Raw genomic sequence first — 57,671 nt, 5'->3', positions numbered from 1 at the left:
TCCGGTTTGAAAAAAACTTCACCAAAGATTTATGTTTGTTGCTAAAAGCATCGGGTTGTATTGCGGTTTCTGGTGGTTTGGAAGTGGCTTCGGACCGCTTATTAAAACTCATAGACAAAGGCGTTACCGTAGCACAAGTGGCGCAAGTAACCCGCAATTTTACCGAAGCCAACATGATGGTGCATGCCTATTTAATGTATGGCTACCCCACGCAAACCATACAAGAAACGGTGGATAGTTTGGAAATGGTGCGTCAGTTATTCGAAATTGGCGTGTTGCAATCGGGGTTTTGGCACCAGTTTGCATTAACGGCGCATAGCCCAATAGGGTTAAATCCGGCTGATTATCACATCATTCCCAACACAAAAAACATCACCTTTGCCAATAACGATGTGGACTTTACCGATACCACAGGTATAGACCACAGCCAATTTAGTTTCGGGTTAAAAAAATCACTTTTCAATTTTATGCACGGTATTGGCTTCGACATGCCGTTGCAGGATTGGTTCGATTTTAAAATACCAAAAACCACGATCAATCCCGATTTTATCTACCAGTGTTTAGAAACCGAAACCAATTTCAACATAAAACCCACCGCAAAAATTATGTGGTTGGGCACCAAACCTTTAGTAACCGAACAATCTAAATCGAAAAAAGGCAATACATTTTATTCGCTAAAACTCACCTTTCATACCACAACCGATACGTTTGATATTACTTTAGATAAAGATAAAGGCAGCTGGTTTTTAAACCAATTAGACGCTTTAAACATAAACAACAACCAACTTCCCTCCTTTTCAGAATTAAAAAAAGATTTTGAAACCCAATTTGAAGATTTTGAATTGTTTTGGTTTTCGAAACCTATGAATGTTTTACGGGATAATGGGTTGTTGGTACTGTGATGAATTTTCAGTTTGAATAATCAGAAAAAACATCTAAATTCGTAAATAAAACTATTTCAAAAGTTTATTCAAACATTTCCACGAATTTAAATATAAAAATATGTCATTGATAGAAAGCTATTTAATTACAACTAAAAATCTTAATTCTATAATCGATAGCGTAGTAAATGCTCAGGCTCCTGATAAATTTACAACCGCATTTATAGAGCAATTGGGATATAAAAGTACGAATGACCGTCTTTACCTAAAGTTATTTAAAGATTTAGGCTTACTTGATGGAAATGGGGTACCAACAGAAACTTATTTTGCATTTATAGATCAGACAAGAACAAAAAAAGTCCTAGGAGAATGTATTAAAGATGCATATTCCGATTTGTTTCAGCTTAATAAAAACGCTCAAAAAATGACAAAGAGTGAAGTCAAAAACAAAATGAAAACTATTTTCCAAGGTAGAAAAACTGACAAAGTTCTTGATTTAATGGCAAATACTTTTAAAGATTTATCTAATTTGGCTGATTTCTCAAACACTTCACTTTCTAAAATTGACTCTCAGGAATATCAAACTGAGGAAGAACCAAAATACGATAATCCAAAACAAATCGGAGAAATTATTAATAAACAAATAACCACGGAAATGCATTATAACATTCAAATTCATCTTCCAGAAACAAAAGACATAGCTGTTTTCGACGCTATTTTCAAATCATTAAAAGAGCATTTATTATGATCTCTGACCCTCTATATTCTTTTGTTTTTAAAGGAATTCTAACAAAACAAGCCTTAGAAAGCACACAAGCAAAAGATAAAAAATCATTTAGTAAAGTTGATGAGGATCAAATTAACAATCTTCTTTGTATAAATGAATTACCAGAAGAATATGTGGCTAATTCTAAAAAAATGTCTTTTGTATATACGGCAATTTGTGCTTTTGAAAATAGTATTAGAGAATTTGTAACTCAAAAACTTGTTGAAGAAAAAGGTGCGGAATGGTGGGAAGAATGTGTACCCAATAAGGTTAGAGAAAAAGCGGAATCGAGAAAAGAAGAAGAAGATAAAATCCGATGGCATACCCAACGAGGAGATAAATTTATAAACTACACCGAGTTTGGAGATTTAATAACAATAATGCGTGGAGATAATTGGGTATATTTCGAACCACATATTATATCCTTAGAATGGGCACAACAAATTATAAAAACTCTTGAAAGGTCTCGAAATGTAATCATGCATAGTGGCGACTTATCTGAACAAGATTTAGCACGTATAGGGACATTAATTAGAGATTGGATTAGGCAGGTTGGAATCTAAAACTAACAAAAAATTTAACACCTATAACAAGTTATATTTTATGCCCTATCAAAACACCTCCTCCACATGTTTTTTAATATTTGCTGCTATTTTTTCAATGGGCAAATCGTTGGCATCAAAACCAAAAGGGTCTTCAATTTCTTCGGCAATTAATTCTAAACTTGCCAATACATAAAAAACAAAAACCACCACGGGTACGGCATAATAGCCTAAGCTAAACACGTAGCCAAAAGGCAGGGTCATGATGTAAAAAAAGATGAATTTTTTAATAAACGCACTGTACGAATACGGAATGGGTGTGTTTTTAATACGTTCGCAAGCGCCACAAATATCGGTAAACGATTGTATTTCGGCATTTAATATAATAAGCTGGTCGCCCGTAATTTTTTTCTGTTCGTATAAATCGTTCACCTTTTGGAAAATCATTTTAGCCACTTGGTTTGGGTGGTGTGTGTGTTTGTCTATCTGTAAATGGACATCATCAAAAAGTTGCAAGCTGGTTTCTTTGTTGGTTAAATGTTTCACCAAAATAGAAGCATAACTTGGTATTAGCTTTTCAAAATAGCTTCTATCGTGTTCATCTTTTAAAATAACATGCAGTTTTATGGCTAAATTTCGGCTGTTGTTTACCAATGCACCCCATAATTTTCTGCCTTCCCACCATCGGTCGTAAGCCGTATTGGTTCTAAAAACCAACAATAAGGAAATTACAAACCCCAACATACCGTGCATAACCGTAATGTTTGACAAATGGTTTTTCTCAGAAAGTTTCCAATATTCAAGTTCCAAATAGCCTACGCCGTAGGTATAAATACCGATGAATATCATCAAAGGAAACAATTTCCTAAATGTATCCGACTTGTGAAATCTAAAAATAAAGGTAATCCAATCTTTGGGGTTGTATTGTACCATAGGTAATTGCGCTTCTTATTATTTGATTGTAAAATTAGAAAATGTTAGGTCCAAAAAGAACCCTTTGTTTGTATTTATTTTTCTTTGCCAAATGGGTGTTCGATGTCACACTGAGCTTGTCGAAGTGCCATTTTAAAAGTCTTCGACAAGCTCAGACTGACATAATGCAATCAATTGACATATATTTAACATGAAAAAATAGTTTCATAATAAACTTTCAAATTACACACAACGGGTGAAAATTACCCGATTAACTTTTATGTATCTTTGTAGCAAATTATAATTCATGTCATTTAAAGACTTACAACTTAACAGACCTATTTTAAGAGCCGTTGCCGAGGCAGGTTACGACAACCCAACTTTGGTACAAGAAAAAACCATTCCTTTAGTTTTGGCAAAAAAAGACGTGATTGTGTCTGCCCAAACTGGTACCGGTAAAACCGCTGCTTTTGCATTGCCTATTTTACAAATGTTGTTCGATAAGCAAGATGCCACTAAAAAAAGTAAAAAAATCAGAGCGTTGATAGTAAGTCCCACACGTGAATTAGCCATTCAAATAAATGAAAATTTCAAAAAATACAGCACTTATACCAACTTAAGAACAACGGTTGTTTTTGGTGGTGCTTCTATAGAACCTCAAATAGATGTTATTAGAAAAGGGGTTGATATTTTAATTGCAACCCCGGGGCGATTGCTCGATTTGCACAAACAAGATGTTGTAAACCTTGATTATATTGAAACCTTGGTTTTGGATGAAGCCGATTTGATGCTGGACATGGGTTTTATTGATGATGTGAAAAAAATTGAACGCCTTTGCATGCATGAAAAGAATATTTTATTGTTTTCGGCAACCATTCCTTTTAAAGTAGAACAATTGGCAAACACGATTTTGAATGCACCGGAACGTGTGGAGGTGGCGCAAAATTCATCTACGTCAAAAAACGTGAATCAGGTGTTGTATTATGTACCGAAACGCAATAAAATGGAATTGTGTTTACACTTACTAAGAAACACCATTAAAGGCAGTATCCTTATTTTTAGACGTACCAAATTTGGTGTAGAAAAACTGGAACAAACACTAAAGAAAAACGGTTATAAAGTAGATAGTTTACATGGTGATAAAAGCCAGAATTTAAGGGAAGACGCTTTAAAAAACTTCAAAAGCAATAACGTAAATATTTTAATTGCCACCGATGTTGCGGCACGTGGTATTGATATTAATGAATTGGATGCGGTGGTTAATTTCGATTTACCCAACGTACCCGAAACTTATGTGCACCGTATTGGTAGAACCGCCAGAGCCGGAAAATTGGGAACGGCTTATTCGTTTTGTTCTGCCGATGAAAAAACCTATGTACAAACCATTCAGCAACTTATCCAATTGCAATTGGATGTTATTGAAGACCATCCCTATCCGTTAGACCCAAAAGCTAAAAAAGAAATCCACCGAACGCCCGGAAAAAGCAAACATAAAAAAGGACGTAAAAGTGAAGCTTCCAAAAAGAAAAAGAAACGCTGGTACTAAAATCTTCGGAATTCCGTTATTTAATAAGTATCTTCACCAAAAATAAATACATTATCAAAATTCTATTATCCCTTCCAACGCTTCTAAAATTTATTAATAAATGAATTTTACGAATCCGTTAGTGTATGGTATCCCCTGTTTTCTAGGTCTTATTTTATTAGAACTTACTTACAGCAAAACCCACGACCACAAAGACCTTTATAAGTGGAAAGATTTAGGCTCTAGTTTAACTATGGGCATAGGCTCGGTAATTTTAGCACCTTTGGTTAAAACTATTTCTGCCATTATTATTTTCAATTATATTTACGAAGTATGCAACCCCTTAATAGATGGCGTTCGCACCAATATTTTAGGGTACGAATCGTTTGGATATGCTTGGTATGTTTGGATTGCTTGCCAATTTTTAGACGATTTCAGTTATTATTGGTTTCATAGGCAAAACCACATGGTGCGTTTTTTATGGGCAGCCCATATTGTGCACCATTCTTCCGATAATTTCAACTTAGGAACCGCTGTTAGAAACGGTTGGTTTACTATATTATATAAACCGTTTTTTTATATGTGGATACCCGCCATTGGTTTTCCACCGGAAATGGTGATTGTCTGTTTAGGTATTGAGGCACTTTGGCAATTTCAGTTACATTCCACTTACGTTCCCAAAATGGGGATTATTGAAAAAGTTTTCAATACACACACCATGCACCAAGTACACCATGCTAAAAATTTAGAGTATATGGATAAGAATCATGGTGGCTTTTTAAATATGTTTGATAAGATATTTGGTACCTGGAAAGAACTTGATGAGGGTATAGATATTGAATATGGTGTTACAAAACCACCAAATTCTTATAATCCGTTGGTGATTTTAACCCATGAATATAAAGACATTTGGAGTGATATGAAAAAGAGTCCGAATTTATATCACAAATTCATGTATGCCTTTGGGCCACCGGGATGGAGCCATGATGGAAGTACATTGACCATCAAGCAAATGCGAAAAGAATTGGAAACTAGAGAAACCACCTCTTCATAAAAAACCAAAACCTGCTAATTAAAAGGCAGGTTTTTTATTTTACTGGAAAATCGAAATAAGTATTCGGGAATGGTTCGTTTTTTAATGTATAGTGCCACCATTCTTTATAGAAATTCACAAAACCATGTTTGGTCATTACTTCCAACAATAGTTTTCTATTAGCCTTTTGGGTATCGGTAATGTTATTATAATCGGTCCAAGATGCTTTCCCAAAAAAATCATAGGCACTGCCCATATCCAACGGTTCTCCGGTATTGCCATCAATGATTGTAACATCTACGGTACTGCCTTTGCTATGTCCCGATCTTTTAGCAATATAATCTTCAGCAAACAAATTCAATTTATCAACATCAGGATAATAATTTGCCTTGTTAATGGTATCATTCAAATCTTTTGCCCAAGCCATAAAATGGTTTACAGCGCGTTGTGGCCTGTAACCATCATACACTTTTAAACATAAATTTTTATCCAGCAATGCTTTTTGTACTTTTTTCAAAGCCAAAGCAGATTCTTTGGTTAATATGAGTTTATTCGATTGGTAACCATCTACACGCTTACCAACAAAATTGTTTTCAGTATTGTACTTTAAATCTACCTTTAAATCTGGAATGATAGTTTTTACATATACAAAACCCTGTGGCAATTGCGCGAACATTCCAAAACAAAAAAATGCAAATAAAAACGTTATATAATATTTCATATCCAATTCTAATTATGCTAATTTAGAAAAAATTAAATTTTAATATGGAATATCCTTGGCATTTATACGCAATGGCTGCACTTTATATTGTGGCAGGAATCAATCACTTTATAAAACCAAAACTTTATACACGCATTATGCCTTATTATATACCCAAACATAAATTATTGGTGTATTTAAGTGGTGTTGCAGAAGTATTTTTGGGGATTATGGTATGTATCCCTGCGGTAAAAAACATAGCCATTGTTTTTATCATAATAATGCTTTTAGTCTTTTTGTTGGTACACTTTTACATGCTTTCCAGCAAAAAAGCTTCAGCAGGATTACCAAAATGGGTACTTATTTCAAGAATTCCTTTGCAGTTTTTACTTATGTATTGGGCTTATTCTTATTTCGACTTATAAAAGTAAAAAACTTAGGAAAATATAAAGCATAAAAAAACCGAGTTCCCTCAAACTCGGTTTTCTCTCATTTGCTTTTTTTATTATGAAGTAGATTTAGGGTCTCTATTTCAACTACATAATGCAAATATTAATTAATTAATCCATTGAACTAAAAAGTATGTTATTTAGTACTCTTCAAAGATATAATTAAAAATGAATATCAACGATTAAATACATTATAAATCGATAAAATACATATAATTTTAACATTTAAGGATGAAATATTGCATTTCACCGATGAAATACATATTTAAAAAATGATTTTAAATAAAAAAAGCATCCTTTTTGGGGATGCCTTTTTACTAACTAACCAACTAAAATATGAATTACTATTCAAAGTTTAAAGTAACCACTCAATAAACCACGTATGAATTATAATTGTTATTCAAATAACAATTTCTGTGCCAAAAAGCAAAATTCAATTATAAAATAAAAAATAAATTTCAATAAAAACACATAAACTAGGAATCTCAGAAATTAGCAACTAGCTGTTAGCTTTTAAAATATAATTATAAGATATTTGCCTTCTAAAAAATAAAATCAATTAATGAAAAAAGTAGCATACATTTTCCTATCGTTGTTAATTATTGCTTGCAGCAAGGAACAAAACGATTTAACAGTAAAAGTACAAGTAGATGGTTTAAAAAAAGGTGTTATTTATTTAAAGAAAATAAAAAACAATAACCTTATTACTATCGATACAGTTTCAGTAACTGGGCAATCGGATATTACATTACACGCATCAACTTTAGAATCGCCCGAAGTTTTCTATCTATTTTTAGATAAAAACAGTTCTGAGAAAGATAAAATTGAATTTTTTGCTGATAAGGGAATTACAGAAATAAAAACCTTTGTTAAAAGTTTTGGGTTTGGTGCAAAAATTAATGGCTCTGAACAACAAAAAATATTTGAAGAATATAAATTGATGAGATCCCGATTTAATGAACAAGATTTAGATTTGATCAAAGAAAAATTTGAAGCATTAAAAAAAGGCGATACTTCTAAATCCAAGGACATTCAAAAAAAATCGGATAGTAATTTAAAACGTCGTTATTTATTCACCGTTAATTTTGCTTTAAACCATAAAGACAGTGAAGTAGCCCCTTACCTAGCACTCACAGAAATTTATAACGCTCAAGTTAAATATCTAGATACTATAAACAATTCTTTAACACCTAAAGTGAAGGCCTCAAAATACGGGAAGGAATTACAAGGGTTTATTGATGAAATAAAACAATCGGAGAAATAATAAAACACGATATAAAAAGAAAAAAGACCTTTCAGAAAATGAAAGGTCTTTTTTTGGCTTATATAAAAGCTAATATTGAAGGTGGGCCCAAATAATTTAAATAAAAAAGCCTCTCCAAATGGAGAGGCTTAAATTAAGAGCCGATGGAGGGACTCGAACCCACGACCTGCTGATTACAAATCAGCTGCTCTAGCCAGCTGAGCTACATCGGCGTTTTTACGGGTGCAAATATAAACGCAAAAATTAAATTTGCAAGCACTCCAGTAAAAATTTTATGATAATTTATTAATTTTTTCAATTAACGCATTTCCCTTAGTTTCCAACTCTGCGCTAATAGCCTTAAAATGAGCTTTTGGGTTCTCAACATTCTTAGCATTCACTTTAGAAATTAATTCATCAAAAGTAACGATAGCTTCATCAATAACTGCTTCACTCTTTTTTGTGTCTTTGCTTGCGTTCGTTAATTCCCAAACATAAGCTGCTTCTATAATATCACCTAAAACATAATTAATGTCTTTTTTTAGGTTTCTAACATTTGCCATAATTCAATATTTAATTTTGATGCAAAATTACATTAATATTATACAAAATTCTCATAAAAGAACACTAATTTATAAAAAAAATTACTACATTTGGTTTGCAATGAATGCAATAAAGATGTCATATAGCCAAATTTGTAACCGTGTCTATCAACAGGATAAATCGGCTACCCTTTTTATGCTTAAAACCAAAGCTTATATGCATCTTGAATAAACGTTAAATAATACAATTTTATCTATAACTATAAAGGTGCTTTTTTTAAAGGCACCTTTTTTATTTTAAATCAATTAAATCATTAAAAATTATGAAAACACTAAAATCGATTACCCAGAAATTTCAACTTTTATTAAATGCCGTTGTATGTACAAATGTTATGTATAGCACGTACCATACACACCACTTAACACCTTTATTATTATACCCATAAAAAAACAATCTTATGAAAGCACATCATATAAACACCCCATTTTTAGTAACAAAAGAAATAAGTAATGCAAACGGTTTTTTATTGCCTCATGTACTTTACGATAAAATAAAAACGGTTGCCAGTTACCCTGTAAAAGAATTTTATTTACAAGACATTCCTAACATTGGAGATTTCAAATTTAAAATGTACAAAAACGCATTTGTAAACGATAAACTTACCATTCAAGCTCAATTAGTAAAACAAGATAAAGATGGCTATTGGGTAAATATAACCGTTACAAAAGCAAAATCCAATACAAACCACCAAGAACGGATTTGTAGTGCACTGTTCGATTTTCCCTTAGAGAAAACGTACGAAAGCGCAAACAGGACTGCTTGCTAAATAAAATTCCCAAGTTAAACTCTTGGGAATTTCTTTTTTATAAAATGATGTCTTTAATTTCCTGAATATGAAACGAAATTACGAGGGGTTTCATAAAGCGTGATTTCTAAGCTTAATTTAACATCTAGCTTGGGCTTTATTTTGTTGTAAATTACTACTGCAATATTTTCAGCTGTAGGGTTTAAATCTTGAAATTCTGGTACTTCAACATTCAAATTTTTATGATCGAAAGCATCTTCAACTTCATCTTTAATGATGTCTTTTAAAACTTTCATATCAATAACATAGCCTGTTTCTTTATCAATTTCACCAGTAACGCTTACAATGAGCTCGTAATTATGCCCATGAAAATTTGGGTTATTACATTTTCCGAAAATTTCGTCGTTCTTTTCATGTTCCCAATCTTTTCTGTACAAGCGGTGTGCTGCGTTAAAATGCGCCTTTCTACTTACGGTTACCTTCATTTTGCAATATTTATATGTGAGTAGAATTTATCAAAAATTATTTTAAACCATTCGGTGTAAAGTTCTGGGTGTTTTAAAATATCATTTTTAACAGCTTCCAGCGGCATCCACTTCCAGCTAGCAACCTCATCTGGATTGATATTGGGTTCACCGTTATAGGTTCCCAACAAAACATGGTCGTATTCATGCTCGGTTAAGCCATTATCAAATGGCGCTTTGTAGATAAATGAAATGGAATCTTCTAAATCTACAACAAAGCCCATTTCTTCCATTAAACGTCGCTTTCCTGCTTGTATATTGGTTTCACCAACACGTTGGTGACTACAACAAGTATTGGTCCACAAAAGTGGTGAATGGTATTTATGTGCCGCACGTTGCTGGAGCATCAACTCCTTTTTATCATTAAAAACAAATACCGAGAAAGCCCGATGTAACAATGCTTTTTCATGTGCTTCCATTTTTGGCATGGTGCCTATTTGTTCGTCGTTTTCGTTAACAAGAATTACTTTTTCTTCTTCCATAGAAAACAAAATTACAAAATAGACTGTGGTTTTAAGTAGCAGAAAAGTTCTTTTTTATAAAGTATAATACCTTGCCTGCTAATTCAGACAAGGTATTATAAAATTAAACCGTTATTAATTTAAACTATTCCTGAATAATAAACATAGACCGACGGTTAAGTTGATGTGCTTCCTCTGTACACTCTACCCCATTTGAACACTTGTTAATCAATTGAGTTTCTCCATAGCCTTTCGCTGTTAATCTATTTTTACTAACACCCTTATCAAATAACCATTGTAGCGTAGATTTCGCCCTTCTTTCAGATAATTTTGAATTATATGAATCTTTTCCTCTGGAATCTGTATGCGATTCTATATGGATTTTCAAGGTTGGATATTCTTCTAAGGCTGTTAGAATTTTTGCCAATTCAATTTCAGCATCTGGACGAATATCCGATTTATCATAATCAAAATAAATAGGCTGAAGCGTCAATCTACATCCTAAATCGTTAGGCGGACAAGGATCGGAAATTTTTAAGCTCATAGGTATGTTCAAAGTAATAGGCATCTCAATAGTTTTTGGATTCTTTGGCGTTTCTATGACTTGTTCATTTGGGTTGTATCCTTCTTTTTTAGCTCTTATTAGATATTGCTCGCTACAATTTAACGCAAAAGCAAAAACAGCATCATCTCCCACTGTTATTGTTTTTATGATATTGTTATTACTATCTATAAGAGTTACTTCGGCGTTAGGAATTAAATTTCCTGTTCCCTCTTCGGTAACGGGCCCTTGAATGGTAATTTCGCAACGTTCCCAAATTTGGTAAATATCGTCACTTTTACTTCCTTCGTTTCCATCTCTATTGGAAGCAAGGTAGCCTATCCTTCCTTCTTTTATAATAAAACTAAAATCATCCTTCTCACTATTTATTGGGTCACCAAATGTTGATATTTCACCATGTCCCTTTTCTTCTTCAAATAATGTAACAGCAAAAACATCCAAACCACCTATGCCTGTATGACCATCGCTTGAGAAATACAAGTTATTTTCTGCACTTACAAATGGAAATGTTTCTCTTGACGGCGTATTTATAACTTCTCCCATATTTACAGGTTCGGTATAAATATCTTCTCCCAATATTTTTACATACCAAATATCAGACATTCCTAAAGTACCGGGCATATCGGATGCAAAATAAAGTTTATCTTCCTTAGGGCTTAACGCTGGATGCCCCACAGAATACCCATCGCTATTAAAAGGAAGCTCCTTTACATTGCCCCAAGTATTACCGTTTTTAGTTGCTTTGTATATTTTAAGCTTTACTACATGGTTTTTATCTCTACCTTTTTTTCCGTTTAAGTAATTGTTTCTGGTGAAATACATGGTGTTTCCATCTTTGGTAAAAACAGCTGTAGATTCATGGTAAGGGGAATTGATATCGCCCATTAAAGGTTCTGCATTTGTTAAATTTAATTCCTCATCGGGAGTTGCTTCATACAAATCTAAAAAAGGTTGATTGTCCCAACCTGATAGGTCTGCAGACTTATTCACGATAGAATTCATGGAATTACTGCTAGAGGCAAAAACGATACTGTTGCCATAAAATGATGGACCAAAATCTGAATAATTTGTATTGACAGCTATTTTTTCAATTTCGAAGGATTTATCTTGAACCCGCTTTTTGAACAACGGGTTGGCTACATTTTTATAAGAGTTAACGCCAATTGCTTTTCCTCCTTTAGATTTATAAATTCCCATCAACCTTTCATATTCTTCAATTTGCCCCATGGTTTTTAGGCATTTTGCAGCTCTGAAATAATCGGTTGGTTGCGCTTCATCTGGAAATTCCTTTGTAAGATTGTAGTACCATTTTGCAGCACCGGAATATTCACTGTTAAAATAATACGTATCGCCTAATTTTCTATAAATTTCAGCAGAACGGTAACCATTGTCTACTACTTTTAAATAGATTTTACGGGCATCTATATAATCGTACTTATCATATTTTAAGTTTGCTTTTTCCAGTTTAGCTACTTGTGCTGAGATTATCAGGTTAACACCAAAACTCAAAAGGCATAATATTATAAATGTATTTTTTTTCATGGTTTTTAAGTTTAGAAAAATCTTGGGGTTAGTATGCGTTCGGTTTTATTGAACACATCGAATCGTAAAATCAGTTCGTATGAGCCATTACTATATTTCTCTATGTCTGAAGTTTGGAAATCATAGCCCATACCGATAAAGAATTGGTTGTTGATTTGAAATCCTGCCAAGGCGCTAACAGCTGCGTCCCACCTGTAGGCTGCACCAAGCGTGAACTTATCATTAAACAAAAAGTTGGCAGATACATCGGCTTGTAGTGGCGAACCACTAACCCATTTCAACATGGTTGCCGGTTTAAATTTTACGTTTTCGCTTAAATCAAACACATATCCTGCAATGAAAAAGTAATGTAAACGTTCTATGGCAATAGCATCCTCATTACTATTATCAACATTCCCTGAATTATAATGTTCAGATCTTAAGAAATTTGGAACGGACAACCCCAAGTACATTCTGTCTGTATTATAATACATACCTACCCCAACTTGAGGTTGTAATTTTTTATAAACACCATCATCAAATTGCCAATCGGATTCATCGTACATATTCAATTTATTGTAATCTATATTAAAAAAATTGAGCCCTCCTTTTACACCAAATGATATTTTTGAAGTATTTGATACTAGTATGGAATAAGCATAATCAATTACAAAATTAGTCTCGTTAGCTGGACCAATTCTATCGTTTACAATGGAAAACCCAATGGCATTTCTTTTAAGTTCGCCCAAAGGTGAATTAAACGTAAATGTTCCTGTATTTGGGGCTCCGTCAAAGCCTGCCCATTGTGTTCTGTACAACAGCCCTAAACCAAGTGCGTCTTTAGAGCCTATATAACCTGAGTTTACAACTTGGGTATTATACATGTATTGGGTATATTGTGGATCTTGCTGTGAAAAACTTAAATTAACACTAACAAAAACTAATAGAAATAATAAATAATGTTTCATGAGATTTGAGTTTTTTAGTTTCTTTTTATGTACAAATATCCTTTATCAACCAATGGGTCTTGATTGATAACGAGGCGTGTTAATATGTAAAAATAAGTTCCTGTAGGTAGCGCCTCATTTTTAGCAACTGTTACACGTCCGTTAGACATTCCTCTAAACACTTTACCATTTATGCCATAAGCATCGGTTTCATATACTAAAACACCCCATCTATTATATATTTTAAGATTATTATCTGGATATTTTTCAATGCCTTCAATTCTAAAGAAATCATTTAATCCATCTTGGTCAGGAGACATGGCGTTGAAAATTTCAAAGTCTGGATTTGTTACCAATAGCAAAATTGTTACTGTTGAATCATCGGGTTCTCCATCATTATTAATGTCTATATCATCTAAATTAGTTGGGTCGTCTGAAGTATCAGTAACCGGATTTCCTAATATATCTTCAGCAACTACAACCGCTTGATTGGTAACCATACCATTACTAATATCTTGTGCCGTTATGGTATAGGTAGCTGTGAAAGTGGTACTATCCACATCTCCTGGTAGCAGTTGTAAAATGGAGCCACCATTTATTACCACTCCCGGAAGATCGTCTTGTAAAGTGATGTTGTAAAGTATGGTTTCGCCTGTATTATAAATGGTGAACGAATAAGTAATGGTTTCGCCTACTTGAACTGAACCATCCATATTTTCATCATTAAACACTCCTACTTTTTCAAGAGAAATAGCGTTTGGAATACATAAGGTTGTTTCGGTTATATCATCTTCCAATGCACTATTGTCATCGGATAGATCACTTACATTTACACCATTAGTACCTACACCTGCTACAACAGCTTGGTTGCTTACCACTCCTAAATCAATATCAGTTTGTGTGATGGCATAATTTGATGTATAAACCCATGTTTCAGTAACATCCAGTTGATTATCAGAATCAATATCACCTGATGCCAATGCTATGGCACCTCCCAGCATGGTATCTGTCAACACCACATTGGCAATACTACTATTACCTGTATTGGTAACATTAAATGTATAGGTAATGGTTTCGCCCACATTGCTACATCCATCAGTATTTTCGTCGTTAAACACCCCTGTTTTTACTAAAGCGATATTTGCAGATCGACATAAAATGGTTTGGGTAGCATCATTTTCTAAAACACTGTCATTATCTGACAAATCACTTACATTCACACCACTTGTGCCTATACCCGTAACTGTTGCTTGATTGCTTACTAATCCTGCATCAATATTTGCTTGGGTAATGGTATAGTTTGCTGTATACATCCAAGTTTCGGTGATATCTAATTCATTGTCCGAATCGGTATCACCAGATGCCAATGCAATAGTTCCTCCTAAAAATGCATCGGTTAAAATAACACTAGCTATACTTAAATTGCCTTGATTAGTTACTTCGAATGAATAAGTAATAGTCTCACCAACATTGCTACAACCATCATTATCAAGATCGTTAAATGAAGCTGTTTTTATTAAAGCAATTTCAGAAGATTGGCATAAAGTAGTTTGTGTTGCATCGTTTTCCAAAATGCTACTTTCATCTGATACATCTGAAACTATAACACCTAACAAAGAAGTACCTTCTGCCGTTGCTTGGTTAGTTACAAAACCAGTATTTATATCGGCTTGGGTTATGGTGTAATTCCCTGAATATCTCCACATTTCTCCCAGACTCAATATATTGTTAGAATCCAAATCTCCGGAGCTTAATGTTAAACTTCCACCCAATAAGGCGTCTGTAACTGATACATTTAACAACCCAGTGTTGCCTTGGTTTGTAACTGTTATAGTATAGGTTATTGTTTCTCCTACATCGCTACATCCATTTGAGTTTTCATCATTAAAAACACCTATATTTATAACAGCTATTGCCGGTGCTTGACATAAGGAAACCGTTAGTATGTCGTCTTCCAACACACTATTATCATCCGATAAATCTGTGACTGTTATGCCTGAAGGTGAAATTGCCTCCGCAGTAGCTTGATTAACAACTATTCCAGCATCTACATTTGGTTGTGTTATATTATAAGTTCCAGAGAAAATCCATAATTCATCAACATCTAATTTTCCATCAGCATCCGTATCTCCAGAATTATAAACTATAGGATCGGTTAATAACGGATCTGTAACAGTAACCGTACTTAGACTGGTATTTCCTTGATTAGATACGGTAAAAATGAAAGATATAGTTTCTCCATCTTCACTACAACCATTACTATTTTCATCATTTAATGAAGCTTGTTTTATAATGGCTATGGCTTGGGTTCTGCATAATGTGGTTTTGGTGGCATCGTCTTCTAAAACACTGTTATCATCCGATAAGTCACTTACAGCCATTCCTCCTGTACTTGTGCCAGTAACGGTGGCTTGATTGCTAACCAATCCAGCATCGATATTATCTTGGGTAATGGTGTAATTTGACGTATAAACCCAAGTTTCGTTAACGTCCAATTGATTGTCCGAATCGGTATCACCAGATGTCAATGCTATGGCTCCTGTTAACATCGGGTCGGTTATCACCACATTGGTAATGCTAGTATTCCCTTCATTACTTACTGTAAAAGTATAGGTAATGGTTTCGCCCGCATCGCTACAGCCATTCGCATCTTCGTCGTTAACTACCGCTGTTTTTATTAAAGCGATGTCGGCAGTTTGACAAAAGCCACTATTTCGGGCATCAATATATTCGCCATAAACTTCTATCGAATTTAACACACCTAAAAGTGATGCTACCGTAATTCTTACTTCATCAAAAGCCATTGATGTATCAAAACCAACTACATAAAAACCAGTTGTAGATGTTGGTGTGATGCTAATTAAACCTAAAGCATCTAAAGCCAATAAGCTTCCTGATGTTTGTTGTTCTTGTTGAACATCATCTAAATAAGTTGTTATGGTTAATGAATTTAATAAATCGACTTGCAATAAATTGTTTGTGTCCCTTATTACGAATCCAGCAAAAGTAGCCGCAGGATAATCTACAAGTACATCTTTTACTGAAATAGATGCAGTTCCTGCTACACCTGCCACCACATTCATCATGGCGTAATCTGTATTATTTTCCGTTATTACATTTTGTGAATCATCTACTTCACAAGCTACACATGCTAAACCGTCCACACCCGTGCGTGAGTTATTGATGATAACAGAATCATCTGGATTACTTGGTACATATGATGCATCACAATTAATAATTCCTTCACAGAAAGATTGCAATACCATGCCATAAACCCGAGTGCTTCCTAAATTTAATGATACCAATTGCGATAAGGTAATTTGGACTTCATCAAAAGGTGCTGTAGATACAAAACCTACGCGTACCGATTCGCTTCCTGTTAATAATAGTCCAGAATTTACCGGTAACAATTCGGTTGTTCCTGTTTTAGACTCTACAAAAACACCATCTAAATAAGTTGAAATGGTTATAGCATCAAACAATTCAGTGTTTAAAATTGTGCTGTTTTCTATATCAAACCCTGCGAATGTATTTGCTGGATATTCAGCCAATTCATCTTTTATAGCAAGGGATGCATTTGCTGCTACGCCCGCAAGTAAATTAATGGAGGCATAATTATTCTCATTAGAGTCAATAGCGTTATTAGCATTAGCAACACTTCCAACACCCAATAAACCTCCAGTACCTGTGTGCTCTTCAACAATTCGAACTGGAAAATCTGATTTTGTAATTTGGGTTGCCGTATTACACGCTAAATCTGGTCCTGCACAAAAACTATTGGTAACTGCATGGTAAATATTGGTTGTAGATAAAACACCTGCTAAACTTGAAATAGAAATCTCAATAGCATCATAATCCATTGTTGTATAAAACCCTACATAATATTGGTCTGTTCCTAATAGAGCACTATTGATAGCTACTAAAGTTCCACTACCGCTCACTTCCTGTAGCACACCATCTAGATAGGTTCTAACTACTATAGCGTTTAATAAATCTGCTTGAACAACTGAATTGTTTTCTACTAAAAACCCTGCGTAACCTCCAGCTGTAAAAAACTCTCCCGAAGTTCCATCCGTTACAGTTAATGTATGGGTAATTCCTAAACCTACTAATGTGGCTACAGTTGCATAGTTATTTGGGTTGGCGTCAATGATGTTGTCTTCATTTTGAATACCACAGCCAACAACACAAACTCCTGTAGTACTTTCATTTATAGATAAATCTGTAAATCCTGCAGCTGTAATGGCTACTGGTGCATCCGTATTACAGGGTACCGGATATTGAACGCCATCTGTATAAATTATGAATTCCGCAGTAGCATTACATCCTTTAGAATCTGTTACCGTTACAGAATAAGTTCCGGGTGATAAACTATTAATTGAACTTGATGTTTGTCCTCCAGGACTCCATAAATACGAATATGGAGGTATTCCTCCTGATGCTGCTACCGATAAACTTCCATCTGAAGCACTAACAGCTGTTTCGTTAATAACTGTTCCTTCAATTTTTATGGAAGCATCCACATAACTACCATATACTTCTATTGAGTTTATTACACCTACTAATGATGCAACTGTTAATCTTACTTCATCATATTCTAAAGTGGTTGGAAATCCTATTAAATAAAAACCATCCGATGATGTTGGAGTAATACTAATTAAACCTAAGGCTTCTAAAGCTAATAAATTAGCTGCTGTTTTAAATTCCTGAACAGCACCGTTTAAATAGGTAGTTACCGTTAATGAGTTTAATAAATCTACTTCCAATAAATCATTGGTATCTCTAATAACAAATCCTGCATTGCTTCCGGCCGGGAAAGACCCTAATACATTTTCAACAGAAACAGAAGCAGTATTAGCTACACCTGCCACCACATTTATGGATGCAAAATCTGTGTTACTTTCACTAATTACATTGGTGGCATTATCTACTTCGCATCCTACACAAACCAAACCATCTACTCCTGTACGGCTGTTGTTGATTATTACGGGTTGTGAAGGATTGCTTAACAGCGTTGCCGTACTACATTCCAGAGAGCCTTCACAAAAAGCTTCTAATACCAAACCATAAACTCGTGTACTTCCTAAATCGAGTGAAACTGTTTGTTGGATGCTTATTTGAACTTCATCAAAAGGCAATGTTGTTACAAAACCAACTTGAGAACGCTCCGTTCCTGTAAATAGCAAACCACTATCAACTGATAATAATTCCGAACTACCCGTTTTACTTTCTTGTAAAGTACCATCTAAGTAAGTTCTAAGTGTAATGCCATTTAATAAATCTAAATTTAAAACAGACGCATTTTCAATATCAAAACCCACGTAGGTATTGGCTACATAGTCTGTAAATTCATCCTTAATGGCTAAACTTCCAGAACCTGCTATTCCAACATTCAAATTAATACTAGCATATGTATTACTGTCGGAATCGATAGCTTCAATGGCATTTGCGACACTTCCTAAAGTTAACAAACCGCCCATTCCTGTATGTTCCTCTACAATACGTGCAGGGAAATTTGGTTTTGCTAACATGGTAGGCGTATTACACTCTAAAGTTGGGCCAGTACAAAGACTACTTGTAACTGCATGATATATTCTAGTAGTAGATGCAATACCAACTAAACTTGAAATTGATATTTCAATGGCATCGAAATCTTTGGTGGTATGAAACCCAACATAATATTTACCTGAAGCCAACAAAGTACTATTTACAACAGCTAACGACGTACTTGTGTTAGACTCTTGTTCTACGCCATCCAAAAAAGTTCTAACCACTATGGCGCTTAATAAATCGGCTTGAACCACTGAACTGTTTTCTATTAAAAACCCAGCATAATTTCCTGAATTATAATATTCACTTAAGGTATTATCAGTAACCCTGAATGTATGAGTTACTCCCACTCCCAATGCCGTAATCGCCGACGCAAAATTTGTTTCGTTTGCATCTACTAGATTAGAGACACCTTGAATCCCACATACAATTGGTAAACACAAACCTGTAGTATTGGAGGTAGCTACTAAATCTGTATAATTTAAATTTGTAATAGGTACCGGTAAGTCTGTATTACAAGGCACTGTTACGGGAAGAAAGTAACTACTCATCTTTCCGTAAACATTATCACTCCAAGTAGCGAAAACATTGGTATAAGTAAAAAGAATAAACAAAAGCACCATACTTATAAGTACAGGCTTTGTTCGAGCACAAAATTTAGCAACAACTAAATACACATAGGTAATTTTTCTCATAGCATTTGGGGATTTAATATTTAAAAAATTAGATATCGCACAGTAAAACCAATATTTTATTTACTGACTACAACAATACATTACTAAAAATGATATTAATATTTCTTTAAGCTTTAAATATTTTTTTTGTGAGAGAAAAACAATGGTTTTAAAGCGGTTTCTTATGAAATGGTAACAAATTGACATTAACCATTTTAACTATATTTCAATATAATTTCAGGAAAAAGTAATATTTATTTACTTACAAAAAAAAATAAAAGTAATTTTTTCGACAAAATACATAAATTAATACCTACTTTTTTTTACAATTTTAATCTTACTATATAAGTAATTTTAATCTGATAAATTTCACCATTTTATTATATAAAACCATAATAAAAATTAAAAAAACCTGTTACGATATTCATTTTTATTATCCTTAATAATAGTATCTTTGCAACCATTTTCAAGATTATTATGAGTTTTATAAAAGAAATACAACGTAGACGAACTTTTGGAATTATTTCCCATCCCGATGCTGGTAAAACAACCCTAACTGAAAAGTTATTATTATTTGGTGGCGCTATACAAGAAGCTGGTGCCGTAAAAAGCAACAAAATAAAAAAAGGTGCTACCAGTGATTTTATGGAAATTGAACGCCAACGTGGTATTTCGGTAGCTACTTCGGTTTTAGCTTTTGAATATGATGGTGTAAAAATTAATATACTTGATACGCCTGGACATAAAGATTTTGCTGAAGACACCTTTAGAACCTTAACCGCTGTAGATAGTGTTATTGTTGTAATTGATGTTGCCAAAGGTGTAGAGGAACAAACTGAAAAATTGGTTGAAGTTTGTCGCATGCGAAACATTCCCATGATTGTGTTCATTAATAAAATGGATAGAGAAGGTAAGGATGCCTTCGATTTATTGGATGAAATTGAACAAAAATTAGGCTTAACAGTAGTGCCTTTAAGTTTCCCAATAGGCATGGGCTACGATTTTAAAGGAATTTATAATATTTGGGAGAAAAACATTAATTTATTTAGTGGCGATAGCAGAAAAAATATAGAAGAAACTATTGAAATTTCCGATTTAGAATCTCCAGAATTAAACAAATTGGTTGGGGATAAAGCAGCCAAAACACTTCGTGATGAAATAGAATTGGTAGAAGGCATCTATCCGGAATTTGACAAACAAACTTATTTAGACGGCCATTTACAACCCGTGTTTTTTGGTTCTGCATTAAACAACTTTGGGGTTCGTGAATTGCTTGATTGTTTTATTGAGATTGCTCCTAAACCACGCCCAAAACAAAGTGAAGAACGTTTGGTAAAGCCTGATGAAGATAAATTTACAGGATTTGTGTTTAAAATTCATGCCAATATGGATCCCAACCACAGAGACCGATTGGCATTTATTAAAATTGTAAGTGGTACTTTTGAAAGAAACAAACCTTATTTACATGTGCGCCACGGCAAAAAATTAAAATTCTCGAGCCCAAATGCTTTTTTTGCTGAAAAGAAAGAGATTGTAGATATCTCGTATCCTGGAGATATTGTAGGTTTACACGATACAGGAAACTTTAAAATTGGTGATACTTTAACTGAAGGCGAAAATATCAATTACAAAGGAATTCCTAGTTTCTCTCCTGAACATTTTAGGTACATCAATAATGCCGACCCATTAAAATCAAAACAATTATTTAAGGGCATCGACCAATTGATGGATGAAGGTGTTGCACAACTATTTACTTTAGAACTTAATGGCAGAAAAGTAATTGGTACCGTTGGTGCACTTCAATATGAAGTTATTCAGTACCGATTGGAACATGAATACGGTGCTAAATGTACTTATGAAAATTTAAATGTTTATAAAGCATGCTGGGTAGACCCTAAAAACTCTAAAAGTGATGAATACAAAGAGTTTATACGTGTTAAACAACGTTATTTAGCAAAGGATAAACAAAATCAATTGGTGTTTTTGGCAGATTCAGCATTTTCATTGCAAATGACACAGCAAACCTATCCTAGTATTAAGTTTCATTTTACCTCTGAATTTGATTAAATATTGAAATACCTGAAGTTCGAAATCCTATCAACAGTACGCCACAAGATTTTTATCTGTAGTAAATCAACTATGTTATATTCAAAGTTCTAGTAGATTCTTTTTAAAATTAATATCACCGCTATTACCTCAATTAATCCAAGAAATTTAATTATTTGGTTGAGTTCTCAACTATAATAATTTATGATTATTTAGATAAATAAGTTTATAAAAATACATTTCTAATTTTTATAGAATCGAAATTTAGAACTTAATAAATGAAGTATGTTTTTTTTAAATTAAGAAAGTATTTATTGAATAAAAGTTTAATTTGTAAGCTTAATTATATCTCTAATTATGCAAGACAAATTAAATAAGCCCAACAATATCCAACTATTTACTTTTTTTTCTGTTTTTTGGGCTTTTTCTACATTAATTCATCAACTGGTATGGCTTGAATGGTCTCATTATAATATTCCTATGGGATGGATGGTGACTCTGTTTTGTATACTTCATATAGGTACATTAGGAAAACATAAAACCTTTTTTATTTTAGCTGTTGTATCTTCTATGTTTTGGTACTTATTGCGTCAACCTTTTAGTGTAAATCATTTGTTTTATGAAGCATTAATGAGCATTTTCATAAGCATAGTTCTAGTTTTCTATTACCTAAAAAATAAATTTTCAACCCAAACTATAACACTTGAAAGTTATTTTGTTACAAACGCCTTTCCTATTTTAAGAGTTGGTATCATTTTACTTTATTTTTTTGTAGTACTACATAAATTAAATTATGATTTTTTCAAAACTGAAATTAGTTGCGGCGCTATATTATTTGAAAACTTACTAAATAATTTACAGCTAACAAAACTTAATTTTATAGATAATTTTTACAATAACAATCATATTTTAATTGCCCAATTTTCAATCTATTCTGCTTTAATAGCGGAAGCTATAATCCCTTTACTGCTTTTATTTAAAAGAAGCAGAAAATTAGGATTAATTTTGGCTATGATATTTCATTTTCTACTGGGATTAGAAGGGCTAATGGCCATCATTAGTTTTACTGGAATGATGTTTACATACTTAAGTGTGTTTTGGCCTGTTAAAACAGTTAGTGCCGTTATAAATAATTTACTACCATATAAGAATAAATTAAAAATAGGATTTATTGCTTTCATTTCTTTATTAGCACTTGCCTATATAACAAAACATATAGGCACCTTAATGCGATTAGTAAATGCCGTATGGATTATATATTCAATTTTTATTATTTTAATATTTATTAGGTTTTCTAAAGGTGAAAATTCAGGAAATAATATAAGCTTTAGGCCTAAAACTTCAATATATTGGATATTTCCCATCCTTATTTGTATTAATGGGTTTTCTCCGTACCTAGGTTTAAAAACACAAACTGTCTTTTCTATGTTTAGTAATTTAAAAACTGAAAATGGATCAAATAATCATTTTTTCATCCCTAATGAACTTCAGTTATTCAATTATCAAAAAGAAATTGTAGTTATAACAGAAACAAATATGCAAGAATTAACCGGTACAGATGCCTGGAATAATACTAAAAACTATAAATATGTGTTGTTTGAGTTTATAAGGAAGCTAAATTCTATAAATGATGGGCATGTTAATTTTCAAGTTAATAACAAAAGTTATTATGTTAAAAAAGAAAATGGCGAAATTATTGAGAGTAATATAGATTTAAAACAAAGTGTAATCTTAAAAAGATTATTTCTTTTTAGACCTATATACGATGATGTAAATTTATGTCAACAGTAAATATTATAATACCTACAGCATTATAAATTTGTAGTGTAAAATGATTTTATATCCAAATTTTAGCAATTCAACGACTATTATTTGATAAAACCTGTAAATTGATAATTTTTGTATCGTAATTTTATCATATTAATAATATATATTATGTTATTTGATATTTTCACAATTCAAAAGAAATTCATAACCCCAAATATGAAAACTTATGGAAGACTACAAAAATGAATTCAGTAATAACGAAATTACTGTAACCTACGAACCAGCCCTTTGTATCCATGCTGAAAAATGTGCCATGGAATTATCAGAAGTTTTTAGAACAAGTGTTATCCCTTGGATTAATTTAGATGGCACTGAAACCGAACGTATTATAAACCAAATAAAACGATGCCCATCAGGAGCATTGAAATATCAAAAGAACATTACCAAACGAGCTTCATAAAAAAAATCCCATTGATAAAATTTCAATGGGATTTTTTAATTTTTTATGCTTGACCGGTAGGTCCAAAGTTTAAGGGTATTGGCGGTTGTTCGTAATCCTTTATTTCACCATGGGCGTTTTCAAATCTAGATACATTTTCACCTAATGCTTTTAGTAATCTTTTAGCGTGTTGTGGTGTTAATATAATTCTGGATTTTACTTTACTTTTAGGAACTCCTGGCATAATGCTAACAAAATCTACAACAAACTCAGACACCGAGTGATTAATAATGGCTAAGTTAGAATAGATACCTTCAGCTACTTTTTCATCCAGTTCTATATTAATTTGTCCTGGCTTTACGTTCTCTTTTTCGTCTAACATAATCTTAATATTTTTTAATAAAAAAGCCTTCAAGTTAATTTACAAGAAGGCTTTTATTTTTACTCACTCCTACCTTTGCAGGAATGATAATTAATTATAATTCAATTCTTGCTTTACTTGCATCATTTCGTCGAACTCTTCTTTCGAGCCAACAATAATATCAGTATATCTACGCATACCTGTACCTGCTGGAATTCTGTGTCCAACAATTACATTCTCTTTCAAGCCTTCTAAACTATCAACTTTACCAGCTACTGCTGCTTCGTTAAGTACTTTAGTTGTTTCTTGGAAGGATGCTGCCGATATAAACGATTTCGTTTGAAGCGATGCTCTTGTAATACCTTGTAATATAGGTGTTGCCGTTGCTGGTTTCGCATCTCTAGCAGTAACAAGATTTTTATCTTCTCTTCTTAAAATAGAATTCTCATCTCTTAATTCACGAGCCGATACTATTTGGCCTGGTTTAAGGTTAGAAGAATCACCTGCATCTTCAACCACTTTTAATCCGAAAATGGCATCATTTTCTTGGATAAAGTCATCTTTATGTGCTAATTGATCTTCTAAGAAAAGTGTATCACCAGAATCAATGATTTGTACTTTACGCATCATTTGTCTTACAACAACCTCAAAGTGCTTATCATTAATTTTCACACCTTGTAAACGGTATACCTCTTGTACTTCGTTTACTAAATATTGCTGAACTGCTGAAGGTCCTTTAATATTTAAGATGTCGTCTGGCGTAATAGAACCATCTGATAAAGGCATACCTGCTTTCACATAATCATTTTCTTGAACAAGAATTTGATTAGATAGTTTCACCAAGTATTTTTTAACTTCACCTAATTTAGATTCTACAACAATCTCACGGTTACCACGTTTGATTTTTCCGAATGAAACCACACCATCAATCTCACTTACAACAGCAGGATTAGAAGGATTACGTGCTTCAAATAACTCGGTTACACGCGGAAGACCACCCGTAATATCACCTGCTTTAGCAGATTTACGTGGTATTTTCACTAAAATTTTACCAACGCCAATTTTCTCGCCGTCGTTAATCATTAAGTGAGAGCCTACTGGTAAGTTGTATGAACGAATGGTTTCACCACTAGCATCTTCAATATGAAGTGTTGGAATAAGCTTTTTGTTTCTAGATTCTGAAATTACTTTCTCTTGGAAACCTGTTTGCTCATCTATTTCAACTTGGTAGGTCATACCTTGTTCAATATTTTCATATTTGATTTTTCCAGCAAATTCTGAAATGATAACACCGTTATATGGATCCCAAGTACAAACAACATCACCTCTATGTAATTCCTGACCGTTTTTAACCAATAAAGTAGAACCGTAAGGAATATTATTTGTGCTTAATGTGATACCTGTTTTCTTATCAACTAATTTAAGTTCAGAAGTTCTAGAAATAACAATATCTATATCATTACCTTCACCATCTTTACCTTTAACAGTTTTTAAATCTTCAATTTCAGCAATACCGTTAAACTTAACAATCAGTTTGTTTTCTTCTGAAATGTTACCTGCAATACCACCCACGTGGAAAGTACGAAGTGTTAACTGTGTTCCTGGTTCACCAATAGATTGTGCAGCAACTACACCAACAGCTTCACCACGTTGAACCATTTTACCGGTTGCTAAGTTACGTCCGTAACATTTAGCACAAATACCTTGTAATGCTTCACAAGTTAATGCTGAACGTACTTCTAAACTATCAATTGGAGAGTTTTCTATCTTTTTAGCAATATCATCTTCAATCAATTGTCCTGAAGCTACCAACAACTCATCTGTAATTGGATCGTAAACATCATTCAATGCCACACGACCAACAATTCTTTCTTCTAAAGTTTCAACAACTTCATCGTTTTTCTTCAATGGCTCTACTTCAACACCTCTTAAAGTACCACAATCTTCAGTGTTAATAATAACATCTTGAGAAACGTCTACCAAACGACGGGTTAAGTAACCTGCATCGGCCGTTTTAAGAGCCGTATCCGCAAGACCTTTACGAGCACCGTGCGTAGAGATGAAGTATTCTAAAATTGAAAGTCCTTCTTTAAAGTTAGAAAGAATCGGGTTTTCAATAATCTCACCACCACCTGCATTCGATTTTTTAGGTTTCGCCATTAATCCACGCATACCTGTAAGCTGACGAATCTGTTCTTTCGATCCACGAGCTCCAGAATCAAGCATCATAAACACCGAGTTAAATCCTTGTTGATCTTCACGAATACGTTTCATAGACAATTCAGTCAATTCCGCATTGGTTGAAGTCCAAATATCAATAACTTGGTTATAACGTTCGTTATTGGTAATAAGTCCCATGTTATAGTTACCCATAATACCATCAACTAATGTATTGGCTTTATCAATCATTCCTTGTTTTTCTGGTGGAATGATAATATCACCTAAGCTGAATGATAATCCGCCTTGGAATGCAAACTTAAATCCTAAATCTCTAATAGAATCAAGGAAATCTGCCGTTTCAGGAACCGATGTGTATTTTAAAATACTACCAATAATATCTCTTAAAGATTTTTTAGTAAGAACCTGATTGATATATCCAGCTGCTTGTGGCACTTTTTGATTAAAAAGTACACGACCAACAGTGGTTTCAATAATCATTGGTTCTAATTTACCATCTGCATTGATATCTAAAGTTCTAACTTTTATACCAGCATTCAAATCTACTTTCTTTTCATTGAAAGCGATTTCAACTTCTTCTGGTGCATAGAACGTTAAACCTTCGCCTTTAACAGGTGCTTCTGGAGTAGACTTACGTAGCTTGGTCATATAGTAAAGACCAAGTACCATGTCTTGAGAAGGTACTGTTACTGGTGAACCATTTGCAGGATTTAAGATATTGTGAGAAGCCAACATTAATAATTGACATTCTAAAATAGCTTCTGGTCCTAATGGTAAATGTACTGCCATTTGATCCCCATCAAAATCCGCGTTAAACGCTGTACACACTAACGGGTGTAATTGGATTGCTTTCCCCTCAATTAATTTTGGTTGGAATGCTTGAATACCCAAACGGTGTAACGTAGGAGCACGGTTTAGCAATACTGGATGTCCTTTAAGAACGTTCTCCAAAATATCCCAAACTACTGGTTCTCTTTTATCTATAATTTTCTTTGCAGATTTTACAGTTTTTACAATACCTCTTTCAATTAGTTTTCTAATTACGAAAGGTTTGTAAAGTTCTGCTGCCATGTTTTTTGGCAATCCACATTCGTGTAATTTTAATTCTGGTCCTACAACAATTACCGAACGCGCCGAATAATCAACACGTTTTCCTAAAAGGTTTTGACGGAAACGTCCTTGTTTACCTTTTAATGAATCTGATAACGATTTTAACGGACGGTTTGAATCGGTTTTTACAGCTGAAGATTTACGTGTATTATCGAATAACGAATCTACAGATTCTTGTAGCATACGTTTTTCGTTACGTAAAATTACTTCAGGTGCTTTAATCTCAACTAAACGCTTTAAACGGTTATTACGGATAATAACACGGCGGTATAAATCATTTAAATCGGACGTTGCAAAACGACCACCATCTAACGGCACTAAAGGACGTAATTCTGGTGGGATGATTGGAATAACCTTCATAATCATCCACTCAGGGCGGTTTTCTCTGTTTTGGTTTGATTCGCGTAGCGATTCAACAACTTGTAAACGTTTTAAAGCCTCCGTTTTACGTTGTTTAGATGTTTCAGTATTTGCTTTATGACGCAATTCGTATGATAAAGACTCTAAATCAATTCTTGATAATAGTTCAATCAAACACTCTGCTCCCATTTTAGCAAGGAACTTGTTTGGGTCATTATCATCTAAGTATTGGTTATCTTGAGGAAGTGATTCCAGAACATTTAAATATTCCTCTTCCGTTAAGAAATCCATTTTTTGTAATGGTTCGCCTTCTTCATTTTTAGCATTACCTGGTTGAATAACTACGTAACGTTCGTAGTAAATAATCATATCTAATTTCTTAGATGGTAAGCCTAATAAATATCCTATTTTATTTGGTAACGAACGGAAATACCAGATGTGAGCGATTGGCACCACTAAATTGATGTGACCAACACGATCTCTACGTACTTTCTTCTCGGTTACTTCAACACCACAACGATCGCAAACGATGCCTTTGTAGCGAATTCTTTTATATTTACCACAAGCACATTCGTAATCCTTTACCGGACCAAAAATACGCTCACAGAACAAACCATCTCTTTCTGGTTTGTGGGTTCGATAATTGATAGTTTCTGGTTTTAAAACTTCACCTCTAGACTCTGCTAAAATAGACTCTGGTGATGCTAAACCAATCGAGATTTTGTTAAATCTTCTTACTGTATTCTTATCTTGTTTTCTTGCCATGTTCTTTTAGTATTCAGTCTCAGTTTTAGTATTCGGTTTACTCAATTGGTAAACCGAATACTGTAACTGCATACTTTTTTTATTCCTCTAATCTGATATCTAAACCTAAACCTTTTAATTCATGCATTAATACATTGAAAGATTCCGGTAGTCCTGGATCTGGCATTGGTTCGCCTTTTACAATAGCTTCGTACGTTTTAGCTCTTCCAATAACATCATCTGATTTTACTGTTAAGATTTCACGTAGTGTACTTGATGCACCGTATGCTTCAAGTGCCCAAACCTCCATCTCACCAAAACGCTGACCACCAAATTGTGCTTTACCACCAAGAGGTTGTTGTGTAATTAATGAGTATGGTCCAATAGAACGTGCGTGCATCTTATCATCAACCATATGTCCTAATTTCAACATATAGATAACACCTACAGTTGCTGGTTGGTCAAAACGTTGTCCTGTTCCACCGTCATATAAGTAAGTATGTCCGTATCTTGGAATACCCGCTTCATCAGTTAATTCATTGATTTGATCAATGGTTGCTCCATCAAAAATAGGTGTAGCAAACGTACGTCCTAATTTTTGACCTGCCCATCCAAGTACCGTTTCATAAATCTGACCGATGTTCATACGAGATGGTACCCCTAGTGGATTCAATACAATATCAACAGGTGTTCCGTCTTCTAAGAAAGGCATATCTTCTGCTCTTACAATACGAGCCACAATACCTTTGTTACCGTGACGACCTGCCATTTTATCACCAACTTTAAGCTTACGTTTTTTAGCAATATAAACTTTAGCTAATTTAATGATACCTGCTGGTAACTCATCACCTACAGAAATAGTAAACTTCTCACGTCTTAAAGAACCTTGTAAGTCGTTTTCCTTAATTTTGTAGTTATGGATTAAATCGGCTACCAATTGGTTTGTATGGTCATCTGTTGTCCATTTTCCAGACACTAAATGTGCATAATCATCAACCGCATTTAACATTTTTTGAGTGAATTTTTTACCTTTTGGCAATACTTCTTCACCTAAATCATTATAAATACCTTGTGCTGTTTTACCATTGACGATGTTGAATAATTTTTCGATTAAAATTTCTTTTAAATCTTCAAATTTTCTATCGTAAATTGCTTCTAAAGCAACAATATCATCTTTATCTTGAGCTCTCTTACGTTTATCTTTTACTGCTCTAGAGAATAATTTCTTCTCAATAACAACACCATTTAAAGATGGTGAAGCTTTTAAAGAGGCATCTTTTACATCACCTGCTTTATCACCAAAGATAGCACGTAATAATTTTTCTTCCGGAGTAGGATCGCTTTCTCCTTTTGGAGTAATTTTTCCTATTAAGATATCGCCTGGTTTCACTTCTGCACCAATACGAATCATTCCGTTTTCATCTAAATCTTTAGTAGCTTCTTCAGAAACGTTAGGGATATCATTCGTTAACTCTTCGTTACCTAATTTTGTATCTCTAACTTCTAATGAATACTCATCGATATGAATAGATGTGAAAATATCTTCACGTACCACTTTTTCAGAAATTACAATCGCATCCTCAAAGTTATACCCTTTCCAAGGCATGAAGGCCACTTTCATGTTTCTTCCTAAAGCCAACTCACCTTTTTGAGTTGCATAACCTTCACATAAAACTTGTCCTTTAACAACTTTATCTCCTTTAACCACAATTGGTTTTAAGTTGATAGACGTACCTTGATTGGTTTTTCTGAATTTGATTAACTGGTATGTTTTAACATCACTATCAAAACTTACTTTAGCTTCATCTTCAGTACGATCGTATCTAATTTTAATTTCATTAGCATCAACGTAAAGTACTTCACCCGTTCCTTCTGCATTAATTAATACACGGGAATCTGATGCTACTTGACGCTCTAAACCTGTACCAACAATTGGTGCTTGAGGCAATAATAATGGAACTGCTTGACGCATCATGTTCGATCCCATCAATGCTCTATTCGCATCATCATGCTCTAAGAACGGAATCAACGAAGCTGAAATAGACGAGATTTGGTTTGGTGCAACGTCTGTATAATGCAGATTTGCAGGATCCATTACCGGGAAGTCACCTTCCATTCTCGCAATTACTTTATCATGTAAAATTTTACCGTTTTCATCTACTTTAACAGTAGCTTGTGCGATTAATTTTCCTTCTTCTTCTTCAGCACTTAAATATACTGGTTGGTTTTTAATATCAACAACACCATCTGTTACAGGACGGTAAGGAGTTTCAATAAAGCCCATTCCGTTCACTTTAGCAAATACTGAAAGTGATGAAATTAAACCAATATTTGGTCCCTCAGGCGTTTCAATCGGGCATAAACGACCATAATGTGTGTAGTGAACGTCACGTACCTCGAAACCTGCTCTTTCACGAGATAAACCACCTGGTCCTAGTGCAGATAAACGACGCTTATGAGTAATCTCCGCTAATGGATTTGTTTGATCCATGAATTGAGATAACTGGTTTGTTCCAAAGAATGAATTAATAACAGACGATAAAGTCTTAGCGTTAATTAAATCGATTGGAGTAAACACCTCGTTATCACGAACGTTCATACGCTCACGAATGGTACGCGCCATACGCGCTAAACCAACACCAAATTGTTGAGATAATTGTTCACCTACAGTACGTACACGACGGTTAGATAAGTGGTCAATATCATCAATCTCAGCTTTAGAGTTGATAAGCTCGATTAAATATTTAATAATGGTAATAATATCTTCTTTGGTAAGTACTTGCTTATCCATTTCAATATTAAGACCTAATTTTTTGTTCATTCTGTAACGCCCAACTTCACCTAAAGAGTAACGTTGATCACTGAAGAATAATTTATCAATGATACCACGTGCTGTTTCCTCATCTGGCGGTTCTGCATTACGTAATTGTCTATATATATGCTCAACAGCCTCTTTTTCAGAGTTTGTTGGATCTTTTTGAAGCGTGTTGTGAATAATGGCATAATCACCTTGTTCAGCGCTTTCTTTGTGTAAAAGAATCGCCTTCACATCAGCTTCAATAATTTCTTCAATATTATCTTTATCTAAGATTGTATCACGATCAAGAATAATTTCATTACGCTCGATAGATACCACCTCGCCTGTATCCTCATCAACAAAATCCTCATGCCATGTATTTAAAACACGCGCCGCTAATTTTCTACCTTGATATTTTTTTAACCCTGTTTTAGAAACTTTAATTTCTTCAGCTAAATCGAAAATCTCTAAGATATCTTTGTCACGCTCAAAACCGATTGCACGGAAAAGCGTTGTAACAGGTAACTTTTTCTTTCTATCGATGTAAGCATACATTACCTGGTTAATATCGGTAGCGAATTCAATCCAAGATCCTTTAAAAGGAATTACCCTTGCCGAATATAACTTTGTTCCATTTGCATGGAAAGATTGCCCGAAGAACACCCCTGGTGAACGGTGTAATTGAGATACTACAACGCGTTCTGCACCATTGATACAAAAAGTACCACTTGGCGTCATGTAAGGTATTGTTCCTAAGTACACATCTTGAACAATGGTTTCGAAATCCTCATGTTCAGGGTCTGTACAATATAATTTTAACCTTGCCTTTAGCGGAACGCTGTAAGTAAGACCTCTTTCAATACACTCGTCAATAGCATAACGTGGTGGATCTACGAAGTAATCTAAAAATTCTAAAACAAATTGATTACGTGAATCAGTTATTGGAAAGTTCTCCATGAAGGTATTGTATAAACCTTCATCGCCTCTTTCTTCAGACTTTGTTTCTAATTGGAAAAAATCCTGGAAGGATTTAATCTGAATATCCAAAAAATCTGGATATGCTGTTCTATTTACAATAGACGAGAAATTTAATCTTTCAGCTTGTGTTGATAACATCAATGGACGGAATTTTGATTAAAAAAAATAGTTATGGCGTATCTAATTCTTATATACGCAAAATGGTTTAGGTCTTGAAGGTTAAACTCCAGACCTAAACCTTTATGTTGTTTGGTAGCTAAGCTTATTTAAGCTCAACCTCTGCTCCAGCTTCTTCTAAAGATGCTTTTAAAGCTTCAGCTTCGTCTTTAGATACTCCTTCTTTAACATTACTTGGAGCTCCATCAACTAATTCTTTAGCTTCTTTTAAACCTAAACCAGTTAATTCTTTAACTAATTTTACAACACCTAATTTAGATGCACCAGCAGCTTTTAATACAACTGTAAACTCAGTTTGAGCTTCAGCAGCATCATCACCACCTGCAGCAGGACCAGCAGCAACCGCTACAGCAGCAGCAGCAGGCTCAATACCGTACTCTTCTTTTAATATTGTTGCTAACTCGTTTACTTCTTTTACTGTTAAGTTAACTAATTGTTCTGCGAAATCTTTTAAATCTGCCATTTTCTATCGTTTTTAATAAATTTTTAATTTTAATATAATTGTAATATAGTGCGTACTGTTTAATACTATCCTTCTTTTTCAGATAGTGTTTTTAAGATACCAGCTAGTTTACCACCACTTGATTTAAGTGCTGAAACAACGTTTTTAGCAGGCGATTGTAACAATCCTACAATCTCTCCTAATAACTCTTCTTTAGACTTGATATCAACTAACATGTCTAATTGGTTGTCGCCAATATAAACACACTCCTCAATAAATGCTCCTTTTAATAAAGGCTTCTCTGATTTTTTGCGGAAGGTTTTAATTAACTTTGCTGGTGCATTACCTGTTTCAGAATACATCACAGATGTATTTCCTTTTAAAACTGTTGGAAGGTTTCCAAAATCTCTTTCAGATGCTTCCATTGCTTTTTCAAGTAATGTATTTTTAACGACTGCTAGTTTTATGTTTGCTTTAAAGCAAGCACGACGTAGCTCTGAGGTAGTTAATGCATTTAATCCTGAAATATCTGCTACATAAATGTTAGCATTACTGGCTAATTCTGCAGTTAAGTCCTCAATTACTTGTGATTTTTCTTCTCTTGTCATAATAAAAGTATTTAACTAATTAACCAACTTTAGGATCAACAGCAACACTAGGACTCATAGTACTAGAAAGGAAAATACTTTTAACGTATACACCTTTAGCAGTTGTTGGCTTAAGTTTTATTAATGTTTGAATTAATTCTGTTGCATTACCTGCAATTTTATCAGCACTAAAAGATGCTTTTCCTATTGCTGCATGTACAATACCGGTTTTATCAACTTTAAAGTCAATTTTACCAGCTTTAACTTCTTCTACAGCTTTAGCAACATCCATAGTTACTGTACCAGTTTTTGGGTTAGGCATTAAACCACGAGGACCTAATACACGTCCTAACGGACCTAATTTACCCATTACACTAGGCATAGTAATAATTACGTCTACATCTGTCCAACCATTCTTGATTTTTTCAAGATACTCGTCTAAACCAACGTAATCTGCTCCAGCTTCTTTAGCTTCTGCTTCTTTGTCTGGAGTAACTAATGCTAATACTTTCATGTCTTTACCAGTTCCGTGAGGTAATGAAACCACACCTCTCACCATCTGGTTTGCTTTACGAGGATCTACTCCTAAACGTACAGCAATGTCTACTGATGCATCAAACTTAGTATTAGTAATTTCTTTTACTAATGCAGATGCTTCATCAAGAGAGTAAACTCTCCCTTTTTCTATTTTTGCTAAAGCTTCTTTTTGCTTTTTTGTTAATCTTGCCATTTTTTAATGTCTTTTATAGATTACTTTGGTGCGTTTCCAGTCACGGTTATACCCATAGACCTTGCGGTACCAGCTATCATTGTCATAGCAGATTCGATAGTAAATGCGTTTAAATCTACCATTTTATCTTCTGCTATAGTTTTGATTTGATCCCATGAAACTTTAGCTACTTTTTTTCGGTTTGGTTCTCCTGAACCACTTTTTAACTTGGCCGCTTCTAATAATTGTACTGCAGCTGGAGGCGTTTTAATAACGAAGTCGAAAGACTTGTCTTTATATACGGTGATAACAACAGGCAATACTTTACCTGGCTTATCTTGCGTTCTAGCATTAAATTGCTTACAGAACTCCATAATGTTAACCCCAGCAGCACCTAAAGCGGGTCCAACCGGTGGCGACGGATTCGCAGCACCTCCCCGAACTTGTAACTTAACTACTTTACCAATTTCTTTTGCCATTTTTAATAATTTAAGTTGATACGCCTTTTAATTTGGAAGCAAAAAACCGTATCTTTTTATATAGTGTAACAATTATTATACTTTTTCAACCTGCATATAACTTAACTCTAATGGTGTTTTTCTTCCAAAAATTTTCACCATGACTTCCAGTTTACGCTTTTCTTCATTTATTTTTTCGATAGTTCCATCAAATCCATTGAATGGTCCATCAATAACTTTAACAGTTTCTCCTTTGGTAAATGGTATTGCAACCGTTGAATTTTCTTCAACCGATAACTCATCTACCTTACCTAACATTCTGTTAACTTCAGATTGTCTTAACGGCACTGGATCACCACCTTTTGTTTCACCTAAAAAACCAATTACATTCGTAACCGATCTGATAATATGAGGAATCTCTCCTGATAAGTTCGCTTGAATCATAATGTAACCTGGAAAAAATACTTTTTCTTTATGTATTTTTTTTCCGTTACGTATTTGAATCACGCGTTCAGTTGGAACCAATACCTGATCAACATAATCTTGAAAACCTAAACGAGCAATTTCATTCTCGATATAAGTTTTAATCTTATTTTCTTGACCACTTACAGCCCTTACAACATACCATTTTTTTTCGCTTACCTCAGACATATTCTTTCTTTAACTAATCAATTGAAAATAAAATGCTATCACTTTACTGAATACTGTATCTATTCCCCAAATTGCTAAGGAAAATATAATTGAAAATACAGCAACTAAAACAGTTAAACTTTGTGCTTCTGCCCAAGTTGGCCAGCTCACATTATTTTTAAGTTCGCCAAATGATTCTTTTACGTAATTTACAATTCCAGCCATTTATATATATTTTTCAACAGATTAAAAATTTCTGTCTATCAATTCGAAAATTGACTTTAGTGAAATCTTCTTTTCTTTATTTTCTTTAAGCTATTTACTTTGGGTAATATGCTTTCTATGCACGGGTTGAGGGACTCGAACTCTCGACACCTGGTTTTGGAGACCAGTGCTCTACCAACTGAGCTAAACCCGTAAACATAAGTCAAGGTATTCCGAAAAACGGAATACCTTAGCTTATTTTATATTAAACTAATTAGTCTAAAATTTCAGTTACCTGACCTGCACCTACTGTACGACCACCTTCACGGATTGCGAAACGTAAACCAACGTTCATTGCAATTTTTTGAATAAGTTCAACAGTAATAGTTAAGTTATCTCCAGGCATAACCATTTCAACTCCATCAGGAAGCGCAATGTTTCCAGTTACGTCAGTTGTACGTACGTAGAACTGTGGACGGTAGTTGTTGTGGAATGGTGTGTGACGACCACCTTCTTCTTTTTTCAAGATATAAACCTCAGCTTTGAATTTAGCGTGAGGAGTTACAGAACCTGGCTTAACAATAACCATACCTCTAGAGATTTGAGTTTTCTCAATACCTCTTAATAAGATACCTGCGTTATCTCCAGCTTCACCTCTATCTAGGATTTGACGGAACATTTCGATACCAGTGATAGTAGATGTTAATTTCTCAGCACCCATACCAATGATTTCAACTGGATCTCCAGTTTTAGCAATACCAGTTTCAATACGACCAGTTGCTACAGTACCACGACCAGTAATAGAGAATACGTCTTCGATAGGCATTAAGAAAGGCTTATCAATCTCACGTAATGGCTCTTCAATCCAAGTATCACAAGCTTCCATTAATTGTAAAACTGTATCTACCCATTTTTGCTCACCGTTAAGTGCACCTAAAGCAGAACCGGCAATTACAGGTCCATTATCTCCATCATATTCGTAGAAAGATAATAAATCTCTAATTTCCATATCAACTAACTCTAATAACTCTTCATCATCAACCATATCCACTTTGTTCATGAATACAACGATACGAGGAATACCTACTTGACGTCCTAAAAGGATGTGCTCGCGAGTTTGTGGCATTGGACCATCAGTTGCAGCAACAACCAAGATAGCACCGTCCATTTGAGCAGCACCAGTAACCATGTTCTTTACGTAATCCGCGTGACCTGGACAGTCAACGTGAGCGTAATGACGGTTTGCTGTTGAATATTCTACGTGAGAAGTATTAATTGTAATACCTCTTTCTTTTTCTTCTGGAGCGTTATCAATCTGATCGAATGATTTTGCTTCTGATAAACCTGCATCAGCTAATACTTTAGTAATAGCAGCAGTTAAAGTTGTTTTACCGTGATCTACGTGTCCAATTGTACCAATATTTAAGTGTGGTTTTGAACGATCGAAAGTTGCCTTTGCCATGTTTTTAAATAATTTTAATCTTAGTTATATAATAATATTAGTGTATTCTAATTTAATTCAAAATTGAGCCAATGACGAGAATTGAACTCGTGACCTCTTCCTTACCAAGGAAACGCTCTACCCCTGAGCTACACCGGCAATTTATTTACGATTGCCGATTTTTTGATATACGATTTGTAACTCGCAATCCATAATGCGTAAATAATTGAGCGAGAGACCGGGTTCGAACCGGCGACATTCAGCTTGGAAGGCTGACGCTCTACCAACTGAGCTACTCTCGCAATTTTAACAAGCTTTCGCTTGTATGGTTTCAATATTTCAAATAGATTTCCGCTTTCGCAGAAATTTGTTGTGGGGAGAGCAGGATTCGAACCTGCGAAGACGTAGTCAGCAGATTTACAGTCTGCCCTCGTTGGCCGCTTGAGTATCTCCCCAAATTATCAAAATTTCAATTTTTAAATCACCAAATTCCAATTAGGAACTATGGATTTAAAAGAGCCGATGGAGGGACTCGAACCCACGACCTGCTGATTACAAATCAGCTGCTCTAGCCAGCTGAGCTACATCGGCGTTTTTTACACTTTTTAAGCATAAAAAAAACCCGCTATTTCTAACGGATTGCAAATGTATAGATTTTTTATTTTAATCAAAACATTTTTCTAGAATTTTTATTATAAATGTGCTCTTAATTTTTCTTTTCGCTTTTTTAGCTGTCTTTCTAAGGAAGCAGCTGCCATATCTGCACCTTCTTCAAAACTTCTGCATTGTTTTTTTACTACAAAACTATCTCCAGGTACACTTAGCTTTGCTTCAAAAATTTTATTTTCTTTATCGCTTGTGTTATCTAATTTTAAAAAAACATCTGATTGGATGACTTTATCATAAAACTGATCTAACTTGTCCATTCGTTTTTGAATAAAGTTGATTAACTTTTTGTCTGCATTAAAATTAACTGATTGCGTGATTACTTTCATTCTTATTATTTTTTGGTTAGACAATAACGTTTAATACTATTTTTTACTTCTTGGATGCGAATTTACATGCACCTTTTTTAACTCTGCTATACTATTATGAGTATAAACTTGGGTAGCTGCCAAACTTGAATGACCAAGAAGTTCTTTAACAGCATTTAAATCGGCTCCTTGATTAAGCAAATGAGTTGCAAAAGAATGTCTTAATATATGCGGACTCTTTTTTACTTTCGTAGATGCATTACTAAAATAATCATTTATTATTCTGTAAACAAGAGTTTCATAAATTTTAACTCCTTTTTGGGTTAAAAATAAATATTCACTATCGGTAACATGCTCTAGCTGGTTTCGCTCTTTCAAATACAAATTTAAAGTACCTATTACTGATTCTAATAACGGGATGATGCGCTCCTTATTTCTTTTACCTAATACTTTTAACGTTTTATTATGTAAATTGAAACTTAACAACTTTAACTCTACCAACTCGATTCTTCGTATGCCTGTAGAATAAAACAATTCGATGATGAGTTTATTTCGGATGCCTTCAAAATCATTTTCAAAATTAAAATCATCTAAAACAGTTGAAACTTCAGCTTCTGAAAAAGGGATTTGTATTTTTTTACTTGTTTTTAAGGCTTTATGCTTAACCAATGGGTTTACTTCAATTGTTTTTGTTTTTAGAAGAAATTTGTAATAGGTGTTTAATGCCGAAACTTTACGATTGACGCTTCGGTTGGACAAGCCGCTTTCAACCAACGAAACAATCCATGTACGGATTTGGGCATAATTAACTTTATTAATTGAATTTGTTCGGTATTCTAATTTAATGAACTCTAAAAAAACATCTAAATCATTTTGATAGGCCTTGACTGTTAGTGGTGAATAATTTTTCTCCAATAAAAGATGATCTGTAAACGGTTTAAAAGACATTTTCTAAGTTTAAAGTTTTAAAGTTAAAAGTTAAAAGTTAAGAACACAACTTTATAACGCCAAAATAAATATAAAGCAAAAAAAAATCCCGCTAGGTAGCGGGATTTTAATTTATATGTGAGAACAGATTATATATCTTCTGCGTCTCTTAAACCTTGAATGTATTGAGCTTTTTGTATTTGTGCTCTACGTTCTACAGATGGCTTAGTAAACTGCTTACGAGCATTTAACTGACGTTTAGTTCCAGTTTTATCAAACTTTCTCTTGTAACGCTTTAGCGCTCTATCTATATTTTCTCCTTCTTTAATTGGTATTATTAACATAGTGTCTTAACCTCCTCTCTTTTAGATTTTCGGGTGCAAAAATAAAAATAATTATCAATTAACAATTAACAATTGACATTTTTTTTATGTTGCTGGTTTATATTCTTTTTTATCGATGATGATTTTTGCCAAAATCTCTCTTAAAATCTCGGAAGTTCCTCCTCCAATGGGCCCTAACCTACTATCTCGCAATAGTCTAGCCATAGGGTAATCTTCCATATAACCATAACCTCCTAAAAATTGTAAGCACTGATAAATAACTTCATCTGCCATTTTAGTGGATCTAAGCTTAGACATGGTGGCGTGTTTTACCACGTATTCCCCTTTATTTAATCTAAAAGTGACTGAATAATTAAATTCTTTGCAAATTTCCATATCCGTATATAAATCGGCTATAGAATGTCTTAATGCTTGAAACTTATCGATTGATTTACCGAAAGCCATACGTTCGGACATATATTTCAATGCATACTCCAACGCAAATTCTGCACGGGCGTGGGCGTTAATACCCATTATTAAACGTTCCAATGAAAAATGTTGCATAATATAAGAGAAGCCTTGGTTTTCTTCACCCATTAAATTAGCAAGAGGTATTTTTACATTGTCGAAAGCAATTTCACCCGTATCGGATGCACGCCATCCTAGTTTATTTAATTTGGTTGCCGATACTCCTGTTGATTCTCTATCAATAACAAAAATACTGATGCCTTTATTTCCTAGTTCTGGGCTTGTTTTTGCAGCTACTATTAAATAGTCGCTGTATACACCATTAGTTATAAACGTTTTTGAACCGTTTATAATGTAATGGTCGCCATTTTTAACTGCCGTTGTACGCATGCCAGCTACATCACTACCTCCAAAAGGTTCAGTAATGCACAAACAACCTATTTTATCACCAGTAATACTTGCTGTTAAATAGTTTTGCTTAATAGCTTCACTTCCTTCTGCATTAAGATGCGTCATGGCTAAATAAGCGTGCGCCCAAATTGCTGCCGCAAAACCACCTGAGTTTATTTTTTGCAATTCTTCTAAAAGAATAACGGTATAAAACAAATCTAGGTTTAGACCACCATAAGCTTCTGGATAATTGATTCCGAAGAACCCCATGTCGCCAAATTTTTTCCAAATAAATCTGTCTATAACACCTGTTTGTTCCCAATTTTCAATATGAGGAACAACTTCTTTTTGTAAAAAATCTTGAAGGCTTTTTCTAAAAAGTTGATGTTCTTCAGTGAAGTACATACTGTTCATTTATTTATTTTTTCAATCGAGGGACAAATATAATTTAATTATATCGATTTTATTTACAGGAAAGTCTTTTACTTTTTTTAATTCATCTAAGGATTTAAAACCTTCTCTTAATTGGCGTTGTTCAACGATACGAAACGCCAAATTATAATCTATATGTTGGATAGTAACCAACTCATCTATAGTTGCTTTATTTAGTATTATTATCTTAATAGTTCGGGGTGTTTTTATTGCAAAATCTTCACTGATCTTTTCTATAACTTCTGGTTTTAACCCGTAAACATCTTGAAGCTGTACCATATCAATAAAACCTCCAGGAAAAGAATTTCTAAGTTTTATGATTCTTTCAGAATAATACTCGCCAATACCATTTACTTTTTGCAAATCTTGTGCTGTTGCTTTATTTAAGTCTTGCTTTTCGGCAAAGGTTTTAGGTTTTTTATTGAAAGCATAATTAGGTTTTGGTGTTGAATTTTGATTTGCTTCCACTACCCAATCTGGAAATTTAAAATAGGGGGAAAGTACATCTAAAAGCGAATCGGAAATTTTAGTGACTTCTTGAAATTGCTTAGTAGTGTTAATCCATTTATTTTGTTTTCTAAAAGCTAACAATCTATCAATTTCTTCATTGCTCATTCCTAAAGAAGCTCCTTTATAATCTGTAATGTAATTTGGGTTGAAAGGATAAATTTTTGGTTTTCGTTCTTCAATTTCAATCAATCTTAATGAATCTATTTCCTTTTCATATTTTGCAAGAGCAGATTTATTTATTGAAAGTTCTTCAGAAGAAAAATCAACATAAAAACAAAGGCATTGTAAAGCAACAATGAGGAAGATTAATAAAAAAATCCCATTTCGCTGACTTTTAGAAAACGTAAAATGGGATTTCATATTTTATTGATTTTAAATTGTTACATATGTTTAGTAAGATCTTCAGCTCCTTCATCTAAAGCTTCATGCTTTATATTAATGGCTTTTAAATAGCGTTTTAGTTCTTTACTAATTATTGGTGATAATATAACGACACCAATAATATTAGGAACTACCATGGCAAAAATCATGGCATCTGAAAAATCTATTACAGCACCTAAACTAATTGATGAACCTATTACTACAAAAATTAAAAATAACACTTTATATACTAAGTCGGTAATTTTTCCTTTTCCGAATAAAAATATCCATCCTTGCATACCATAGTACGACCAAGAAATCATGGTTGAAAAAGCAAATAAAATTACGGCAATTGTTAAAACTATTGAGAAATGAGGTATCACACTATCAAAAGCAACAGCGGTTAATTCTACACCTTCTTTTATAGGCACACCGTATTCCATAAAAGCACCATCAAAATTTGTAATTACAATTACTAAAGCCGTCATGGTACAAATTACAACCGTATCTACAAAAGGCTCTAAAAGTGCTACAATACCTTCACTTGCTGGGTATTTAGTTCTAACTGCTGAATGGGCAATGGCTGCACTACCTACACCTGCTTCATTAGAAAAAGCACCTCTTCTAATTCCCTGAATCATAACACCTACAAGACCTCCTGCTATTCCTAATCCAGAAAATGCTCCATGATAAATCAATGCAAAAGCATCATCAATTAAATGCCAATTGGCTCCTAAAATAATTAAAGCTGCCAATACATAAATACCAGCCATAAAAGGCACTACTTTTTCGGTTACCGAAGCAATACGTTTTATACCTCCTATTATAACAATTGCTACAATAACTGCCATAACAATACCAAAATACATACCTGCATTTGCGCTCTCAAAATCAAATAACTTTACAAATTGAGCTGCCGCTTGGTTTGCTTGAAACATGTTACCACCTCCAAAAGAACCTCCCACAACAAAAACAGCAAACAATACCGCCAGTATTTTACCAAAAGTACCCATGCCTTTTTCTTTAAAGCCTTTGGTTAAATAGTACATGGGGCCTCCGTAAACAGTTCCGTCCTTACCAACATCTCTATATTTTACACCTAAAGTACATTCTGCAAATTTTGAAGCCATACCCAATAAACCGGCAAGAATCATCCAAAAAGTAGCACCAGGACCACCAATAGACAATGCTACGGCTACACCTGCGATGTTACCCAAACCTACAGTTGCAGACAATGCTGCTGTTAATGCTTGAAAGTGAGATACTTCACCATGTGCACCATCGTCCCTTAATGTTTCTATTATATTATGGTCTTCATTTGGTGTGGGGTCACCATATAATGTATCTGCTCCATGCTTTTCGATATCTTCATACTTACCTTGAACAACACGCAAAGCAGTTCTAAAGCCGGTAAAATTTATAAATTTGAAATAAAAGGTAAAAAAGATAGCACCTCCCATTAAAACGATAAGTACCCATGGAATTTTATAATCTTCAGAAAATGGAATTTCATAAAATATACCTTCTACAAACCAACCTGTATAATCTTTAAAAACCTTATCGATTTTTTCGGATGTTGATTCTTGAGCAAATGTTAAAATTGGAATAATTAATGTAAAAATTGAAAGAAGGTATTTCTTCATAAATATACTGAATTGGTTAGTTTTTTTGAAAGATTCTTACTAAAAGACAGCAAGATGCTAAAAAAATTTGATTTTTTAAAACATTGGCTGTTAAAATAGGTGATTCTCTATTCGATATTGTATGTTGAATTTAGCGCTTCAATCTGTTCCGGTCTTCCTAATACAATGATTTTAGAATTTGGTGCTAGTTTTAACTCGGCTTCAGGGTTTACAATATATTCACCATTTTCATCTTTATAACCTATAATAGTACATCCTGTTTTTTTTCGAAGGTCTAAATCTTTAATAGTGCTTACCCTTTGTTTGGCGAATAACTTTTCTACAGCAACTTCTTCAATATTAATACTTGATTTCCCTACTATTGAAAGATTATCCAAAAACTCCATCAAACCTGGCACTACTACTAAAGACGCCATATGGTCGCCACCTATTTTATCGGGTAAAATAACGTTATTGGCTCCCGCAAATTTTAACTTATTATAAGACGATTCGTTGGATGCGCGACTTATAATATTGATATCTTTATTTATTTGCCTGGTTGAAAGCACCACAAACAAATTATCTGCATCGTTGGGCAATGCTGAAATAAAGTTAGATGCACGGTCTATTCCTGCTTGCATGAGCACTTCATCTTCATTAGCATTTCCTATTATATATGGAACTTCGTCTAATTTCAAACGCTCTTCCATATCTCTATTCTTCTCTATTACAACAAACGCTTTTTTATGTGTTAACAGTTTTTGTGCCGCCTGCTTACCATTTCTACCGTATCCACAAATAACCACATGGTTTTTAAAACTATTAATCTCTTTTTCCATCTTTTTATGTTTTAATTCTTCAAGATTGTTTTTGCTTAAAATATATTCGGTAATAATGGAAAGCGCATAACCCATGATTATAACACTGGCCAAAATTAAAAATATGGTAAAAACTTTAGAATTGTAGTCTAGTGGCACCACCTCACCAAAACCAACGGTTGTTAGTGTAATTACTGTCATGTAAACCGCATCAATCCACGAATAATTTGAAATAATTCTATAACCCGAGATACCAATTAGCAAGATTACAACCAGCAAAAAAACAGCGGTGTAAATTTTGGTTCTAAAAAAATTAATAAGTGGGTTCATAAATTATAAATCGAAAACAGAAGATCTTTTGGTGTAAACTAAATCTTTAATACGCATCCAAAATGCCAAAAACAAGTATAAAGCAAAACCAAAACCAAGTGTTACAAAAGTTAAATAAATAAACGATGTTCTCACAACTTTTGCCCTAATACCTAAACGCTCGGCAATACGTTGACACACGTAATACCCATGTTTTTGAAAAAATAATAATAGTTTATATATTCCGTTCATGCTGCAATTTAGTATTAAGTTTATTAGTTTAAAAGTTTATGGGTTTATTTCTTTATGGGTTTATGAGTGAATTACCTATGGCGCATTGCAAACATTTGTTTTTACTGCAATATTCTGTTTTAAGTTGAATAAGTGCTTGCGATTGTAATGATGTATTTGAAACTTTCTTCATATTATTAAAAGCATCAACCACACTGTTTTTTTCTGAAGCAATATCAGCAGCTATGTTTAAAATTTCAGAATCCAGTTCTTGACCTTTTTCTTTTCCATAAGAAAATTTTAGAGGCAAAACAGTATTAATAAGCAATAAGTCTATAAACGATTTGGTGAGTATTTTTGAAGATGTTTTTGATGTTTTTTGAAATGTGTAATGTGAATTCCAAAAAGTTGATGCCGACACTTTAAACACTTTATAAAAATCTTCTAAGGTTTTGGCTTCCATTAATTTTGAAAACAAGGTTTTATGTTCAAAATATAAACTTGCCAATTGCGACAGTCTTATGGTTGGAAAATTTGGTGGTCTCAATCTAAAAAACTGCAAAGGCATTACGTTATTATTTTCTAACTTGAATTTTTGCTTTAAGAATTGATACTCTTTTTGTAACTCTAAGTAATAGGATATTTCCAAATCATCTTCCAACATACCGGATTGCCCAAAGAACAAAGCTTCTAAGCTTGTTAAACTGGACTGCGATTTTCTTACCACTGAAAAATCTATGGATTTTGCCATACTATAAAACGGCTCCCCGTTAACTTTAAGTCCGAAATTTTTAGCCAACATGATAAAAAACACCGCTTCCCAATCGTTTTTTGTGTCTTTCAATAAATTTTGAATAGTTTCCTGTTTTCGCTCTAAGCGTTCAAAATACAAACGCTCTAACCAATTATTTAGCACAAAATTTTCAACCGATGCAAAATCATTTTCACAATTAATCCATTTACCATTTTTAGAAAATAGTTTTTCATAATTATTTAAAACATCTATATTGGTAAAATCTTTAAGCTGTAGTGTGGGAATAGGAGTATTATCACTTCTAAACACATCGGTATCATGCTCCCAAACTACATGCAAAATCACATTGTCATAGGCTTTATCTTGTTCGTGACTGTGTAAAAACCAATCGGATGATTTTACATGAATTTCAACATTTCCTGCCCAAAGTTGATTGCCAATTTTAAGCTGTGCATTAAAAAAATCGGGGCCTGAATTAAAATTGTGTTGCCCAACCGAAGTTAGTAAAACTGCATCTCCTTGGGCAGTTTTCAATTTGTTCAGCTCCATTTTTTTATGTTTCCAGGTGTAGTGTAAAAAATCTTCTTGCATGCATCTAAAGTAAAAAATAATTTGAAGCAAAATATACCCTCAAAAAACTTTAAAGTTGTTAAATTTGGTCAAATTATTAAAAATGGAAGAATTAACGCTTACCACACCTGCTGTTTTATTTTCAGCAATTTCATTAATCATGTTAGCTTATACCAACCGGTTTTTAGCGTACGCTGCCACCATTAGAGATTTACATTCCAAATACGTTAAAAAAAAGGACAAGATATTAATGGCTCAAATACAAAATATAAAGCAACGCCTTTACTTAACGCGCAGCATGCAAATTTTTGGTATTTCTAGTTTGCTGTTATGCGTTTTAACCATGTTTTTAATATATATACAACAACAAACTTTGGCAATTTGGGTATTTGGAGCTGCACTTATTTTATTAATTATATCGTTAGGATTGCTAATTATGGAAATTCAAATTTCAGTAAAAGCCTTAGAGCATCACATTAGCGATATTGAAAACAACGAATAAAAAACAACCTTATGATTATAGACGTTCACACCCACATAAACAATTACCACGAAGATAGAGTTGTATCTTTAGAAGATTGCCTAAACAAACTCACTGAAACCATGTTGGAAAACAAGGTTGATTATTCCTTAGTGCTTTCGTCTTACAAAGTAAATGAACACAGACCCAGCACCAAACAGGTGGTTGAAGCTATTAGCGGGCGAAATAATCTTGGGGTAGTTGCTGGTATTAGTTACCTAAACTATAATTACCGCGATTTAAAAGAAATTAGTGAGTATTTGGAAGCAGGCCTTATTAAAGGCTTGAAGTTCTACCCTGGTTACGAACCGTTTTACCCCAATGATATTCGTTTAAAAGTGGTATATGAAATGGCTATTGAATTTGATGTACCTGTTATGTTTCATTCTGGCGACACTTATGCCCCTACTGGAAAGGTTAAATATTCGCATCCATTGCATATTGATGATTTAGCGGTTGATTACCCCGATTTAAAAATATTGATTTGCCATGTGGGAAACCCATGGATTAAAGATTGCATGGAAGTTGTTTACAAAAACAAAAACGTACATGCCGATATCTCCGGATTGGTATTAGGCGATTTCTCCGATAAGTTTGAGCGCTTTATGAAAACGGAAATTGAAGAAATGATTACTTATGCCGGCGACCCAAAATACTTACTTTACGGTACCGATTGGCCTATAAGCAATATGAAATCCTATTTAAAATTCATGGATCAATTAGAACTACCTCAAGAAAAAAAGGAATTGATTATGTGGAAAAATGCCGTTGAATTATTTAAAATTGATGTTTCTAAATTTTAGAACTAAACATAAAAGAGGCTGTCTGAAAAGTCTATATATTGTCAAACTGAACTTGTTTCAGTTTCTAATAAATATTGATTGTCAACGAGTTAGGATTCTGAAATGAATTCAGAATGACACTTGTTGATACTTTTCAGGCAGCCTCTTTAATTTTATTTATCAAATGTTTTAAAGTTTACTATTATAAATAGTGACCGTCGGTTTTCTTCATGTTCTTTATCAGAACATATATTTCTAAATCCGTTTACGCAACGATTGACTAATTGGGTCTCGCCATAACCTATGGCACTTTCAATTTGCATAGGCATAATTCCCTTTGATAAAATATACTCTTTTGTTGATTTTGCTCTACGATCTGACAATGCTAAATTATAAGAATCATCACCACGACTGTCTGTATGCGATTCAATTTTAATAATCATCTTTGGATATTCCTTCAAAACAGCAACAACTTTATCCAATTCTAATGCAGCATTAGGCCTAATATTAGATTTATTGTAATCAAAATAAATAGGATTTATGTTAATGTCATTAGGTCTTAAATACAAGTCGGCATTAATCTTATCATTAGGTATATTAGTAGTTGTTAACTTTTCAGTAGTAGATTCATGTCTTGGTTTACTAGCTGTTACTATAAAATCGGTTTCGCAATCTACATCCTCAAACATATACATCCCGTCTTGATTTGAAATTGTTGTAGATAACTTCACACCATCTTTATCCATTAAAATTACTTTTACTTCTTTCACAGGTTCTTTTGTTAAAACATCATATACAATCCCTACGATGCTTTGCATACACTTTTCTGTTAAAAAGGCATAAATATCATCACTTCCTTGACCGTTTTCTCTATTGGACGAAAGGTAACCAGATTGTTCGCCATCATTGGTAAAAAAAGCAAAATCGTCATATCCGCTATTAAAATCAGCTCCCATGTTTTCTATGGTAACTAGACTTGATAATCCGTCTTTCACAAGGTTTGTTTTATAAATATCCAATAACCCAAAGCTATTTTCTATATAGCCATCTGATGAAAAATACATACTAGAATCGGCGGCAATAAAAGGAAACATTTCGCGCCCTGGAGTATTTATTTTAGGTCCTAGATTTTGTGCTTCACCAAGGGTACCATCTGAATTTATTGCAACCACATACAAGTCTGATTGTCCAAAGCCTCCTTCTTTATCTGAAACAAAGTATAGACTTTTCTCATCAGGACTTAAAGTTGGGTGCCCTGTTGAGTAATTTTTATCATTAATGGATAAATCTTCAATATGGCTCCATTTTCCATCAATTAAGCTTGCGCGATATATTTTTAAATTATTGGTGCCTTTTTTATCGTAAACGGCTTTTTCATTTTTCTTAACGTTATTACCAGTAAAATATAAAGTTTTACCATCTTTAGTTATAGTTAATGTACCTTGATGATTTGAAACTGAGCTAATAGAATCTGAAGCAATAGGTTCAAAATCTCCAACTTCTATTGAATTTAAAATTTTCTTAACCTTCATTTTATAAATTTTCAGATAAGGCTCTTCGTTCCAACTATAAATTTGTTTTTTCTTATTTTCTGAAAGCGCCTCTTTGTTCATAGCAGATGAAAAGTAAAAATTACCTGAACTATCTTCAAATCCTCCAAAATCGGCAAGACTGGTATTGGTACTTAAATTTATAAGCTTTAGTTGCGGCCTATTATTTTGGTTTGTAGTTACATTGCTATATTTTTCATTTGAGATAATACTATCTGCTGGTGTGTAATTTTTAAATCGGACTAACCATTCTTCTGCAAGTTTATTATTTCCAACACTTCGAAGCGTTTGAATATATTTAAACATAAATTTCGGCGTAATACCCTCCCCTTTTTTTGCTGCCAATGAATACCACTTAACTGCTTCTTTCGAATCGGAGTTTTTATAATAACAATCCCCTATTCGGGTTAATAAATAGGCAGAACTATCTTGCTTTTCAAGTGCTTGCTTATACAATTTTGCAGCATCCATATAAGCGAAATTTCTATATAGTTTATCAGCGGCATTATTTCTTTGAGCATTCAAGGTTAAACTGCAAATTGAAACGAAAATTAATAATATATAATTTTTCATAGGACTGGTATTAAAAATATCTTGGGGATTTTTTACGTTTTTCATTAAATGGTTCAAATATAATTAGCACTTCGTGTGTGCCTCCAAAATAAGGTCTAACATCTGAAACATAATGTTCGTAAGCATAACCAATTCTAAATTCTTTGGATATTTGAAAATCTGCTAAAGCGCCAAGAGAAGCTGTGTTTTCATTAAACCTGTATGAACCACCTAACCATAATTTTTCATGGAATAAAAAATTTGCGTTTAAATCTACAGAAGCTGGTGCTCCATTGGTTGCTTTCAATAAAAAGGAAGGTTTCAGTTTTGTGTTGGCATTTAAATCAAAAACATATCCTCCCGTAAAATAATAACTTACACGCTCAAGAGCAATGTACTCTACATTGTTGGTTTCCTGAGTTAAATTATAATCTGTGTTTATTATTCTTGGGGCAGATAAACCTACATACCATTTGTTAGCATGCCACAGAAATCCTGCACCTACGTTTGGATTCCATTTATCGGCATAGTTTCCAAAGAAAGGATCGGAGGTTACTTTCGGGTTATTTAAAAATACTTCATCTAAATTATAATGTGTAAACCCCGCTTTTAGTCCGAATGACAATTTGGTATTATCACTTGTGTGAATGGTATAGGAAAAATCTGCGTAAGCATATACAAAATTTTCATATCCAGGTTGATCATTTATAACAGAGAACCCTAAACCAATTTTATCATTTCTTAATGGAGAATGCGCCGATAATGTTTGAGTTGTTGGTCCGCCGCTTATTCCAACCCATTGGCTTCGATGCAAACCAACAACAGACAATGTTTCCCGACTTCCGGCATAGGCTGGATTAATTGATATGGTGTTAAACATATATTGAGAAAATTGAGGCATTTGCTGAGCAAATATTATTGAACTTATCAATAATATTAATATGACTAAATTATTTTTAATAATCTTCATAACATAAATTTTATTTAGTTCCAATATACATTAGACCAGTTATTGGGGCTTTTCCGCTATTAACCAATGTTACTACATAATAATAAGTACCACTTGTTACTTGACCTGCTGGACCTAACGAGGATTTATGCGTGAATGCATTCCAATCATTTTGATAATTACTTGACTGAAAAATAATCGCTCCCCATCTGTTTATAATCTTGACATCCGTTTTAAACTCACAATCTTCAACTCCTTTCACAGTAAAATACTCGTTATGACTATCTCCATTAGGTGTTAGTAAGATTGATATTTCGATATTATCAAGATCACATCCTTTAACCTCACATATATTGTTTACATCAATGGAAGCCTCAATGTATGTTGGGCAATTAGATGATGTTTCTGTATAACTGAACGTTATTGTTTCTGAAGCATTCTCTCCATTTAAAATAATAGACTTAGGATTAAAAAAGTGATCATCTATCACTGTACCGTTACCTGAAACAACTTCCCAAGTTCCACCTGTATTGTAATTTCCAGATAATAAATTAAATAAATTAAATACTTGAGATTCCACTTCGCTAGCAACACAAAGACTGATATCGGTTGACGAAACAGCATCATTTTGTAAAGTTAACATGGCATCGGTAGTTGAAGTATTGCCGCAATCATCAGTTACCGTATATACAACTATCAATTGTCCTGAAGCTAGATTATCAAAATTATAATTTGATGTAATTGTAACAGCTTGATCTACGCTACAAGCATCTTTAGCACAAGCTTCCAATGTAGCAATGTTATCTAAATTCCATTGGTCTGCATTTTCTTTAGCTGTAGTTAAAGTACATGAAAGTGATTTGTCTTCTAATATACAATTTGATATATCAGGTGGCGTGGTATCTACTATTGTGAGTGTTACCGATAAAGTTGTTGCGCTACCACTATCATCAGTAATGGTATAAGTTACATCGATGCTACCACTTAATCCACATGAACTTTGGAAATTATTGAAATCAAAATCAGATGTTACTTGTCCTGTTAAACTCATATCGCAAATATCTTCTGCACAAATTTCTAAAGCAGCAATATTTTCTGAATTCCAAGTTTCAGCTAAAGTTTTATTATCCAAACCATTACATTCCATGGTTCTATCTTCAATATTACAGTTCACAATAAATGGAGCTTCAGCATCCGTAATAGTTATATAGACCGTCGCTTGATCACAAGCCTGTGGCGTACCGTTATCGCATACACGGTACACAAAACTATCGGCCCCTATAAACCCTGCATTAGGGGTGTAGGTAAAGCTTCCATTAGTATTAAGCGACAGTACTCCATTAGTAACATTGCTAACAGGTGTGGTGCTTACCGTTTGGATATCGTCCTCCGGATCGGAGTCATTGTCCAGAACATTACCTGTTATACTATCACAAGTATTATTATAAATAACATCGTCATTGGCGATGGTGGTATTGCCGTTGTTCGGCCAGACCGTAATAACCACCGTGGCCGTATCGCACAGTGCAGGCGTACCGTTGTCGCAGATCGTGTAATCGAACCTGTCCTCGCCCACAAAGCCCGTTGGCGGGGTGTAGGTGTACGCCCCCGTGGCAGGGTCTATCGTTACCACGACCCCCTGTACCGTGGTCACCGTTGGGGTGGTCACGACGATCGGGTCGCCATCAGGATCAAAGTCGTTCGACAGGACATTGCCCGTTACCGGGGTATCCATCTCCGTGCCCGCCGTATCGCTGTTGGCTATCGGCGGCCTGTTCCCGGAGCCGCCCCTTGGCAGTACCTCTATGTATACCGTGGCCATATCGCAGGCCTCGGGCGTGCCGTTGTCGCATACCGTATATTCAAAACTGTCCTCGCCTATATAGCCCGCTGGCGGGGTGTAGGTGTACGCGCCCGTGGCCGGGTCTATCGTCACCACGACCCCCTGTACCGTGGTCACCGTGGTGGTGGTAACCCGCTGGGTGTCGCCCTCGGCATCCGTGTCGTTTGTTAAGACATTGCCCGTTACCGCCGTGTCAACAAACGTGTTGTTGATGTCGTTCTCGGCGTTGGTGCAATTCTTATAAATAGTGATAGCAATTGATTTTTCACATCCATTAGCGTCTATAACATTAATAGTATAATCTCCAGCTTCAAGATTTGCAAACTCGCCAGTAGATTGAGTAGCACCTTTTAAAGTATAATTATAAGGAGTTGTTCCACCAGTCGCATTCACTATAACTGATCCTAATGCTAAATTACAAACCGCATTAGATTGAGAAAGAATGGCAACATTTAATCCGGAATTAGGCTGTCTAACAGTAGCAGTATTGGAAGTTGTACAACCTTCAGCATCGGTAATTGTTACTGAATAAGTTCCAGCTGATAAATTATTTAAATCTTCAGTAGTAGCTCCATTACTCCATAAAAATTCATAAGGAGATGTTCCTCCATCAACTGTTATATCTAAAGACCCTGTATTTTCTCCAAAACAAAGTACATTCGAAATTACGATACCTGAACTTAACGCATTGGGTTCATTAACCATGGCGGTTGCTTGAACCATACATTTAGTAACTGTATCTGTAATAGAAACTGTATACATACCTACTGACAACCCTGAAATTGATTGTGTAGTTGCCCCTCCTGGACTCCATAAATAAGTAAAAGAACCTGAACCTCCAGTAACATTTGCAGAAGCTGTACCATTGTCTCCCCCATTACAGCTTACGGCAGTGGTAGTTGGATTTAATGAAAGATTGTTACAATTCCCTGGATTTACATTTACAGTTGTTGTTGCTGTACATCCATGGGCATCCGTAGCTGTAACCGTATAAGTTCCTGAACTTAATCCTGTAATTTTATCAGTGGTTTGGCCTCCTGGACTCCATAAATATGTGTATGGAGCTGTCCCTCCTGTTGTTGTAGCAATTGCTGTTCCATCATTTGTATTTATACCACTTTCATCGGTGGCAGTAGCTGTAACATCTAAAACACTGTCAGGCTCTGAAATGGTTATACATTTTTGAATTGGTAGACAATTAGTACCATCCATAGTTACACTTACGGTATAAATTCCGGCCTTTAAACTGCTTAGTGTACTTGTTGTAACTCCAGAATCAACCTGAACCGGTGATGTATTCCAAGTAAACGTAAATTTAGCTGAAGCGTAAGTTGCTGAACTCGCACTAACCGTTGCACTCCCCAAATTTTCTCCTGCACAAAGAACATCAATAACATTTTCAACCTTTACTATGGCGTCACAAGTGTGTGAACAACCAATAACAACCTCTTGCGATAAAACACAATTATTAGCATCTTTTACAGTAACGATATGGTTTCCTGAAGGAACGTTTGTAGCTGTTTGGGTTGTTTGATTGCCCGCACTAGCGCTCCACAAATAGCTATATGGAGGTGTACCTCCTACTACTGTTGCGGTTGCTTTACCATTTTTACAGTCTTGACAGGTAGTTGCATCATCTTTGGTAATTGTAACTCTTAATGGACCTGGTTCATGCAAGGTTACACAAATTGATGTTGATTTTCCTAAGCAATCAAATAATTTAATAGTGTACGCCCCGGCAGGTAAACCTTCAAATAAAGAATTTGATTGAGGAGTACTTCCATTGATACTATAGGTATAAGGTGCAACACCTCCCATAGCAGAAACTTTAATTTTACCCGTAGATTCACCATGACATAAAATATCTTTTTTATAATCAATAGTTATTTTTAATTCACTATTATTAATAAAATTGTTCCCAGAGGTTGAAACCGAATTAATTGAACTGGGTGAATCATCTTTAATGATAGAACCAGTAAAATCAGTACTTATAAGACTGGTTTTATTGAGAGTTGGAATCTTAAGATCATGTGCATAACCACTATTAAATACTAAACTTAGTAAAACTAAACTAGCAATAAAAAAATGATGTTTTGCGAGAGTTTTGAAGGTATTTTTAAACATATGCCCCTTTTTTAAAATTTAAAGATGCGCTTTGCTTTACTTTAAATTGATTAGAAATTAGATAAGAAATAGCAACTATTAGTGTTTATAGCTTCTAATTAGGCAAATAGTAAATGTGTTTCATAATCAATAATTTAAGTTACAATGGATTTTAAAACTATTCTAGGCAGTTAAACATGCCATAATAGTTATCATTTATCACTCAAACAAGTAGGGAATCGAAGTAATAATTTTATCAACTATATTTATATATCTAGAATCAATTTAGGCGCTTTCTTTAGTTGTAACAAAAAAATCTATATGAAAATCACTATTAAATCGTTAAACGTGTTTTCTTTTTCTTATAAGCCTTTTTATTAACTTTTTGACGAGATATATATTATGCGAATATAATTGCTTTTGTCATAAATTTCATAAATTTTACACGTTTTTTCTGACCTATCATGACTTCTTTTTTTATGTTATATTTAATCAAAAATATTTCTTTACTTACACTTGTAACCAATTACAAAACGGAATGATTATTTTTGATTTTAATACAAAAAGTGATGTTACCAACTGGAAAACCATTAATGATGTGGTTATGGGCGGAAAATCGAATAGCTTTTTTTCTATAAATGATGCTGGTATTGGTGTTTTTAGAGGTGAAGTTTCTTTAGAGAATAATGGTGGATTTGCCATGTTGCAATATCATTTTAATTCTAAAAATGTATTTACTTTTTCCAAAGTTTGTTTAAAAGTTAAAGGCGATGGTAAAACTTACCAATTCAGAATAAAGAACAGTGCCCGTGACAAACATTCTTATATTGCCACTTTCAATACAACAACAAAATGGTGTAATATTGAAATTCCTTTTTCCAATATGCACCCTGCTTTTAGAGGAAAAAGTTTAGATATACCAAACTATTCTGGTGAACAAATGGAACAAATTACTTTTTTGATTGGGAATAAAAAAGAAGAAACGTTTTCTCTAGAAATTAGCAATATCATGCTTAAATAAGTGATACTTTAAAAATACACTGCAATAATAACTTCATAAAGCATCAAACCTATTAAAGAATTGTAAATAAAAAAAGAACATTCACTTTTATTATAACTTCTATAGTTCTAACTTTGCTTTAGAATGGGGTGCTTGTTTTAACAGGCTGAGATGATACCCAAGAGTCTTTTGGCTCGGTACCTGATCTGGATAATGCCAGCGGAGGGATTTTTTGGATAAAGCTTTATTGCATACTTTCCATTATTGGCTCATCTTCTTAATACATTCGTTTAAAACACAAACAATGATGGCCGATTTTTTATCTCCAATTATAATTTTACAGTGGCTAGGTACCGCCTTCGGAATCACACAAGTGCTTCTTGCTCGAAAAAACAACATCAGCAATTATTTATTTGGCATTATATCCATTCTTATAGGTATGTGGGTACTATATGCCTCAAAACTCTATGCAGATATTTTGTTGAATTTCTACTATTTGGTCATGAGTATTTACGGATGGTTCTATTGGAAGTTTGGTAAACAGAAAGAAGAAGTTGCTATTTCCTATGCTACGTTTATAGAACATCTAAAGGCCATTGGCATTGTAATTGGTTGCTTTATTATTATGAGTTATTGGCTTGTTTTCCATACCAATTCTGATGTACCGTATTGGGATGCTTGTACCACTGCCTTTGCTTGGGCAGGTATGTGGCTTATGGCAAGACGAAAAATGGAAAACTGGATTTACTTAAACATAAGCAACATTATTTCCATTCCGTTGTTATTTTACAAAGAACTTTATATATATGCAGGTTTAACTATGTTTCTGTTTGCTGTGGGCACTTCAGGATATTTTAAATGGCGTAACATTATTTTAAATGAATCAAGAAACCAATACAACACCGTTTAGTCCAAAACCATTGGAGGCTTCTGAATTTTCAAGCGAAACCTTGAAATGGATTGCCAATAAAAACCTTTGGAGTTTATGGGTACCTAAAGCTTATAACGGTTTGGAATTATCACTAACCGAAGGCTTAAAAGAACTTCAAGCACTGGCTAAAACCGATGGCAGTTTAGGTTGGACGGTAACACTTTGCAGTGGAGCTACCTATTTTATTGGAAACTTACAGCCAGAAGTTGCCAACCATATTTTCTTAAATCCAAAAAACACGGTGTGTTTTGGAGGTAGTGGAGGCGTTTTTGGTACAGCAGAGAAACAGGGTGACGATTATATTATTTCTGGGGAATGGCATTATGCTACGGGTGCTCCTTACCTATCCCATTTTACATTGAACGCTAAAATTACAGACAATGGAAAACCTGTTTTGAACACCGATGGAACACCTTTAGTATATTCTTTTGTAATTCCAAAGGAAGCTGTTACCATCATTAAAGATTGGGAAACCATGGGACTAAAAGCTACAGCTACCCATTCTTTTAAGGTAGAACAGGTAAAGGTTCCTTCAGAATATGCGTTTGTTTACAATACGTTTTATTTACCGCAACCTATTTTTAAAATACCGTTTTCGGTGTTTGCCGATTTAACGCTTTGGGTGAATTATTTAGGTATGGCTGAACATTTTTTTGATGAAGCTTCCTTGGTTCTGAAACAACAACCATTAAAGCCATTTATTTTGATGCTTTACAAAACCAACAAAGAACTTTATAAATTTGCTGAAGCTATTGAAGATTTTACCAACAACGAAAGTAAAATTACTGAAGCCTATATTGAAACCATACATGCTAACGCAACGGCATCGGTGAAGGCCATTTCAGAAGCCATTTTAAAAGTGTATCCGCTATTGGGCGTAAAAGCTTGTAGTGAAAAGCATCCGCTAAATAGAATTTTTAGAGATTATTTTACGGCCACACAGCATCATATTTTTTCTGGGAGGTAGATATTTATATAACTTAGTAGTGTGGTTTAGTAATTAATTTATCTAATATAAACTAAATAGAAAATCTGTTAGAATTTTTCAAGAGTTCACTGCCCTATCCATGGCTTATTCAAGACGAAGCTTTGAAGTATGCAATGCCATAGGCTATTCTTTCATGATTATCATCAACAACGTATAGATAGAATTTAATTTTTTTTAAACTTTCGAAGACAAAAAAATTTCCTAATTATCAAAGCAATGTATAATGTCCTTTCAAAAAAAACTCTTATAAATAAAAATACAATCTTTTTAGAATAAACATCAGTAAAAAAATACTTGAAAATTTTGTTTTGTATACAAGTCATAATCAATTTGGCAACAAATAAAATAGATTTTAAGCAATTCATTAAACCTCAAAATCCAAACCAAATTAAAGAACCCCCTTAAAATGCAGAAACCTGATAATCTTTCGATTACCAAGTTTTAACACTAATTGATATACTAAAAAGTCGTGGTGGCAGGAAGACATATCACAAACTTCAATATACTATATATCAATCATTTATAATTTTAAAAAAAAAAAACACCAATTAACCTATTTGTTGACGGTGTTATAAATGATGTCCCGTCCTGCAATAGCGATACACTCAAACCTTAGTGTAATGAAAACACCAGAAAACAGTGGGTATGTAAAGCGTACTCAAAAAGATTATTCGATTTCTTTTAAGCTTCAGGTTGTTC

General features: G+C 33.9%; 46 protein-coding genes and 6 tRNA genes (1 of these 52 running past the window's edge). 16 read left to right on the top strand and 36 right to left on the bottom strand.

Annotated elements, in window-relative coordinates; translation table 11 throughout:
* The 3 genes from J8H85_RS14975 to J8H85_RS14965 form a co-directional block, all read left to right on the top strand.
* Nucleotides 1-902, top strand: the end of a protein-coding gene (locus tag J8H85_RS14975; RefSeq protein WP_209656021.1) for a B12-binding domain-containing radical SAM protein. 1,282 nt of this gene lie to the left of the window's left edge; the window shows 902 of its 2,184 coding nt (coding positions 1,283-2,184); the start codon falls outside the window, past its left edge; the stop codon is at nucleotides 900-902.
* Nucleotides 903-1,002: 100 nt separating this feature from the next.
* Nucleotides 1,003-1,629 (top strand): DUF5343 domain-containing protein, encoded by a 627-nt coding sequence (locus J8H85_RS14970; protein WP_209656020.1) that lies wholly within the window; start codon nucleotides 1,003-1,005, stop codon nucleotides 1,627-1,629.
* Nucleotides 1,626-2,210 (top strand): Swt1 family HEPN domain-containing protein, encoded by a 585-nt coding sequence (locus J8H85_RS14965; protein ID WP_209656019.1) that lies wholly within the window; start codon nucleotides 1,626-1,628, stop codon nucleotides 2,208-2,210. Before J8H85_RS14970 ends, J8H85_RS14965 begins: the two co-directional genes overlap by 4 nt.
* Before the next feature lie 48 nt (nucleotides 2,211-2,258).
* On the opposite strand, the gene J8H85_RS14960 is transcribed toward J8H85_RS14965, so the two are convergent.
* Complete coding sequence (locus J8H85_RS14960; protein ID WP_209656018.1) at nucleotides 2,259-3,122, bottom strand: bestrophin family protein; 864 nt, start codon at nucleotides 3,120-3,122, stop codon at nucleotides 2,259-2,261.
* 286 nt (nucleotides 3,123-3,408) lie between these two features.
* Here J8H85_RS14960 and J8H85_RS14955 point away from each other — a divergent pair, with 286 nt between their 5' ends.
* Together J8H85_RS14955 and J8H85_RS14950 are read left to right on the top strand one after the other, a co-directional pair.
* Nucleotides 3,409-4,647, top strand: coding sequence for a DEAD/DEAH box helicase (locus J8H85_RS14955; RefSeq protein WP_209656017.1), 1,239 nt, complete (start codon nucleotides 3,409-3,411; stop codon nucleotides 4,645-4,647).
* A gap of 100 nt (nucleotides 4,648-4,747) precedes the next feature.
* Nucleotides 4,748-5,680: a sterol desaturase family protein gene (locus J8H85_RS14950; protein ID WP_209656016.1), complete on the top strand. Its 933-nt coding sequence runs from the start codon at nucleotides 4,748-4,750 to the stop codon at nucleotides 5,678-5,680.
* A gap of 34 nt (nucleotides 5,681-5,714) precedes the next feature.
* Here J8H85_RS14950 and J8H85_RS14945 read toward each other — a convergent pair whose 3' ends face one another.
* Complete coding sequence (locus J8H85_RS14945) at nucleotides 5,715-6,380, bottom strand: M15 family metallopeptidase (protein WP_209656015.1); 666 nt, start codon at nucleotides 6,378-6,380, stop codon at nucleotides 5,715-5,717.
* Between the two features lie 44 nt (nucleotides 6,381-6,424).
* On the opposite strand from J8H85_RS14945, the gene J8H85_RS14940 reads away from it, so the two are divergent.
* Both J8H85_RS14940 and J8H85_RS14935 read left to right on the top strand, forming a co-directional pair.
* Complete coding sequence (locus J8H85_RS14940; protein WP_209656014.1) at nucleotides 6,425-6,784, top strand: DoxX family protein; 360 nt, start codon at nucleotides 6,425-6,427, stop codon at nucleotides 6,782-6,784.
* Between the two features lie 586 nt (nucleotides 6,785-7,370).
* On the top strand, nucleotides 7,371-8,072 hold the full coding sequence (locus J8H85_RS14935; protein ID WP_209656013.1) for a DUF4369 domain-containing protein: 702 nt from the start codon (nucleotides 7,371-7,373) through the stop codon (nucleotides 8,070-8,072).
* 138 nt (nucleotides 8,073-8,210) lie between these two features.
* Here J8H85_RS14935 and J8H85_RS14930 read toward each other — a convergent pair.
* A tRNA-Thr gene (locus J8H85_RS14930) sits at nucleotides 8,211-8,284 on the bottom strand.
* A 60-nt stretch (nucleotides 8,285-8,344) separates the two neighbouring features.
* Nucleotides 8,345-8,614 (bottom strand): hypothetical protein, encoded by a 270-nt coding sequence (locus tag J8H85_RS14925; protein ID WP_209656012.1) that lies wholly within the window; start codon nucleotides 8,612-8,614, stop codon nucleotides 8,345-8,347.
* Nucleotides 8,615-9,051: 437 nt separating this feature from the next.
* On the opposite strand from J8H85_RS14925, the gene J8H85_RS14920 reads away from it, so the two are divergent.
* Nucleotides 9,052-9,420 carry a hypothetical protein gene (locus J8H85_RS14920; protein WP_209656011.1) on the top strand — a complete coding sequence of 123 codons (369 nt, stop codon included), beginning with the start codon at nucleotides 9,052-9,054 and terminating at the stop codon, nucleotides 9,418-9,420.
* 53 nt (nucleotides 9,421-9,473) lie between these two features.
* Here J8H85_RS14920 and J8H85_RS14915 read toward each other — a convergent pair whose 3' ends face one another.
* The 5 genes from J8H85_RS14915 to J8H85_RS14895 form a co-directional block, all read right to left on the bottom strand.
* Entirely contained in the window at nucleotides 9,474-9,884 is a 411-nt protein-coding gene (locus tag J8H85_RS14915) for a 6-pyruvoyl trahydropterin synthase family protein (protein WP_209656010.1), read from the bottom strand.
* Nucleotides 9,881-10,405: an isopentenyl-diphosphate Delta-isomerase gene (gene idi / locus J8H85_RS14910; protein ID WP_209656009.1), complete on the bottom strand. Its 525-nt coding sequence runs from the start codon at nucleotides 10,403-10,405 to the stop codon at nucleotides 9,881-9,883. The genes J8H85_RS14915 and idi overlap by 4 nt, the downstream gene beginning before the upstream one ends.
* 124 nt (nucleotides 10,406-10,529) lie before the next feature.
* Entirely contained in the window at nucleotides 10,530-12,488 is a 1,959-nt protein-coding gene (locus J8H85_RS14905; protein WP_209656008.1) for an OmpA family protein, read from the bottom strand.
* A gap of 11 nt (nucleotides 12,489-12,499) precedes the next feature.
* Entirely contained in the window at nucleotides 12,500-13,435 is a 936-nt protein-coding gene (locus J8H85_RS14900) for a PorP/SprF family type IX secretion system membrane protein (protein WP_209656007.1), read from the bottom strand.
* Nucleotides 13,436-13,449: 14 nt separating this feature from the next.
* Entirely contained in the window at nucleotides 13,450-19,659 is a 6,210-nt protein-coding gene (locus tag J8H85_RS14895; protein WP_209656006.1) for a DUF7507 domain-containing protein, read from the bottom strand.
* A gap of 456 nt (nucleotides 19,660-20,115) precedes the next feature.
* Between J8H85_RS14895 and J8H85_RS14890 the strand changes: the two genes are divergently transcribed.
* The 3 genes from J8H85_RS14890 (at nucleotide 20,116) to J8H85_RS14880 (ending at nucleotide 23,911) form a co-directional block, all read left to right on the top strand.
* Entirely contained in the window at nucleotides 20,116-21,705 is a 1,590-nt protein-coding gene (locus J8H85_RS14890) for a peptide chain release factor 3 (protein WP_209656005.1), read from the top strand.
* Nucleotides 21,706-22,041: 336 nt separating this feature from the next.
* Nucleotides 22,042-23,475: a hypothetical protein gene (locus tag J8H85_RS14885; protein ID WP_209656004.1), complete on the top strand. Its 1,434-nt coding sequence runs from the start codon at nucleotides 22,042-22,044 to the stop codon at nucleotides 23,473-23,475.
* A gap of 202 nt (nucleotides 23,476-23,677) precedes the next feature.
* Entirely contained in the window at nucleotides 23,678-23,911 is a 234-nt protein-coding gene (locus tag J8H85_RS14880; RefSeq protein ID WP_209656003.1) for a (4Fe-4S)-binding protein, read from the top strand.
* A 43-nt stretch (nucleotides 23,912-23,954) separates the two neighbouring features.
* Here J8H85_RS14880 and J8H85_RS14875 read toward each other — a convergent pair whose 3' ends face one another.
* The 24 genes from J8H85_RS14875 to J8H85_RS14760 all read right to left on the bottom strand — a co-directional run bounded on the left by J8H85_RS14875 (nucleotide 23,955) and on the right by J8H85_RS14760 (nucleotide 45,775).
* Nucleotides 23,955-24,272: a DUF3467 domain-containing protein gene (locus J8H85_RS14875; RefSeq protein ID WP_209656002.1), complete on the bottom strand. Its 318-nt coding sequence runs from the start codon at nucleotides 24,270-24,272 to the stop codon at nucleotides 23,955-23,957.
* A 90-nt stretch (nucleotides 24,273-24,362) separates the two neighbouring features.
* Nucleotides 24,363-28,664 carry a DNA-directed RNA polymerase subunit beta' gene (rpoC, locus tag J8H85_RS14870; protein WP_209656001.1) on the bottom strand — a complete coding sequence of 1,434 codons (4,302 nt, stop codon included), beginning with the start codon at nucleotides 28,662-28,664 and terminating at the stop codon, nucleotides 24,363-24,365.
* 79 nt (nucleotides 28,665-28,743) lie between these two features.
* Nucleotides 28,744-32,556, bottom strand: a complete 3,813-nt coding sequence (gene rpoB, locus J8H85_RS14865; protein ID WP_209656000.1) for a DNA-directed RNA polymerase subunit beta — start codon at nucleotides 32,554-32,556, stop codon at nucleotides 28,744-28,746.
* Between the two features lie 124 nt (nucleotides 32,557-32,680).
* On the bottom strand, nucleotides 32,681-33,058 hold the full coding sequence (gene rplL / locus J8H85_RS14860; RefSeq protein WP_209655999.1) for a 50S ribosomal protein L7/L12: 378 nt from the start codon (nucleotides 33,056-33,058) through the stop codon (nucleotides 32,681-32,683).
* A gap of 65 nt (nucleotides 33,059-33,123) precedes the next feature.
* Nucleotides 33,124-33,645, bottom strand: coding sequence for a 50S ribosomal protein L10 (gene rplJ, locus J8H85_RS14855; RefSeq protein WP_209655998.1), 522 nt, complete (start codon nucleotides 33,643-33,645; stop codon nucleotides 33,124-33,126).
* A 19-nt stretch (nucleotides 33,646-33,664) separates the two neighbouring features.
* Complete coding sequence (rplA, locus tag J8H85_RS14850; RefSeq protein ID WP_209655997.1) at nucleotides 33,665-34,354, bottom strand: 50S ribosomal protein L1; 690 nt, start codon at nucleotides 34,352-34,354, stop codon at nucleotides 33,665-33,667.
* 20 nt (nucleotides 34,355-34,374) lie between these two features.
* On the bottom strand, nucleotides 34,375-34,812 hold the full coding sequence (gene rplK, locus J8H85_RS14845; protein ID WP_209655996.1) for a 50S ribosomal protein L11: 438 nt from the start codon (nucleotides 34,810-34,812) through the stop codon (nucleotides 34,375-34,377).
* Between the two features lie 75 nt (nucleotides 34,813-34,887).
* On the bottom strand, nucleotides 34,888-35,442 hold the full coding sequence (gene nusG, locus J8H85_RS14840; protein ID WP_132216628.1) for a transcription termination/antitermination protein NusG: 555 nt from the start codon (nucleotides 35,440-35,442) through the stop codon (nucleotides 34,888-34,890).
* Nucleotides 35,443-35,451: 9 nt separating this feature from the next.
* Nucleotides 35,452-35,646: a preprotein translocase subunit SecE gene (secE, locus tag J8H85_RS14835; RefSeq protein WP_132216631.1), complete on the bottom strand. Its 195-nt coding sequence runs from the start codon at nucleotides 35,644-35,646 to the stop codon at nucleotides 35,452-35,454.
* Between the two features lie 120 nt (nucleotides 35,647-35,766).
* Nucleotides 35,767-35,839, bottom strand: a tRNA-Trp gene (locus J8H85_RS14830).
* Between the two features lie 60 nt (nucleotides 35,840-35,899).
* On the bottom strand, nucleotides 35,900-37,087 hold the full coding sequence (gene tuf, locus J8H85_RS14825; RefSeq protein ID WP_209655995.1) for an elongation factor Tu: 1,188 nt from the start codon (nucleotides 37,085-37,087) through the stop codon (nucleotides 35,900-35,902).
* A gap of 66 nt (nucleotides 37,088-37,153) precedes the next feature.
* A tRNA-Thr gene (locus J8H85_RS14820) sits at nucleotides 37,154-37,225 on the bottom strand.
* Nucleotides 37,226-37,295: 70 nt separating this feature from the next.
* Nucleotides 37,296-37,368: transfer RNA gene (locus J8H85_RS14815), tRNA-Gly, on the bottom strand.
* A gap of 71 nt (nucleotides 37,369-37,439) precedes the next feature.
* Nucleotides 37,440-37,521 (bottom strand) — tRNA-Tyr (locus tag J8H85_RS14810).
* A gap of 62 nt (nucleotides 37,522-37,583) precedes the next feature.
* A tRNA-Thr gene (locus J8H85_RS14805) sits at nucleotides 37,584-37,657 on the bottom strand.
* 101 nt (nucleotides 37,658-37,758) lie between these two features.
* Nucleotides 37,759-38,061, bottom strand: a complete 303-nt coding sequence (hpf, locus tag J8H85_RS14800; RefSeq protein WP_209655994.1) for a ribosome hibernation-promoting factor, HPF/YfiA family — start codon at nucleotides 38,059-38,061, stop codon at nucleotides 37,759-37,761.
* Between the two features lie 36 nt (nucleotides 38,062-38,097).
* Nucleotides 38,098-38,988 carry a tyrosine-type recombinase/integrase gene (locus J8H85_RS14795; RefSeq protein WP_209655993.1) on the bottom strand — a complete coding sequence of 297 codons (891 nt, stop codon included), beginning with the start codon at nucleotides 38,986-38,988 and terminating at the stop codon, nucleotides 38,098-38,100.
* Between the two features lie 128 nt (nucleotides 38,989-39,116).
* Entirely contained in the window at nucleotides 39,117-39,311 is a 195-nt protein-coding gene (gene rpsU / locus J8H85_RS14790; protein WP_209655992.1) for a 30S ribosomal protein S21, read from the bottom strand.
* Nucleotides 39,312-39,395: 84 nt separating this feature from the next.
* Nucleotides 39,396-40,562, bottom strand: coding sequence for an acyl-CoA dehydrogenase family protein (locus tag J8H85_RS14785; protein WP_209655991.1), 1,167 nt, complete (start codon nucleotides 40,560-40,562; stop codon nucleotides 39,396-39,398).
* 12 nt (nucleotides 40,563-40,574) lie between these two features.
* On the bottom strand, nucleotides 40,575-41,450 hold the full coding sequence (locus tag J8H85_RS14780; RefSeq protein WP_209655990.1) for a ComEA family DNA-binding protein: 876 nt from the start codon (nucleotides 41,448-41,450) through the stop codon (nucleotides 40,575-40,577).
* A 20-nt stretch (nucleotides 41,451-41,470) separates the two neighbouring features.
* Nucleotides 41,471-43,093, bottom strand: a complete 1,623-nt coding sequence (locus J8H85_RS14775; protein WP_209655989.1) for an alanine/glycine:cation symporter family protein — start codon at nucleotides 43,091-43,093, stop codon at nucleotides 41,471-41,473.
* A gap of 107 nt (nucleotides 43,094-43,200) precedes the next feature.
* On the bottom strand, nucleotides 43,201-44,220 hold the full coding sequence (locus J8H85_RS14770) for a potassium channel family protein (protein WP_209655988.1): 1,020 nt from the start codon (nucleotides 44,218-44,220) through the stop codon (nucleotides 43,201-43,203).
* Nucleotides 44,221-44,223: 3 nt separating this feature from the next.
* Nucleotides 44,224-44,451, bottom strand: a complete 228-nt coding sequence (locus J8H85_RS14765) for a PspC domain-containing protein (protein WP_209655987.1) — start codon at nucleotides 44,449-44,451, stop codon at nucleotides 44,224-44,226.
* A 52-nt stretch (nucleotides 44,452-44,503) separates the two neighbouring features.
* Entirely contained in the window at nucleotides 44,504-45,775 is a 1,272-nt protein-coding gene (locus tag J8H85_RS14760; RefSeq protein WP_209655986.1) for a DUF2851 family protein, read from the bottom strand.
* Between the two features lie 82 nt (nucleotides 45,776-45,857).
* Here J8H85_RS14760 and J8H85_RS14755 point away from each other — a divergent pair, with 82 nt between their 5' ends.
* Both J8H85_RS14755 and J8H85_RS14750 read left to right on the top strand, forming a co-directional pair.
* On the top strand, nucleotides 45,858-46,256 hold the full coding sequence (locus J8H85_RS14755) for a DUF2721 domain-containing protein (RefSeq protein WP_209655985.1): 399 nt from the start codon (nucleotides 45,858-45,860) through the stop codon (nucleotides 46,254-46,256).
* Nucleotides 46,257-46,267: 11 nt separating this feature from the next.
* Nucleotides 46,268-47,077: an amidohydrolase family protein gene (locus J8H85_RS14750; protein ID WP_209655984.1), complete on the top strand. Its 810-nt coding sequence runs from the start codon at nucleotides 46,268-46,270 to the stop codon at nucleotides 47,075-47,077.
* Between the two features lie 152 nt (nucleotides 47,078-47,229).
* Here J8H85_RS14750 and J8H85_RS14745 read toward each other — a convergent pair whose 3' ends face one another.
* Genes J8H85_RS14745 through J8H85_RS14735 form a run of 3 tightly spaced genes read right to left on the bottom strand, consistent with a single transcriptional unit; the run spans nucleotide 47,230 to nucleotide 54,074 of the window.
* Nucleotides 47,230-49,179 (bottom strand): OmpA family protein, encoded by a 1,950-nt coding sequence (locus J8H85_RS14745; protein WP_209655983.1) that lies wholly within the window; start codon nucleotides 49,177-49,179, stop codon nucleotides 47,230-47,232.
* 10 nt (nucleotides 49,180-49,189) lie between these two features.
* Complete coding sequence (locus J8H85_RS14740; protein ID WP_209655982.1) at nucleotides 49,190-50,128, bottom strand: PorP/SprF family type IX secretion system membrane protein; 939 nt, start codon at nucleotides 50,126-50,128, stop codon at nucleotides 49,190-49,192.
* 10 nt (nucleotides 50,129-50,138) lie between these two features.
* Nucleotides 50,139-54,074 carry a tandem-95 repeat protein gene (locus J8H85_RS14735; RefSeq protein WP_209655981.1) on the bottom strand — a complete coding sequence of 1,312 codons (3,936 nt, stop codon included), beginning with the start codon at nucleotides 54,072-54,074 and terminating at the stop codon, nucleotides 50,139-50,141.
* Between the two features lie 517 nt (nucleotides 54,075-54,591).
* On the opposite strand from J8H85_RS14735, the gene J8H85_RS14730 reads away from it, so the two are divergent.
* The 3 genes from J8H85_RS14730 (at nucleotide 54,592) to J8H85_RS14720 (ending at nucleotide 56,951) form a co-directional block, all read left to right on the top strand.
* Nucleotides 54,592-55,074, top strand: coding sequence for a CIA30 family protein (locus J8H85_RS14730; RefSeq protein WP_209655980.1), 483 nt, complete (start codon nucleotides 54,592-54,594; stop codon nucleotides 55,072-55,074).
* A 283-nt stretch (nucleotides 55,075-55,357) separates the two neighbouring features.
* Nucleotides 55,358-55,963, top strand: a complete 606-nt coding sequence (gene pnuC, locus J8H85_RS14725; RefSeq protein ID WP_209655979.1) for a nicotinamide riboside transporter PnuC — start codon at nucleotides 55,358-55,360, stop codon at nucleotides 55,961-55,963.
* Nucleotides 55,932-56,951 carry an acyl-CoA dehydrogenase family protein gene (locus J8H85_RS14720; protein ID WP_209655978.1) on the top strand — a complete coding sequence of 340 codons (1,020 nt, stop codon included), beginning with the start codon at nucleotides 55,932-55,934 and terminating at the stop codon, nucleotides 56,949-56,951. The genes pnuC and J8H85_RS14720 overlap by 32 nt, the downstream gene beginning before the upstream one ends.
* The last annotated feature ends 720 nt before the right edge of the window (nucleotides 56,952-57,671 follow it).

This window comes from Mariniflexile gromovii (genome assembly GCF_017814435.1).
GTDB classification, from domain to species: Bacteria; Bacteroidota; Bacteroidia; order Flavobacteriales; family Flavobacteriaceae; genus Mariniflexile; species Mariniflexile gromovii.
Note: the sequence above shows the minus strand (reverse complement) of the source record. Positions and strands in the feature narration are given on the sequence as shown.

Excerpts from the sequence above, each read along its gene's own strand:
- J8H85_RS14970 (WP_209656020.1), top strand. The coding sequence starts at position 1,003 with ATGTCATTGATAGAAAGCTATTTAATTACAACTAAAAATCTTAATTCT.
- J8H85_RS14965 (WP_209656019.1), top strand. The coding sequence starts at position 1,626 with ATGATCTCTGACCCTCTATATTCTTTTGTTTTTAAAGGAATTCTAACA.
- J8H85_RS14960 (WP_209656018.1), bottom strand. The coding sequence starts at position 3,122 with ATGGTACAATACAACCCCAAAGATTGGATTACCTTTATTTTTAGATTT.
- J8H85_RS14955 (WP_209656017.1), top strand. The coding sequence starts at position 3,409 with ATGTCATTTAAAGACTTACAACTTAACAGACCTATTTTAAGAGCCGTT.
- J8H85_RS14950 (WP_209656016.1), top strand. The coding sequence starts at position 4,748 with ATGAATTTTACGAATCCGTTAGTGTATGGTATCCCCTGTTTTCTAGGT.
- J8H85_RS14945 (WP_209656015.1), bottom strand. The coding sequence starts at position 6,380 with ATGAAATATTATATAACGTTTTTATTTGCATTTTTTTGTTTTGGAATG.
- J8H85_RS14940 (WP_209656014.1), top strand. The coding sequence starts at position 6,425 with ATGGAATATCCTTGGCATTTATACGCAATGGCTGCACTTTATATTGTG.
- J8H85_RS14935 (WP_209656013.1), top strand. The coding sequence starts at position 7,371 with ATGAAAAAAGTAGCATACATTTTCCTATCGTTGTTAATTATTGCTTGC.
- J8H85_RS14925 (WP_209656012.1), bottom strand. The coding sequence starts at position 8,614 with ATGGCAAATGTTAGAAACCTAAAAAAAGACATTAATTATGTTTTAGGT.
- J8H85_RS14920 (WP_209656011.1), top strand. The coding sequence starts at position 9,052 with ATGAAAGCACATCATATAAACACCCCATTTTTAGTAACAAAAGAAATA.
- J8H85_RS14915 (WP_209656010.1), bottom strand. The coding sequence starts at position 9,884 with ATGAAGGTAACCGTAAGTAGAAAGGCGCATTTTAACGCAGCACACCGC.
- idi (WP_209656009.1), bottom strand. The coding sequence starts at position 10,405 with ATGGAAGAAGAAAAAGTAATTCTTGTTAACGAAAACGACGAACAAATA.
- J8H85_RS14905 (WP_209656008.1), bottom strand. The coding sequence starts at position 12,488 with ATGAAAAAAAATACATTTATAATATTATGCCTTTTGAGTTTTGGTGTT.
- J8H85_RS14900 (WP_209656007.1), bottom strand. The coding sequence starts at position 13,435 with ATGAAACATTATTTATTATTTCTATTAGTTTTTGTTAGTGTTAATTTA.
- J8H85_RS14895 (WP_209656006.1), bottom strand. The coding sequence starts at position 19,659 with ATGAGAAAAATTACCTATGTGTATTTAGTTGTTGCTAAATTTTGTGCT.
- J8H85_RS14890 (WP_209656005.1), top strand. The coding sequence starts at position 20,116 with ATGAGTTTTATAAAAGAAATACAACGTAGACGAACTTTTGGAATTATT.
- J8H85_RS14885 (WP_209656004.1), top strand. The coding sequence starts at position 22,042 with ATGCAAGACAAATTAAATAAGCCCAACAATATCCAACTATTTACTTTT.
- J8H85_RS14880 (WP_209656003.1), top strand. The coding sequence starts at position 23,678 with ATGGAAGACTACAAAAATGAATTCAGTAATAACGAAATTACTGTAACC.
- J8H85_RS14875 (WP_209656002.1), bottom strand. The coding sequence starts at position 24,272 with ATGTTAGACGAAAAAGAGAACGTAAAGCCAGGACAAATTAATATAGAA.
- rpoC (WP_209656001.1), bottom strand. The coding sequence starts at position 28,664 with ATGGCAAGAAAACAAGATAAGAATACAGTAAGAAGATTTAACAAAATC.
- rpoB (WP_209656000.1), bottom strand. The coding sequence starts at position 32,556 with ATGTTATCAACACAAGCTGAAAGATTAAATTTCTCGTCTATTGTAAAT.
- rplL (WP_209655999.1), bottom strand. The coding sequence starts at position 33,058 with ATGGCAGATTTAAAAGATTTCGCAGAACAATTAGTTAACTTAACAGTA.
- rplJ (WP_209655998.1), bottom strand. The coding sequence starts at position 33,645 with ATGACAAGAGAAGAAAAATCACAAGTAATTGAGGACTTAACTGCAGAA.
- rplA (WP_209655997.1), bottom strand. The coding sequence starts at position 34,354 with ATGGCAAGATTAACAAAAAAGCAAAAAGAAGCTTTAGCAAAAATAGAA.
- rplK (WP_209655996.1), bottom strand. The coding sequence starts at position 34,812 with ATGGCAAAAGAAATTGGTAAAGTAGTTAAGTTACAAGTTCGGGGAGGT.
- nusG (WP_132216628.1), bottom strand. The coding sequence starts at position 35,442 with ATGTCTGAGGTAAGCGAAAAAAAATGGTATGTTGTAAGGGCTGTAAGT.
- secE (WP_132216631.1), bottom strand. The coding sequence starts at position 35,646 with ATGGCTGGAATTGTAAATTACGTAAAAGAATCATTTGGCGAACTTAAA.
- tuf (WP_209655995.1), bottom strand. The coding sequence starts at position 37,087 with ATGGCAAAGGCAACTTTCGATCGTTCAAAACCACACTTAAATATTGGT.
- hpf (WP_209655994.1), bottom strand. The coding sequence starts at position 38,061 with ATGAAAGTAATCACGCAATCAGTTAATTTTAATGCAGACAAAAAGTTA.
- J8H85_RS14795 (WP_209655993.1), bottom strand. The coding sequence starts at position 38,988 with ATGTCTTTTAAACCGTTTACAGATCATCTTTTATTGGAGAAAAATTAT.
- rpsU (WP_209655992.1), bottom strand. The coding sequence starts at position 39,311 with ATGTTAATAATACCAATTAAAGAAGGAGAAAATATAGATAGAGCGCTA.
- J8H85_RS14785 (WP_209655991.1), bottom strand. The coding sequence starts at position 40,562 with ATGAACAGTATGTACTTCACTGAAGAACATCAACTTTTTAGAAAAAGC.
- J8H85_RS14780 (WP_209655990.1), bottom strand. The coding sequence starts at position 41,450 with ATGAAATCCCATTTTACGTTTTCTAAAAGTCAGCGAAATGGGATTTTT.
- J8H85_RS14775 (WP_209655989.1), bottom strand. The coding sequence starts at position 43,093 with ATGAAGAAATACCTTCTTTCAATTTTTACATTAATTATTCCAATTTTA.
- J8H85_RS14770 (WP_209655988.1), bottom strand. The coding sequence starts at position 44,220 with ATGAACCCACTTATTAATTTTTTTAGAACCAAAATTTACACCGCTGTT.
- J8H85_RS14765 (WP_209655987.1), bottom strand. The coding sequence starts at position 44,451 with ATGAACGGAATATATAAACTATTATTATTTTTTCAAAAACATGGGTAT.
- J8H85_RS14760 (WP_209655986.1), bottom strand. The coding sequence starts at position 45,775 with ATGCAAGAAGATTTTTTACACTACACCTGGAAACATAAAAAAATGGAG.
- J8H85_RS14755 (WP_209655985.1), top strand. The coding sequence starts at position 45,858 with ATGGAAGAATTAACGCTTACCACACCTGCTGTTTTATTTTCAGCAATT.
- J8H85_RS14750 (WP_209655984.1), top strand. The coding sequence starts at position 46,268 with ATGATTATAGACGTTCACACCCACATAAACAATTACCACGAAGATAGA.
- J8H85_RS14745 (WP_209655983.1), bottom strand. The coding sequence starts at position 49,179 with ATGAAAAATTATATATTATTAATTTTCGTTTCAATTTGCAGTTTAACC.
- J8H85_RS14740 (WP_209655982.1), bottom strand. The coding sequence starts at position 50,128 with ATGAAGATTATTAAAAATAATTTAGTCATATTAATATTATTGATAAGT.
- J8H85_RS14735 (WP_209655981.1), bottom strand. The coding sequence starts at position 54,074 with ATGTTTAAAAATACCTTCAAAACTCTCGCAAAACATCATTTTTTTATT.
- J8H85_RS14730 (WP_209655980.1), top strand. The coding sequence starts at position 54,592 with ATGATTATTTTTGATTTTAATACAAAAAGTGATGTTACCAACTGGAAA.
- pnuC (WP_209655979.1), top strand. The coding sequence starts at position 55,358 with ATGATGGCCGATTTTTTATCTCCAATTATAATTTTACAGTGGCTAGGT.
- J8H85_RS14720 (WP_209655978.1), top strand. The coding sequence starts at position 55,932 with ATGAATCAAGAAACCAATACAACACCGTTTAGTCCAAAACCATTGGAG.